Consider the following 57,671-nt stretch of genomic DNA (forward strand, 5'->3'; position numbering starts at 1 on the left):
CAACTCATTAAGAATTGGTGGGTCGTGCAGGATTCGAACCTGCGACCAATTGATTAAAAGTCAACTGCTCTACCAACTGAGCTAACGACCCACTGACGTGGTTTACTTCTTAGTACGATAACAACGAGAAAGAACTCAACTACAATTATTTACCAATTCATCAAGAATTGGTGGGTCGTGCAGGATTAGCGGCCATGCCGTGGTCTCCCTACGGTCGGCTCGAACCTTTGACGGTTCTCATCCTTCACGATTCCAGTTTTACCAACTCATTAAGAATTGGTGGGTCGTGCAGGATTCGAACCTGCGACCAATTGATTAAAAGTCAACTGCTCTACCAACTGAGCTAACGACCCACTGTAAGTGGTGGGTGATGACGGGCTCGAACCGCCGACCCCCTCCGTGTAAAGGAGATGCTCTACCAACTGAGCTAATCACCCACTGTCGTGGTTTACTACTAATTTCCTAGCTGCTTTAACATCTTGCAAGTTGTCTTGGCAACGGCGGCATATATTACTAATTTATCTCAGCAGCGCAACCTAAATTTTGGCGCAATAGGTTCAACTGCTTGTTCTTCACGCGAATGAGCCCAGAATTCGGTCAAATCGACTAACTTCTGGGCTCAGTGTTTACTTACAAACTCGCTTCGCGTTTCTTGGCCTGCTTGGCCGCATCGCTGGTCGGGTACGATTTGATCACCTGCTGGTAAACGGCTTTGGCTTTATCAGCCTGGCCTTTTTCCTGCATGATCACCCCAACTTTATACATTGCGTCCGGCGCCTTGGGTGATTTCGGGTAACTCTTGACCACCACTGCATAATAGTATGCCGCGTCTTCCTTTTTACCCTTGTTGTAGAACAACTGGCCCAGCCAATAGTTGGCGTTAGGCAGGTAAGTAGATTTCGGATACTGCTTTATGAAAGCCTGAAAAGCGGAGATCGCCTGGTCATACTGCTTTTTTTCCAGCGCCAGTGAAACAGCGGCGTTGTAGTCGCTGTTTTCATCGCCCGTACTAGCCGCAGCGGCTGTCGCACCCGCAGGAGCGCTGCCAGCGCCGTCTGAGGACGCCGCGGCGGCTGTACCGCCTGCGACCCCTGCTGCTGCACCAGCGGAATTCTGTGCGCCACCCTGGCTAAGGCTATCCATCTGTTGATAGATCTGTTTCTGGCGTTCAACCACCTGATTCAACTGATACTGACTTTCCTGGATCTGCCCACGGAGCGTATCGATATCGCGTTGGTTGTCAGAGAGTTGTTGCTGGAGTTGGTTCAAAAGCTGGCCCTGAGCATTACTGATACGCTCAAGTGATGTGACACGGTCTTCGACCGAGCCGGAGCCGACATTACTGATTGGCGCTTGGGCAGTAGCGGCCCATGGGACCGCTACGCCAACCAGTAACGCCAGACTCAACAGGTGACGTCTGAAGTTACTGTTCATGCGATTCTCTTAGTAAACCAGAACTGCACGACGGTTTTTAGCATAGGCTGCTTCGTCGTGGCCCAGTACTGCTGGTTTTTCTTTACCGTAAGAAACGATAGAGATCTGGTCAGCAGAAACGCCTTTGCCTTGCAGGTACATTTTAACTGCGTTAGCACGACGCTCACCCAGAGCGATGTTGTATTCTGGCGTGCCGCGCTCATCCGCGTGACCTTCAACAGTCACTTTGTAGGATGGGTTGTTACGCAGGAAAGCAGCATGCGCATCCAGCATCTGAGCGAATTCAGAGCTGACGTCGTATTTGTCCAGGCCGAAGTAAACAATGTTGTTACGCTGCAGTTCTTGCATCTGCAGACGTGCTTGTTCTTCAGAAGACAGGTTGCTGCTGCCATTTTCTGTACCAGTGCCAGCGCCCATACCGGATTGATCGTTATTAGCGCTTTTGTTAGAACTACAAGCTGCTACAGCCAGAACTGGCAGTGCCAGCAGAAGCCCTTTCAGCACTTTGTTCAGTTGCATTTCTTTGATCCTTTTATAGTTTTTGCCATACATATTTTAAACATGCATCACAGATACGGCGACCAGGCAGGGAATTTGACCTGTCCATCGGTTGCCGGAAGACGCGCTTTGAAGCGCCCATCAGTCGATACCAACTGCAGCACGGAGCCCATACCTTGCGTGGAGCTATAGATCACCATGGTGCCGTTTGGTGCGATACTAGGCGTTTCATCCAGGAACGTGTCCGTTAACATTTGAACGGCTCCCGATCCGAGATCTTGTTTGGCGATATGCTGAACCCCATTATTGGAGCTCACCATCACCAGGAATTTACCGTCGAAGCTGACATCAGAGTCCTGATTCTGGGCACCTTCCCAGGTCAGACGCTGTGGTGCGCCGCCGTTGGCGCCAACCTTATAAATCTGTGGGCGACCGCCCTGGTCAGAGGTATAAGCCAGAGATTGACCATCTGGGAACCAGCTCGGTTCGGTGTTGTTGCTACGGCCATCGGTGATCTGGCTGATTTGGCCAGAACCCAGGTTCATCACATACAGGTTCAGACTGCCACTTTTGGACAGCGCGAATGCCAGGCGGCTACCGTCTGGGGAGAAGGCAGGTGCACCATTGTGACGAGGGAAAGAAGCTACCTGACGGATAGCGCCATCAGACAGGTTCTGGATCACCAGCGCTGATTTACCGCTCTCAAAGGTCACGTAGGCCAGTTTGCTGCCATCCGGCGACCAGGCTGGTGACATCAGTGGCTCTGGTGAACGATGCACTGGAACCTGATTATAGCCGTCATAATCCGATACGCGCAGTTCATACGGGAATTTCCCGCCGTTGGTCTGCACCACGTAAGCGATGCGGGTACGGAATGCGCCCTTGATACCGGTCAGCTTCTCAAATACGCCATCGCTGGCGGTATGAGCCGCATAGCGCAGCCACTGTTTGGTCACTTTAAACTGGTTTTGTGCCAATACTGTACCAGGTGAACCTGAAGTATCGACCAGTTGGTAGGAAACCAGGTAGCTGCCGTCGGCACCAGGCTGAACCTGGCCAACTACTACGGCGTCGATGCCCAGCGCAGTCCAGGCCGCCGGCGTCACTTCAGACGCGGTGGTTGGCTGCTGCGGCATACGTGCCACATCAATTGGGTTGAATTTGCCACTGTTACGTAGATCTGCGCCAACGATCTGGCCAACATCCTCTGGAGGCGTACCTGGACCCGCCCATTTAAATGGCACCACGCCAATCGGGCGAGCGGAGTCGACCCCTTGGGTGATTTCAATGCGAACTTCCGCATGCAGCACGGATGCCCACAGAACTAAAAGACCTAACGCTACTCGAAATGCCTGCTTCATCTCATCTCCCTTATCCAGGCGGTATGCCTGCGATAATTTAGCAGAATTTTAACAAACCAACGCCAACAACACTACATATTCCCTGTTGGTTACCTTGGTACATCCATGCGTTTAACTCGGTTTAAGACAATCATTATTGAGGCTTAAATGTAAGAGGAGCATTCTTAAATGCCTCATACACCGCCTGGCTAGGTGGCTTTGGAATACGAGCCTGCTTAGCTGCCGCCAATGCGGCCTGACACAAGGCAGGATCCCCACCTTCAGCCTTAACATCAATCAACAAGCCATCCGGTGCCAATTTAATCCGTAAATCGCAGGTTCTTCCTTTGTAAAGATCGGCATCGTAAAACTTGCTCTGTATTGCGGCAGTAATCTGCCCCAGGTAACCATTAATCTCGGCACCGCTTGCCCCTGCCGTTTTGGCATTCCCCTGCCCTGCCGGTTTGCCGTCACCTTTAGCCTTGGCACCACCACCTTTCGGCGCGTTTTTACCATCGGCCAAGCTACCGAATAAATCATCTACATCAGCAGACTGTTTGGCGGCTTCAGCGGCCTTCTTCTTGGCATCTGCGGCTTTCTTGGCGGCGGCAGCCTTTTCGGCAGCGGCGGCTTTTTTCGCTTCCTCTGCTGCTGCTTTTTTCTCAGCGTCTGCAGCGGCCTTCTTCTCTGCGGCAGCGGCGGCCTCTTTCTTAGCCTCTTCCGCCTGCTTTTTAGCGGCGGCGGCGGCAGCTTCTTTCTTGGCTTCCGCTTCGGCTTTCTTCTGCGCGTCTGCCTGCGCCTTGGCTATTTTATCCGCCTCGGCTTTAGCTTTCGCCGCAGCGGCTTCTGCCGCTTTCTGCTGCTCAGCGGCCTGCTGTTGCTGCTCGGCAGCTTTCTTCTGCTGTTCGGCCTGTGCCTTGGCGTCCTGCGCGGCTTTTTCCTGCGCGGCCAAACGCTCTTGTTCCAGTTCTTTCAGGCGCTGCTGTTCCGCCGCCTGCTTCTGCTGCAGCTCTTCAGCCTGCTGCTCCGCCTTCTTCTGGCGCTGCTTTTCTGCTCGCTGTGCATCGCTGCTCTGTTGCTGCTGGCGATTGTACTGCTCTACCACCGCCCCTGGATCGACCATCACGGCCCCGACCACGGAACCATCACCGCCGCCGCCTGCACTACTCATTTCAGTATTTTCGTACAGCGAACCCCAAATCAACAGGGCAATCAATAGAATGTGCAGAACCACCGAAACAATCACGGAGCGGTTCAGCTTATCATTTTGCTCAGTTGCCTTTACCAAAATAGAATCCCAAAAACTGCTGCTTAAACGGGGTTCCTGCGCCACAGTGCAGGAACCGGGTTGCCACTGACCTTATGGTTAGATTGGCTGGGTCATCAACCCTACGGAAGCGACACCCGCCTGATGCAGAATATTCAATGCCTTGATAATCTCATCGTACGGTACTTCCTTGGCCCCACCGATCAAAAACACCGTCTTCGGATTAGCTGCCAGACGCGACTTGGCTTCGGCCGCCACCTGTTCAGGCGGCAACAGCTCCATACGGTTGTGATCAACCACCAGGGTGTACTGACCTACGCCGGAAACTTCCAGGATCACCGGTGGATTATCGTCGCTGGACACCGTTTTAGAATCGGTGGCATCAGGCAAATCAACTTCAACGCTTTGGGTGATGATGGGCGCGGTTGCCATAAAGATCAGCAACAGCACCAATAAGACGTCCAGCAGCGGAACAATGTTGATTTCCGACTTCAGCTCACGCTTGTTACGACCACGAACTTTCGCCATGCTACCCTCCTACTTCTTATTTGCTGTCGCTGGAGAAGGCCTGACGATGCAGAATAGCGGTGAACTCTTCCATAAAGTTGTCGTAATTCTGCTCAAGCTTGTTAACGCGCTGGTTTAGGCGGTTATAGGCCATAACGGCAGGGATCGCGGCAAACAGACCGATGGCCGTGGCGATCAAGGCTTCGGCGATACCCGGTGCAACCATCTGTAAAGTGGCTTGTTTTACCGCACCGAGGGCGATAAAGGCGTGCATAATCCCCCACACGGTACCAAACAGGCCGATATACGGGCTGATGGAACCCACGGTGCCGAGGAAAGGAATATGGTTTTCCAACGTTTCCAGCTCGCGATTCATCGAAATACGCATCGCACGCGTTGCCCCTTCGATCACCGACTCTGGCGCATGGCTGTTAGCACGATGCAAACGGGCAAACTCTTTGAAACCGGAGTGGAAAATCTGCTCTGAGCCAGTCAGGCTATCGCGACGCGCCTGACTTTCCTGATACAGACGGGAAAGCTCGATACCCGACCAGAATTTATCTTCGAAAGCTTCGGCGTCACGAGTAGCCGCATTGAGGATACGGGTACGCTGGATGATAATCGCCCAAGAAGCCACTGAAAAGCATATCAAAATCAGCATGATAAACTTGACCAGCAGGCTCGCCTTCAAGAATAGATCCAGGATGTTCATGTCAGTCACTGCTTAAACTCCGCGACAATAGACTTAGGAAGCGCTATCGATTTCATTTGCTGGGGATCAATGCATGCAATCAATACATCGGCCTGACTCAAAAGAGTACCGTCAGAATTAACAATGCGTTGAGCAAACGTAAGAGAAGCCCCGCGTATTGAGGTGATTTTGCTCTGCACTTCCAGCAGGTCGTCAAGACGAGCTGGTAACAGATAATCCACCGTCATACGCCGGACAGCGAAAGCGACATGTTCTTCACAGAGCAGCTGCTGTTGATGAATGTTATGTTGACGCAGCATCTCGGTGCGCGCTCTTTCATAAAAAGCGACATAATGGGCATGGTAGACCACACCACCGGCATCGGTATCTTCAAAGTAAACACGAACCGGCCATCGAAATAACTTATTACTCACGAGACTTCCAAACTAAGGCAATTGAACGAATGTTACTATACGCAAGACGAATCGGGTTGGGAATGGGTTACTGAATGGGAATGAAAATAATTATGGGCCTGAACGGCCCATAACACGGGGGATGAGCAATAGATTATAAAGAAACGTAAAGTAATCCTGCGGCGAGGATCACAATTGCAGGTAATGGCGCGAAAAATGCACGCCAAAACGTGCTCTGAGGCCGGAAGCCGACACCGTGAACGATGCCCGCACATACCGCCCAGATCAGCAAGATGCCCTGCCATATCTCTAACGAGCTGGTACGTGCTGCAAAACGGCTAGGATCCCAAAAGACACATCCCGCCAAAATCACCGCCAGCACCAATGAAAGGGCCCGAACAGGACCCTTGTCGGTGATAGCGTACAGCTTATCCGCCAGTGACGAACCCATCACTTACCGTCTTGCTGCGCTTTTGAATCTTCACTGTGCTCAAGCGCCAGCGCCGTGATGATACCGAAGGCACAGGCAAGAAGCGTTCCGAGGATCCAGGCAAAATACCACATGGTTTAGCTCCTTTTGCTTAGTACAGTGAATGCTTATTTTTTTCGATGAAGTTCTTATCCAGGCGACCAAACATTTTGTAGTACGCCCAAGCGGTGTACGCCAGAACGATTGGCACGAAGATAATGGCAACAACGGTCATCACCTGCAGCGTGAACAGGCTGGAAGTCGCATCCCACATAGTCAGGCTGACGTTAGGCACAGTGCTTGATGGCATAACGAATGGGAACATGGTTACCCCAGCCGTCAGGATCACACAGGCAATCGTCAGTGATGAACTCAGGAACGCCATCGCAGCTTTGTCCAAACGGGCAAACAGGATAGTGAACAGTGGCAGAACCACGCCCAACGCCGGCAGTGCCCACAGGATTGGATACTTGTTGAAGTTAATCAACCAGGCACCCGCCTGATGAGCGACTTCTTTACGCAGTGGGTTGGATTCCGCTGCCGTATCCAGTGCTGAGGTGATCACGAAACCGTCGATACCTTTCACCAGCCAGATACCCGCCAACAGGAAGCATACGCCCATCACCAGCGCAGAAATCTGCGCCGCTGCGCGTGAGCGCAGATGAATCTCGGCAGTGGTACGCATCTGCAGGTAGGTTGCCCCCTGGGTCACCAGCATGGTCAGGCTGACAATACCGGCCAGCAAACCAAACGGGTTCAACAGTTGGAAGAAGTTACCGGTATAGAACAGACGCAGATATTCGTCGATGTGGAACGGCACGCCCTGTAACAGGTTACCGAACGCCACGCCAAACACCACCGCAGGCACGAAGCTACCGATAAAGATGCCCCAGTCCCACATGTTACGCCAGTTGCTGTTTTCCAGCTTCGAGCGGTAGTCAAAACCGACCGGGCGGAAGAACAAGGAGGCCAACACCAGGATCATGGCCACATAGAAACCAGAGAACGCGGCGGCATAGACCATCGGCCAGGCGGCGAACAATGCGCCACCCGCAGTGATCAGCCACACCTGGTTACCATCCCAGTGCGGGGCAATGGCGTTGATCATGACCCGGCGCTCGGTATCGGTTTTACCGATAATGCGCATCAGAATACCGACACCCATATCGAAACCATCGGTGACGGCGAAACCGATCAGCAGAATGCCAACCAGGAGCCACCAGATAAATCGCAGTACTTCGTAATCAAACATATCTTGGACTCCTGTTTAGCGCGCTTCCTGCACGGCGGCAGTCGGTTGTTCAAAGTGGTAGCGGCCAGTTTTCAGGCTGCTTGGACCCAGACGTGCAAACTTGAACATCAGGTACATTTCAGCCACCAGGAACAGGGTGTACAAGCCGCATATCAGCCCCATCGAGAACAGAATGTCGCCTGCGGTCAGCGAAGAAGTGGCGACTGCAGTTGGCAGCACCTCACCTATCGCCCACGGCTGACGGCCATACTCCGCCACGAACCAGCCCGCTTCAACGGCAATCCAAGGTAATGGCAGGCCGAACAACGCAGCACGAAGCAGCCATTTCTTCTGACCGATACGACCACGTACCACGCTCAGGAATGACAGACCGATAATACACAGCATCAGCACACCACAGGCCACCATGATACGGAAGGCGAAGTACAGTGGAGCAACGCGCGGGATAGAATCTTTGGTTGCCTGCTGGATCTGCGCTTCCGTCGCGTCGGTGACGTTTTCGGTATAGCGTTTGAGCAGCATGCCGTAGCCCAGATCCTGTTTGGTATCGTTGAATGCCGTACGTACCGCCGGATCGGTATTACCGCCACGCAGTTCTTCCAGCAGTTGGTAAGCCTTCATACCGTTACGGATACGTACCTGGTGCTGTGCCATCAGATCGCGCAGGCCGATAACCGGAGTGTCGATGGAACGGGTAGCAATCAGGCCGAGCGCCCAAGGGATCTGAATCGCGAAGGAGTTCTCCATTTTCTCCTGGTTCGGAATACCGAACAGGGTAAATGCGGCCGGAGCCGGTTGAGTTTCCCATTCGGCTTCAATGGCAGCCAGTTTGGTTTTTTGCACGTCCCCCATTTCGTAACCGGATTCATCACCCAGCACGATAACGGAAAGGATCGCAGCCATACCAAAGCTGGCAGCAATGGCGAACGAACGCTTGGCAAAAGCGATGTCACGCCCTTTCAGCAGATAGTAAGAGCTGATACCCAGTACGAACATCGCACCGGTGGTGTAGCCCGAGGCCACGGTGTGAACAAACTTCACCTGTGCAACCGGGTTGAAGACCAGTTCGGAGAAGCTGAGCATCTCCATACGCATGGTTTCAAAGTTGAAGTCGGAGGCGATTGGGTTTTGCATCCAGCCGTTGGCGACCAGGATCCACAACGCAGACAGGTTTGAGCCGAGAGCAACAAACCAGGTGACCGTCATGTGCTGGATCTTGCTCAGACGATCCCAACCGAAGAAGAACAGACCGACCAGCGTCGATTCCAGGAAGAACGCCATCAGACCTTCGATAGCCAGCGGGGCCCCGAAGATATCACCGACGTAATGTGAGAAATACGACCAGTTGGTCCCGAACTGGAACTCCATGGTCAACCCGGTGGCCACCCCCAGAGCAAAGTTGATTGCAAATAACTTGCCCCAGAATTTGGTCATATCTTTATAAATTTGTTTGCCGGACAGCACATATACCGTTTCCATAATTGCCAGCAAAAACGCCATACCCAGCGTTAATGGGACAAATAGGAAGTGATACATCGCCGTTAAAGCAAACTGTAAGCGCGACAGTTCGACAATATCAAACATCTTGACTCCTTGCTCCTCGCAGGAAGACTCCGACTTGCGGTTATCGGTATTACTCCCGAAAGAGTAGCCGGTAACGCCCCGCAGTGAATGCCCTTAAACACAACAAAATTTGATCCAGCCTCTCCGCTTTCAACCGTACGTTCAGTGCCAGACCACGAGGGACGGGAGCAAAACGCACCAATGAAAACCGACAGCGGGTAACAAATGCAACAAGATCAACCATCCATAATTACACAATGGCATGATACTCGCCAAAGCCCACACAATAAATAGGTATTTGCGTGATGCAGGTTGGACTTTTGGCTACAGGTCAAAAATCAGCCTAAATAGATATCCAGGCCTATATTGATCTAAAACAATTTAAGCCTATCTGCCTATTATTGCTAGGCTCATTACGCATTTTGCTGTAATTTCCCAGCACCCATGTTAAGCAATGGTTTAATTGTTTTTTATTGGTATCCTTGTGTTAAATAAATGTAATTTAAAACACCCCCAATTGTATTACTTCAGCATTGCCATTCGATAGATATTAACTTTTTATTTTCAATGACGATTGCAATGAGTTAACTCACAAATCTGCTTTTTGCTAAGTAATCATAGACCATGTTGCGAGGTTGATCCCAGAACCTGCAAAAACCTAGGGGTCAGTTGGCAACTTGCGCAGCATTCTCTTGAAAAATTCGCCGATATGTCAGCTGGTTGCGTAAAAAAGGCCGCCCAAAGGGCGGCCAAACATGTCGAGATATTATTATTTGCTATAGGGTACTAACGATTCAGGATCGCCTTCACTGCGTCACCGATATCAGCCAGGCTGCGTACGGTTTTCACCCCTGCCGCTTCCAGAGCCGCGAACTTCTCATCCGCAGTCCCTTTGCCGCCGGCAATGATGGCACCAGCATGGCCCATACGTTTGCCTTTAGGCGCGGTAACACCGGCGATATACCCCACCACTGGCTTGGTGACGTGCTCTTTGATATAAGCTGCCGCTTCTTCTTCCGCGCTGCCGCCAATCTCACCGATCATCACGATGGCCTCGGTCTGCGGATCTTCCTGGAACAACTTCAGAATATCGATAAAGTTGGAACCCGGGATCGGGTCACCACCGATACCGACGCAGGTTGACTGCCCCAGACCGGCGTCAGTGGTTTGTTTTACCGCTTCATAGGTCAGAGTACCTGAACGGGAAACGATGCCCACTTTGCCTGGCAGATGGATATGGCCAGGCATGATACCGATCTTGCATTCGCCCGGGGTGATTACACCTGGGCAGTTCGGGCCGATCATGCGCACACCGGCTTCATCCAGCTTCACTTTCACGGTCAGCATATCCAGGGTTGGGATGCCTTCGGTGATGGTGATGATCAGTTTGATGCCTGCATCGATAGCTTCCAGAATGGAATCTTTGCAGAATGGCGCTGGCACGTAGATAACAGACGCGGTAGCGCCCGTTGCTTCAACGGCTTCACGCACGGTGTTGAATACTGGCAGACCCAGATGCTGAGTACCGCCCTTGCCTGGCGTCACGCCACCGACCATTTTGGTGCCGTAAGCGATAGCTTGTTCGGAGTGGAAGGTACCCTGGCTACCGGTGAAACCCTGGCAGATTACTTTGGTGTTCTTATCGATTAAAATGGACATTATTTACCCTCCACTGCCGCAACAACTTGCTGAGCCGCATCAGTCAGGCTGGTCGCAGCAATGATATTCAAACCGCTGTCCGCCAGTTTCTTGGCGCCCAGTTCGGCGTTGTTCCCTTCCAGGCGCACGACGACCGGGACGTTAACGCCCACTTCGGCTACCGCGCCAATGATACCGTCAGCGATCAGATCGCAACGCACGATGCCACCGAAGATATTCACCAGCACCGCTTTCACCTTGTCGTCAGACAGGATGATTTTGAAGGCTTCGGTCACGCGCTCTTTGGTTGCGCCACCGCCCACATCCAGGAAGTTGGCTGGTTCGCCACCGTGCAGTTTCACGATGTCCATGGTACCCATCGCCAGACCGGCACCGTTCACCATGCAGCCGATGTTACCGTCGAGGGCAACATAGTTCAGTTCCCACTGGGCAGCACGGGATTCACGCTCATCTTCCTGAGAAGGGTCACGCATTTCACGCAGTTCGGACTGGCGGAACAGAGCGTTGCCATCGGCACCCAGCTTACCATCCAGGCAGATCAGATCGCCCTGCTTGGTCACTACCAGCGGGTTGATCTCAACCATCGCCAGGTCACGCTCCAGGAACAGCGTTGCCAGACCCATAAAGATTTTGGCGAACTGGCCGACTTGCTTACCGGTCAGGCCCAGTTTGAACGCCAGCTCACGCCCCTGGTAAGGCTGTGGGCCTGCCAGTGGGTCGATGGTCATTTTGTGGATCAGTTCCGGAGTCTCCTCCGCCACTTTCTCGATTTCAACGCCGCCTTCGGTGGAAGCCATAAACACGACGCGACGGCTGGCACGGTCAACTACCGCCCCCAGATACAGCTCTTTATCGATGTCGGTGGCCGCTTCTACCAGGATCTGGTGAACCGGTTGACCCAACGCATCGGTCTGGTAGGTCACCAGGCGTTTACCCAGCCAGGCTTCGGCAAAAGCACGGATATCTTCTTTACTGTTAACGACTTTAACGCCACCAGCTTTACCACGGCCGCCAGCATGAACCTGACATTTTACCACCCACGGGCCGGAGCCGATTTTAGATGCGGCTTCTTCTGCTTCACGCGGAGTGGTACAGGCGTAACCGGTTGGTGCTGGCATGCCATACCGAGCAAACAGCTGTTTTGCCTGATATTCGTGTAAATTCATGATGTTCTATCCATTCAGGTCTGAGAGTTTCAGCCGGGTCACTTTCGCGGTATCCCGCCATGACTTGTCGGCCACATAGCACAGGGTGTGGGCGCGGCAAAAACCGCGCCCTTGCAGGGATTAAACGTCCAGCAGCAGACGAGCCGGATCTTCCAGCATGTCTTTCACCGTCACCAGATAACTCACCGACTCTTTGCCATCGATCAGACGATGATCGTAAGACAGAGCCAGATACATCATCGGCTGGATCACGACCTGACCATTGACCGCCATTGGGCGATCCTTGATGGCGTGCATACCCAGGATGGCGCTCTGCGGTGGGTTGATGATCGGGGTAGACATCAATGAACCGAAGACGCCGCCGTTGGTAATGGTGAAGTTACCGCCGGTCAGCTCTTCCACGGTCAATTTGCCGTCACGGCCTTTGATCGCCAGCTCTTTGATTTTCTTCTCGATGTCCGCCATGCTCATGGAGTCTACGTCACGCAGTACTGGCGTTACCAGGCCGCGTGGAGTCGATACCGCGATGCTGATATCGAAGTAGTTGTGGTAAACCACGTCGCTACCGTCGATAGAGGCGTTCACTTCCGGGAAGCGTTTCAGCGCTTCGACTACCGCTTTGATGTAGAAGGACATAAAGCCCAGACGTACACCGTGGCGTTTTTCGAAGGCTTCGCCGTATTGCTTGCGCAGATCCATGATCGGCTGCATGTTGATTTCGTTGAAGGTGGTCAGCATCGCGGTGCTGTTCTTTGCTTCCAACAGGCGCTCGGCCACGCGTTTACGCAGGCGGGTCATAGGAACACGTTTTTCGCTACGGCCACCCAAGGCTGGCTGAGGTGCCGCCGCTGGGGCAGCAGCAGCCGGTGCCGCTTTCTTGCTGGCAGCCAGGTGCGCTTCTACGTCTTCACGCGTGATACGGCCACCTACGCCGCTGCCTTTGATGGCGGCAGCATCGAGATCGTGTTCGGCAATCAGGCGGCGGATCGCCGGGCTGAGTGCGTCGTTGTTCTCTTCTTCCAGGCTGGCGGTTGCACGCTGTGCCGGGGTGGACTCAACGCTCTGAACTTTCGCTTCGGTCGGCTTGCCAGAGCTATCACCCTGACGAATACGCCCGAGAAGCTGACGTGAAGTCACAGTTGCGCCTTCATCTTCCAGGATCGCTTCCAGTACACCGGCTTCACTGGCTGGCACTTCCAATACTACTTTGTCGGTTTCAATTTCAACCAGCACTTCGTCACGCTGAACGGTGTCACCCGGTTTTTTATGCCAGGTGGCGACGGTCGCATCGGCAACGGATTCAGGGAGGTCAGGAACCAGAATATCTACGCTACTCATTTGCTTTCCTTTAAATTTTTTCTTCAATATTCAGCGCATCATTCACCAGAGCCTGCTGCTGCTTCTGGTGTACGGACATATAACCCACCGCCGGAGAGGCAGAGGCTGGACGTCCTGCGTAACGTAAAGAGGCCCCAAACGGGATCACTTCACGGAAATTGTGTTGGCTGCAATACCAGGCGCCCTGGTTCAGCGGCTCTTCCTGACACCAGACGAAATCATGCACGTGGGCATACTGTTCCAATACCGCCTGAACGGCCTGATGCGGGAACGGATACAACTGCTCGATACGTACGATGGCCACGTCTTTCTGGTCGTTCTTGCGGCGTTGTTCCAGCAGATCGTAATAAACCTTACCAGAACACAGCACCACGCGTTTTACCGCTTTGGCATCCAGCTCGTCAATTTCGCCGATGGCTGGTTGGAAGGTGCCGTTTGCCAGTTCTTCCAGTGAAGAGACTGCCAGCGGATGACGCAGCAAGGACTTCGGTGACATCACCACCAACGGACGGCGCATACCACGCAACGCCTGACGGCGCAGCATATGATAGACCTGTGCCGGAGTGGACGGGATGCACACCTGCATGTTCTGTTCTGCACACAGCTGCAGGTAACGTTCCAGACGCGCAGAGGAGTGCTCTGGGCCCTGGCCTTCGTAACCGTGCGGCAGCAGCATCACCAGGCCACACATACGGCCCCATTTCTGCTCACCGGAACTGATGAACTGGTCGATCACTACCTGAGCACCGTTGGCAAAGTCACCAAACTGCGCTTCCCAGATAGTCAAGGTGCGCGGCTCTGCGGTGGCATAGCCATATTCGAATGCCAGAACGGCTTCTTCAGACAGCACCGAGTCCCAGACTTTGAATTCGCCCTGGCCGCTGTGGATGTTGGCCAGCGGGACATAGACAGAACCATTTTTCTGGTTGTGCACCACCGCATGACGGTGGAAGAAGGTGCCACGGCCAGCATCTTCACCGGAAATACGGATCGGGATGCCTTCATCCGCCATGGTGGCGTAAGCCAGCGTTTCCGCCGCGCCCCAGTCGAACGGTTTGTTGCCTGCGGCCATCTCGGCACGATCGCCGTAGATTTTCGCCACGCGCGACTGCATTTCGATCGCTTCCGGTACGCTGCTGATGCGGCGAGCCAGTTCCTGCAGGCGCTTCATCTCAACCTTGCTTGGGTACTCTTCGTCCCATTCATGGTTCAGATATGGCGACCAGGTAAAGGAGTGCAGGTTCATCGGACGCCACTCTTCAACCACACAGTCACCGCGGTCGAGAGCATCGCGATACAGGTTGACCATTTCCGTGGCATCTTCCAGGCTGGCAACCTTCTGTTCGGTCAGCACGTCAGCGTAGAGTTTGCGTGGCGTTGGGTGTTTCTTGATCTTCTGGTACATCACCGGCTGGGTAGCACTTGGCTCATCGGCCTCGTTATGCCCATGGCGACGGTAGCAGACCAGATCGATCATCACGTCACGTTTAAAGGTGTTACGGAAATCCAACGCCAGGCGGGTGACAAAGGCCACCGCTTCCGGATCATCGGCATTCACGTGGAAGATCGGTGCCTGCACCATCTTGGCGATATCGGTACAGTATTGGGTGGAACGCGCATCCAACGGGTTGGAGGTAGTAAAACCAACCTGGTTGTTGATGACGATACGCACCGTGCCGCCCACTTCATAACCGCGAGCCTGCGACATGTTCAGGGTTTCCTGAACCACGCCCTGCCCGGTGATTGCCGCGTCACCGTGAATGGTGATTGGCAGCACCATGTTGCTGCGCGCTTCGTCCAGACGGTCGCGGCGGGCACGTACAGAACCCATGACAACCGGGCTGACGATTTCCAGGTGCGACGGGTTAAACGCCAGCGCCAGGTGAACCATGCCGCCTTCGGTTTCCACGTCGGAAGAGAAGCCCTGGTGATACTTCACGTCACCGGTGCCCAGGTGTTCTTTATGCTTGCCGGCAAACTCGTCGAACAGGTCGGCCGGTTTTTTACCCAGCACGTTGATCAACACGTTCAGACGGCCACGGTGGGCCATACCCAGCACCACTTCACGCGTGCCGTTTTTGCCCGCGTGACGCACCATTTCTTTCAGCATCGGCACCAACGCGTCGCCACCTTCCAGCGAGAAGCGTTTGGCCCCAGGGAATTTGGCACCCAGGTAACGCTCCAGCCCTTCGGCCGCCGTCAGTTCGCTCAGGAAACGGCGTTTCTCATCGGTGGTGAAGCTGGCACGCCCCGCTACCGATTCAATGCGCTGCTGGATCCAGCGTTTCTCTTCGGTGTTGGTGATGTGCATATACTCGGCACCGATCGAACCGCAGTAGGTCTGCTTCAGCGCCGCATACAGATCGCTCAGCTTCATGGTTTCTTTGCCGATGGCAAAAGAACCCACGTTGAAGGTTTCCTGGAAATCGGCTTCGGTCAGGTTGTGATACGCCGGATCGAGATCGGGCACGCGCTCCTGTTTCCACAGATCCAACGGGTCGAGGTTGGCGTGCTGGTGCCCACGGAAGCGGAAGGCGTTGATCAGCTGCAATACCTTGACCTGCTTGGCATCGGTTTCAGGGTCGTTGATGGTGGTGTTATAACGAGCGGAATCTTTCGCCAGGCGGCGGAAGTAATCTCGCGTTTGGGAGTGGAGCTGATCGGGTTTGACACCCGCAGTTGGTAGTTGCTGGAAAATGGAACGCCAACTATCTTCAACGGAGCTCGGATCGGTTAAAAAGTCTTCATAGAGCTGCTCTATGTAGGACTGGTTCGCGCCCGCCAGATAGGAGGAATCCAGCCAGGCCTTCATTGCGCCGTTCTGCATTTTGATCCCTTAAGCTTTAAAGCTTCAGTTTTCGCCGTGGTTAACATAATTACCGTAATGGTACGCTTAACGGTTCACTAGACGTGCTTATACCTAAGTGCACGTTCTGTTTTGGACCTTGCGGCCCCTTACAAGGAACCTCTAAAAACCGGCGGGACAAACCTGATTGCCTGTAACCACAATCACGGGTCAGTTTTTAGAGATCCCCTCTTGATGAGGTGCGCCGGTAAAGGCACCGGCGCAACATCTCGTTCTGTTTATGCGCCGCGTTGCAGCAGCATAGACTTGATATGACCAATTGCACGGGTCGGATTCAAGCCCTTAGGACATACACTGACACAATTCATAATGCTATGGCAGCGGAAAACACTGAAAGCGTCGTTCAGATCATCCAATCGTGCTTCAGTTTCCGTATCACGGCTGTCGATCAGGAAGCGGTACGCCGCCAACAGACCGGCCGGGCCAACAAACTTGTCAGGATTCCACCAGAACGATGGGCAAGAGGTGGAGCAACAGGCACAGAGAATACATTCGTACAATCCATCCAGTTTTTCCCGCTGATCCGGCGTTTGCAGGTGCTCACGCGCCGGAGGATTCTTGCCATCATTAATCAGGAACGGCTTGATTTTTTCATACTGGGTATAGAACTGCCCCATATCCACCACCAGATCGCGCACCACCGGTAATCCCGGCAGTGGGCGGATCACAATCTTGTTGTTGCCTTTACGCAACGACGAGACCGGGGTGATACAGGCCAGACCGTTTTTACCGTTCATGTTGATGCCGTCTGAACCGCACACGCCTTCACGGCAAGAACGGCGGAACGACAAGGTCGGGTCCTTTTCTTTCAGCTGGATCAACGCATCCAGCAGCATCATGTCACGGCCTTCTTCCGCTTCCAGGCTGTAGTCCTGCATATGCGGGGCGCTATCGACATCCGGATTGTAGCGATAGATAGAGAATTCAAGTTTCATCAATCGAGCTCCGCAATTAGTAGGAACGCACTTTCGGCGGGAATGCCGCGCGCAGCTTCGGTTGCATGTTCACTTCACGACGCGTCATGCTTTCCGATTGCGGCAGATACAGCGAATGGCACAGCCAGTTGGCATCGTCACGCTCCGGGAAGTCGAAGCGGCTATGCGCGCCACGGCTCTCTGTACGGAAGTTGGCCGACACGGCGGTGGAATACGCGGTCTCCATCAGGTTATCCAACTCCAGGCATTCGATGCGCTGGGTGTTGAATTCGCTGGAGGTATCATCCAGGCGTGCGTTCTTCAGACGTTCACGGATCACTTTCAACTCTTCCAACCCTTTCGCCATCGCATCACCTTCGCGGAACACCGAGAAGTTATGCTGCATACAGGATTGCAGTGCCTTACGGATCTCCACCGGATCTTCTCCAGAACGGGTGTTGTTCCAACGGTTCAGACGATCCAGCGAAGCTTCGACGTCCGATTCGCTGGCGTCGCGGCTATCGCCCTGCTCTGCCAGTGACTCTTGCAGGTGCATACCGGCAGAACGACCAAACACCACCAGATCCAGCAGCGAGTTGCCGCCCAGACGGTTGGCGCCGTGTACCGATACGCAGGCAATTTCGCCTACCGCGAACAGGCCCGGGATCACCACGTCTTCGCCTTTCTCGTTCACGGTCAGCGCCTGGCCGGTCACTTTGGTCGGAATACCGCCCATCATATAGTGGCAGGTAGGAATGACCGGGATCGGCTCTTTCACCGGATCGACGTGAGCGAAAGTACGGGACAGTTCCAGAATACCCGGCAGACGCGACTCCAGCACTTCTTTGCCCAGGTGATCCAGTTTCAGCTTGGCATGTGGACCCCAAGGACCGTCACAGCCGCGACCTTCACGGATCTCAATCATGATCGAACGCGCCACTACGTCACGGCCCGCCAGATCTTTGGCATTTGGCGCATAACGTTCCATGAAACGTTCGCCATGTTTGTTCAGCAGGTAACCACCTTCACCGCGACAACCTTCGGTGACCAACACGCCAGCCCCGGCAATACCGGTTGGGTGGAACTGCCACATTTCCATGTCCTGCACCGGTACACCGGCACGCAGCGCCATACCGACACCATCACCGGTATTGATGTGGGCGTTGGTGGTGGATTGGTAAATACGGCCAGCCCCACCGGTAGCCAGAATGGTTGCCTTGGCCTTGAAGTACACCACTTCACCGGTTTCGATACAGATAGCGGTGGTGCCGACTACCGCACCATCCTGGTTTTTCACCAGATCCAGCGCATACCACTCGGAGAAGATGGTGGTGTGGTTTTTCAGGTTCTGCTGATAAAGGGTGTGCAACAACGCGTGGCCGGTACGGTCTGCCGCCGCTGCGGTACGGGCCGCCTGCTCGCCACCGAAGTTCAGTGACTGGCCGCCAAACGGGCGTTGATAAATGCGGCCATCATCCAGACGGGAGAACGGCAGGCCCATGTGCTCCAGCTCCAGAATCGCTTCCGGGCCGGTTTTACACATATATTCAATGGCGTCCTGGTCACCGATATAGTCGGAACCCTTCACCGTATCGTACATATGCCATTCCCAGTTATCTTCGTGGTTATTGCCCAGAGCTACGGTAATGCCGCCCTGTGCAGACACGGTATGGGAACGGGTTGGGAATACTTTGGAAAGCAGGGCACAGGTTGAGCCCGCCTGGGAAATCTGCAGCGCCGCGCGCATACCTGCGCCACCAGCACCGATAACAACTGCATCAAACTCTCTGACCGGCAGTTTCATTTAAGCACCCCACACTACGATTGTTCCGTACAGTAAATAGACCAGCAACGTGACGACAATCGCCAGTTGCAGCACCAGGCGTAACGCCAGTGGCTTGATATAGTCCGTCAGCACCTGCCACATTCCAACCCAGGCGTGAACCAGGATCGACAGCAATGTCAGCAAGGTGAATACCTTCGTAATGGAGGTGGCGAAGAAGCCGCGCCAGATTTCATAGGTAATGTCCGGAGCCGTAACCACGAAGCCCAGGATATAGAGAACATACAGGGTGATGACGATAGCGGAAGCACGCAGTAACAACCAGTCGTGTACGCCGTTACGTCCTAATGCAGAAACGTTGCTTACCATACGAGGACTCCAGCCAGAATTGACAGCACGACGGTCAAACCGAACGCCACCTGGGCAGAACGGGTACCTGCGGCTAAACTCTCTTCGATATAGCCAAAATCCATTAACAAGTGACGAATGCCACCGCAAATGTGATAGGCCAACGCGGTGAGGATCCCCCAGAAAATGAATTTCACGAAGAAGCTATTCATGATGGCGGCAGCGTGCAGGAAGCCCTCTTGAGAAGAGAGAGAGATACCCAGCAGCCAGAGGAGAATGCCCACGGCAACGAAAGTAATTACGCCAGAGACTCGGTGTAAGATGGACGCTATCGCAGTTACAGGAAACCGGATCGTTTGCAGATCCAGGTTGACAGGTCTTTGTTTTTTCACGGTTTTGCCCACACAGCTCTTATTATTTTCCTTCCTCCGGGCCTGGGTGGGGATCAGACAGCGTCAAGAGTTTTCACTCTTACACCTCACGCGCTCAAACATTGACATCCTAGTGCTTAAACGGCGCGTAGCAATAACGCTGGGTGCTCCTACTTCAGGGTAATCCGGAGACCTGGCGGCAGTATAGGAGGTTCACATTCTTATTACAATTCCCATACAATCCCTTTGGTCACATTTCCCCAAAACAGTGATTTAGATCACGATTATTACATTTAGCGCTAAATTAATTATCTGATTTGACAAGAGATCAACATTTCCATTACAAATAGGGTAGCAATCAACCCTATGATGCACTAGCGGTCACCGGATACACTTCCCCCTACGCGCAAGTTATGCAACAGTGTATGTGGTTAAAATTCCAAACTATCGTAGGTTAATGATTAAAAGAAAATAACGAATCCCGATGAATCGTTAACGGCTGCTAATCCGTCTTGTTCGCCTGGTTCGCCCTCTGTCCCCTACCGGCGCAAATGCGCTGTCGCTCACAGAGTTAGCGTTTACTCGACTTTAATACGGGTAACCTGCGGAGATTTAAGGTATTTCAGTTGTTAGAGGTTTTTAAAATAAGGCGTTAAGGAGACTGTAAATGACTGATAAGAAAGCGACGCTAAGCATCAACAACGGCGAAGCTCCGATCGAACTGGGCGTACTCACCCCTTCACTGGGCCCTGATGTTATTGACGTACGCGCCCTGGGCTCCAAAGGTTATTTCACATTTGATCCCGGCTTTACCTCTACCGCTTCCTGTGAATCGAAAATCACGTTTATCGACGGCGACAAAGGTATCCTGCTGCACCGCGGCTTCCCGATTGAGCAGTTGGCAAAAAACTCCTCCTACCTGGAAGTGTGCTACATCCTGCTGTACGGCGAAACCCCGAACGCTGAAGAGTTCGAAACCTTCAAAACCACGGTAACCCGTCACACCATGATCCACGACCAGATCACCCATCTGTTCCGTGGTTTCCGCCGTGACTCACACCCAATGGCGGTGCTGTGCGGCGTGACCGGTGCCCTGGCAGCGTTCTATCACGATGCGCTGGACGTCAACAACGAACGTCACCGTGAGATCACCGCGTTCCGCCTGCTGTCCAAAATGCCTACCGTGGCAGCGATGTGTTACAAGTACTCCCTCGGCCAGCCGTTTGTTTACCCACGTAACGACCTGTCCTACGCCGGCAACTTCCTGCGTATGATGTTTGCTACACCTTGCGAAGAGTACGTGGTGAACCCGGTGCTGGAACGCGCCATGGATCGTATTCTGATCCTGCATGCCGACCATGAGCAGAACGCGTCCACCTCCACCGTGCGTACCGCCGGTTCATCCGGTGCCAACCCGTTTGCCTGTATCGCGGCCGGTATCGCTTCCCTGTGGGGGCCAGCGCACGGCGGTGCCAACGAAGCAGCACTGAAGATGCTCGAAGAGATCAAAACCGTTGAGCACATCCCTGAGTTCATCAAGCGCGCCAAAGACAAGAATGACTCGTTCCGTCTGATGGGCTTTGGCCACCGCGTGTACAAAAACTACGATCCACGCGCCACCGTGATGCGTGAAACCTGTCACGAAGTGCTGAAAGAACTGAACAAGAAAGACGACAACCTGCTGCAGGTCGCGATGGAGCTGGAACACATCGCGTTGAACGACCCGTACTTCATCGAGAAGAAACTGTACCCGAACGTCGATTTCTATTCAGGTATCATCCTGAAAGCGATGGGTATTCCTTCTTCCATGTTTACGGTGATCTTCGCGATTGCCCGTACCATTGGCTGGATTGCCCACTGGAACGAAATGCACGACGAAGGCATCAAGATCGCTCGCCCACGTCAGCTGTATACCGGCTATGCCGAGCGTGAGTTCAAGTCTCAGGTTAAGAAGTAAGCTTTAGCAGGGGCGTCATATTCGCCCCAACTCGGCTAATGACCCTATCGACTTAACGCTGCCCCACTGGCAGCGTTTTTTTATGGGTTACTTCTGGCAAACCGGGCACCAATAGAACGGTCGCGAAGATAGCGCCGTTTTCTCGATCATTGCCCCACAGCGTGGGCAAGGCTCACCACTGCGATGAAACACCTTGAAGCTGAACAGCGTGCCATGATGGCGATTTTCATCTACCTGACCACGGGTCTGGTATGAAATGCGTGGAATATCCAACAGCGCCTGCGCCAACTGATGCAGCGCATCAGGGGTGAGATCCTGCGGTTTATGCTTGGGTGCCAGTTCTGCCTGCCACAAAATCTCGGCTCGCAGGTAATTGCCCAGACCTGCCAGAAAAGACTGATCCAGCAGCATCCCGCCTAACTGGCGCTTACAAAACGCCGGCGATAACAGCCGCTGTTCCACCTGCTGCACGGTCAAAGCCATATCCAGCACGTCAGGGCCAATACGCTTTAAGAACGGGTGTTGCTCGATCTCACCGCGCGGCGCAATGGTGATATCCGAAGCGCTGTACAACAAGATTGCCCACTCGGCAGTCTCCAGTCGTACGCGCAGATCGCGCTTGGTTTCTGGCGTTTCGCCCGCTCGCACCACCTTCCACACGCCGTAAAGCTGGTTGTGGCTGTACATGGTCAAACCGTTGGAAAAATCGGTTAACAAGGCTTTACCACGCGGTTCAATGGCAGTGATACGTTCACCGACCAGCTCGCCCTGATAGTGTTTCAGTTGCGGGAAAGCAAACCAGACTTCGGTCAGTGGTTGCTCGATCATCACCGCCGCCAGCTTATCTGCCGCCCGGCGGATCTCCGGCCCTTCCGGCATAGACAACTCCTTGATTAAAAAGGGTCCGGCAAGCCGAACCCTAGGGTTAACATGGAGGTAGCATAAATGACCTCAGTGTGTGGCGCCACCCACCATTTTCAAGTCATGCTCCACCTGCAAGGCGATCGAAATCGCCATTTCCAAAGCAAACAGCACCGTCTGTGCTGCCATACTCGGCGCACCAGGATGCTGTGCCGCCTGCTCAGGCAGGTAAGGGATATGGATAAAGCCGCCCTTCACCGTCTGCTGCCCGCTTAAGCGGTGCAACAGACCGTACATCACATGGTTACAGACATAGGTCCCGGCGGTTTGTGACACCGAGGCCGGAATACCGGCCTCACGCATCGCATTAACCACCGCCTTGATCGGCAAGGTGCTGAAATAGGCCGCCGGGCCATCTGCCACAATGGCCTGGTCGATCGGCTGCTGTCCCTGATTATCGGGAATGCGCGCATCATCGACGTTAATAGCGACTCGCTCCAGCGTGATGTCGGTGCGCCCACCCGCCTGGCCAATCGCCAGCACCATCACCGGTTGGACTTCGTCAATGGCCGCGTTCAACACCGTCAACGCTTCACCGAAGACGCAAGGTAGCTGGCGCGCAATAATGTGCGCCCCACCAAGCTCCAGATCGTTAAGCTGCTTCACCACCTCCCAGGAAGGGTTGACACGCTCGCCGCCAAACGGCTCAAAACCGGTAATCAATACTTTCTGCATGCGTTCTCCTAGAGGAACATCAGGAAATAAAGCAGGAATACGTTAACCAGCAGCAACGTGACCCCGGTCGGTATCTGCGCCTTGATGACCGCATTCTTGTCCGGCAGATCCAGTAACGCCGCCGGTACAATATTAAAGTTAGCAGCCATTGGCGTCATCAGCGTGCCGCAATAGCCGGAGAACATGCCGATAGCCGCCATCACCGCCGGGTTACCGCCGTGTTGCAGTACCAGGATCGGAATACCGATGCCCGCAGTGACGATCGGAAAAGCCGCAAACGCGTTGCCCATAATCATGGTCAACACCGCCATGCCGATGGCATACACCGCTACGGCGATAAAGCGGTTATCTACCGCCAGATATTCCTGTGTCAGATGGGAGATCGCAGTCCCGACGCCCGCAACGGTGAACAGCAGGCCAAGGGTAGCCAGGATCTGTGGCAGGATAAAGGCCCAACCAATGGAGTCCAGCAGGCGGCGAGCTTCCTGCACCGGCTGCAACGCTTTCTCATGGGTCATCTTCACCGCAATAACCAACCCGAGCAAACAGCCGACGGTCATGGAGAACAGCGTAATCAAGGTGGCGTGGTTACCGCTGCCAAACACCGCCTGTTGCAAGGCCGGGATGTTATTGAACAGCAGCACGCCGATCACCGTGACGACCGGGATCGCCAGCGCCGGGATAAACAGCCGGTTACCCAGGCGTTTGGCGCTGGTTTCACGTTCTTGCTGGCTACGCTGATGATAGCTGCCAAGACGCACACCGCCGAAACCGGCGATCAGGGCCATTACCACTACCAACACGCCCACCACGATATGTAATTGACGCCTGGCTTCCGCCCCGCTGCCAAATAGCCCGTAAGTCCAGTCGCCTACCAGGAAGATCAACCCGTACAATGCCCAGAACAGGCCGGTAGTGACGCGGCGTGGGTTGGCCTTATCGCGGAACGACATCACGGCGACGATCAGTAATACTGCACCCGCCAGCCAGTAGAGATATTGTTGTTGGAAATTCATTGGCCTGCTCCTTTCGCCTGCATCGCCGCCTGGTTAAGTTTGCTTAGTTCGGCAGTGAGTTGTTTGTCCATGCGGTACAAACGGAAAGAGTGGATCAGGAAGGCAAAGATCGCCGTTGGGATCCCCCACAGCGCGATATGCAACGGTTCGGTCTGGATGCCGCCGGATTCCAGCATAAAGTTATGCATGAAAATGATCGCACCGAAGGCGACGAAAATATCTTCACCAAAGAACAGGCCGACGTTGTCGGTTGCCGCGGACATTGCCCGCAGACGATGACGCACGCGTTCCGGCAGTTCACCATAACGGCTTTCTGTGGCCCCTTCCGCCATCGGTGCCAACAACGGACGCACCATCTGCGGGTGTCCCCCCAGGCTGGTCAAGCCCATGGCGGCGGTCACTTCACGCACAAACAGATAGACGATCAGCAAGCGCCCGGCGGTGGCGCTTTTGATTTTGGCAATCCACGCCTGCGCACGCTCTTTCAAGCCGTGGCGCTCTAACAGGCCGATAACCGCCAGCGGTAATAGCAGGATCAGCGGCAGGTTACGGGTATTGAGAAAGCCCTCGCCGAGCTTTTCCAAAATGACATCCAGCGGCATCAGCGCCGCCAGCCCGGTAATAATACCGGCAGCGATCACCACCAGCACCGGGTTAAAACGTAGTACAAATCCAACCACGATGGCAGCGATGCCGATCAGTGGCCAGAGGTTTACTGCTTGTTCCATATCAACTTCCCTCTTGTCACCCTCAGTCTTGCGGGCAATGTTGTGTTTGCTGTAATAATTATTTTTTTATGCGGCACTGACACCAATCTGCTGCTGAGCAAAGCTCTCTCTCAGCTTCCTGGCATAGGCCAGCGCATGTTCGCCGTCGCCATGCAGGCAAACGGTTTCAGCCTTGACGGAGGCCCAGCCCCCCTCAAGGGTACGTACACGCTGGTGGCGAACCATTTCCAGCGTCTGTTGCAATGCCAGTTCATCACTGGCGATCAGTGCCCCTGGTTGCCCACGCGGCACCAATGTTCCATCAGCCTGATAGCCGCGATCGGCAAACACTTCCTGCCGTGTCGCCAACCCCAGTTTTTCACCTGCACGGATCAGTTCACTGCCAGCCAAGCCCACCAGACGCAACGAAGGGTCTACCGCCAACACCGCGCGGGCAATGGCTTCGGCCAGTTCAGGCTCCACCGCCGCCTGGTTGTAGAGCATGCCGTGCGGTTTCACATGGACCATCACGCCGCCTTCAGCACGGGTAATGGCGGCCAGCGCACCCAGCTGATACAGCATTTGGGCATATACCGTCTCTACCGGTAACTGCATCCGGGTGCGGCCGAAGTTTTCCCGATCCGGGAAACTGGGATGAGCACCAATCGCCACACCATATTGCAACGCCCAGCGCACCGATTGACGCATGGTCTGGGCATCCCCAGCATGGAAGCCGCAGGCTATGTTGGCCGAGCTGACCAACTGCAACAGCGCTTCGTCATTCGCACAGCCTTCACCGAGATCGGCATTCAAATCGACGATCATTTAACCCCCCAGGCAATCTGTTGAATAAAGTGATCCTGCTCAGCCTTGGCGCGCTGTGCCTCTGCCAAGGTGCAAGGGATAAAGTGCAACGCCTCCCCCAGACGGATCTGCGCCAGGTGGAAGAGATCGGCCTCGATCACGCAGGCAATCCTCGGGTATCCCCCGGTCGTCTGAGCATCGGCCATCAAGACGATCGGCTGACCGTTATGTGGGACTTGGATGACACCCGGTATCAGGCCATGGGAGGGCATTTCCCGTTCGGTGGTGCGCGTCAGGACACTACCGCTATGCAGGCGATACCCCATGCGGTTACTCTGCGGGCTGAGCTGCCAGGCGGTACGCCAGAAGTCGTCCCGGGCCTGTTGGCTGAACTCGTCATATTCCGGCCCGGTCAACACCCTGATCCGGTTGCTGAACAGCGGCTGTTTCACGCCGATGACCGTGGTCGGCAACGCCTGCGGCTTACCCGCTGGCAGCAGGTCGCCTTCTTTCAACTGCCTGCCTTCCAAACCACCGAAGCCCGCTTTCAGATCGGTACTGCGTGAACCCAGCATTTCCGGCACATTGATGCCACCAGACACCGCCAGATAACTGCGCATCCCGCGTTTAGGCATCTTCAGCGTCAGTTGCTGACCTTTTTTTACCGGATAGCGCCAGCCCGTCCACAAAGACTTGCCGTCCAACTGAGCATCGCAGCCCGCACCAGTCAGCGCAATCCAGCCATTATGGGTAAATTCGGCACTGAATTGCCCCAGCGTGATCTCCAACCCGGCCGCTTCCGGCTCGTTGCCCACCAGCAGGTTGGCTATTTTCAGCGCGGGGGTATCCAGAGCACCGCCCTGGCTGATGCCCAAACGCCGGAAACCGTTACGCCCCAGGTCCTGGACGGTGGTGTAAATACCGGCTCGCAAGATCTTCAGCATACGCCCCCCTTTTGTGGCACAAAGCGCACGTTATCGCCCGGGCGCAGCAGCGTCGGCGGCATTTCATTAGGATTAAACAGTGCCAACGGCGTGCGGCCAATCAGTTGCCAACCGCCCGGCGTGACCAGCGGATAGATCCCCGTCTGGCCGCCACCGATCCCCACTGAACCCGCAGCAACAGACAGGCGCGGTTCCGCACGGCGCGGAGTAGCAAGACGCTCAGGCATCCCCCCCAGATAGGTAAAACCGGGTTGGAAGCCCAGGAAATAAACCACATATGCGGTCGACGAATGGCATTCCACCACCTGTTGCGGCGTCATGCCGGTATGGCGCGCCACCTCATCCAGGTCTGGGCCATATTCACCCCCATAGATCACCGGGATATCGACATCACGGGACTCTGGCACCAGACTTTCGTTGCCTTCCCATCCTTGACGCAGCAGTTCCAGCATCGCCTCGGCATCGGCCTGCGGCGTATACAGCAACAGCGTCAGGTTATTCATTCCCGGCACCACTTCCCGCACGTCAGTGTGGTGATTTAACTTTTCTGCCAATGCCCAGATGCGCTGCTGACTTTGCAGCGTCACCGGGGGTGCCAATTCAAGCACTACAGCGCGTTCCCCTAGCAGGTAATATTGTGCTCGTTGCACCCCTATCTCCTTATACTCGTCGTGTTTCAAGCCGCAGCATGACTGACCGCTCACGAACGAATGAGCGGGTCACCGGGTAGCAACTTGAAGTTCACAGGGTATTTTATTATTTGTAAAACGTATCAGTTATGCGGGACGCAGCGTCGGCTGTCAAGAGAACAACCTTCGGGAAAATAAGGGATTAGCTGCGCTAAAGGGTTCGTTTTACCGAACCCATAGGCAAATCAGGCTGGATTGGGGATATCGATAAAGGTGACATCAAAACCGTGATGTTGCGCTAACCACTCGCCCAACGCCTTGATCCCACCGCGTTCCGTCGCGTGATGACCGGCGGCAAAAAAGTGCACCCCCATCTCCCGCGCCGTATGAATGGTTTGCTCAGAAACTTCGCCGCTGATAAACGCATCAACGCCAAATCGCGCCGCGCTGTCGATAAACCCCTGGCCGCCACCGGTACACCAGGCCACCCGACGGATTGACTGCGGAGCATTATCGCCACAGTGCAACACCGCTCGGCCAAAACGACTTTCGATACGCTGTTGCAGTTCAGCCGCGCCGAGCGGTTGCTCAAATTCTCCGTGCGGCACTAAAGGCTCGATCTCGCCGATCACGCGGATACCCAATGCCTGCGCCAGTTGCGCGTTATTACCCAGTTGCGGGTGTGCATCCAGCGGCAAGTGATAGCCATACAGGTTGATATCGTTGCTCAGCAGGGTTTTCAGCCGGTTACGCTTCATGCCACGCACCGCGGGTGCTTCGTTTTTCCAGAAGTAACCATGATGCACCACTATGGCATCCGCCTGATGTTCCACCGCCGCATCCAACAATGCCTGGCAGGCCGTCACTCCCGTCACGATGCGCTTCACATGCTCCCGCCCTTCCACCTGTAGGCCATTTGGCGCATAGTCCTGAAAGGCCGCACAGTTGAGTTCGCTGTTGATCAGATGTTCCAGATCGAGGTTACGCATAATCATCTCACTCTTATTCAAAATTGTTGCCGATCGCCCTGTTCCATCAGGATAAATTTCACCCCCAGATCGTTACCCCGATCCAGCTGTTGCTTGATGGTAGCACGCACATCCTCCCCCTGTTTCAGGCTGGGCTTAATGTGGCTGATGATCACCGGCAGATCTTTTAACGATCCCTCTCCGCCGCTGTACTGCTGGAGGTTTTTCAGCTCCTTCAATAGCCAGGCCGGGGTCAGATGACCATACAGATGCTTGTCATCCACCTCGTTCGGGTAAGAGGTTTCGATAATCATGCCCTTCAGCTTCTTCTGCTCAATCAGCGGCCCCAGCGCCTGCCAGGCGCTATCCAGATTGCGTGACTGCTCCAGCGCGTCCGGCCCGGTATCGCCAAAATAGGCAAATGATCCTTCGCGGTCGGCCACCAGTAACATCGAGGAGTGATAGCGATCGTGGCTAAGTGGGTACATCACCCCACTCAAACCGGTCAGGCCCAGGGTAACACGCTGCAACGGGCGTACCGTTTGCAAACGGTAAGTGCCCAGCCGCGAGCCATTACCGGCATCGGTAAAGTTGGGCCAGGCTTTCCAGTTAAAATAATGATTGCGCAGCGTCAACACGGTATCGGCCTGCGCATAAATGGTTTTCTTGCTGTCTTCCGGTGAACCCAGGATCAGCCCAGCAACGTGATCCAGATGGCCGTGGCTAATGAAGTAACCGCCAATCAGCTGACGGAAAATATAGCCCTGAGGGGTGTAGGGAGCGGCCAGCTCGGGCGTGACCTGTGGAAAACTGCCTTTTTCCAGCCCTTTGGCAATCCCCGGCAGCAGCGTCCCGGCATCCAGTGCCAGGTACTGCGTCTGGCTATCACTGCGGATCAGATAAGAAGTCAGATTACCGTCGCTGACGCCACCGTCGACGCCCAGCGCCACTACGTCAAAACCGGCCACGGCCAATGCGGAATAGCCGCCCAGGCACAGGGCCAGTAGTTTCTTCATCATCAGGAAGCTCCTTGCTGTTACTTTAAAGTCCCCCTCGCTTGGCCGCTTCAAAAGCCGCCAACGTCTCCAGCCGAGCCTGCTGGTGTTGGACTATCGGCGGCGGATAGTTCAGAACCTGCTGCTGCTTTTCCGCCCAGCGATGGGGTTGATGGAGCTCATTGTCCGGTACACCCGCCAGTTCAGGCAACCATTTACGGATAAAAGTGCCTTTTGGATCAAAACGTTCGCCCTGAGTGGTCGGGTTAAAGATGCGGAAATAGGGTGCGGCATCGGTGCCGGTAGAGGCGGCCCACTGCCAGCCACCGTTGTTGGCAGCCAGATCGCCATCCAGCAATTGGGACATGAAATAGTGTTCACCGGCACGCCAGTCGATCAGCAGATCCTTGACCAGGAAGCTGGCGGCGATCATCCGCAGGCGATTATGCATCCAGCCGGTTTGATTGAGCTGACGCATGGCAGCATCGACAATCGGGTAACCGGTATTGCCCTGTTGCCAAGCCAGTAAAGCCGCGTCGTTGCGTTGCCAGCATACCTTATCCGTCCAGGCGATAAAGGGACGGTGCTTGCATAACGCAGGATACGCCACCATCAGGTGACGATAAAATTCACGCCAGATCAGCTCATTAAGCCAACAGAAAGCGCCACTTTGCGGATTTTCCAACACATCGGGGCACTCCACACGCAGACGGTTGACGCACTGGCGGGGAGAGATCGCGCCGATAGCCAGATAGGGTGACAGATTGCTGGTGCCGGCAATGGCGGGCAAATCGCGCTGTGTAGCATAATCCTGCACCTGCTCGCGGCAGAAAGCACGCAGCCTGTGCAATGCAGCCTCTTCGCCTGAGGGATAGCCCTCTCCCACCGCTACCAAAGGATAATCGAATGCCGCCGCTGCGGTAAAAGCAACGGCTTCTCCACGCGAGCGTGGGGCTGGCAGAGAGTTCACATCGGACTCGGCCAACCGCTGGAGAAAGGCTTTGCGAAAGGGCGTATACACCTTGTACATCTCGCCGTTGCCGGTTTGCACGCTGCCGGGGGGCAACAGCAGGCTATCATCAAAGCTGTGACACCTCACCTGCCCAGCCAACGCCTTCTCAAGACGGGCGTCACGTTGACGCTCATTGATTTCATACTGGCGGTTGTAAAACAGGGCCGAGACCTGCTGGCGCTGGCAGAACTCCACCAGCCAGTTAACCGAACCGGCAAAATCGTCGCCCTGATGGCAAATAAGTTCAATGCCCCGAGCCGCCAGCGCCGCTTGTACCTGTAGCAGATTAGCGTGAATAAACGCCGCCTGGCGTGGTGCCATATTGTGCTGCCGCCATTGCGCGGGTGTAGCGATAAATACCGCCATCACCTTGGCTTGCGGATCGCTACAGGCGGCGGAGAGGGCTTTATTGTCCGTAATGCGCAGATCGTTACGCAACCAGACCAGATGCGTGGTCATAACACTCCTTGCGGGTTAATGGCCGTAGCGCAGGCGCAGCGCCTCCGGGTATGGCTCAAAATAGCGCTGTTGTGCCAGATAGCTATCAGGATATTCGGCCATGTAATGTTTTAACAGCGTAATGGGTGCCAGCAGCGGTTGCATCCCCTGGCGATAGTGGTCGATCAACCGGGCCAGTTCCTGGCGCTGAGTGCTACTGAGCTGGCGGCGGAAGTAACCCTGTACATGCATCAAGACGTTGGTGTGATTGCGGCGGGTCGCCTTGTGTTGCAACAGCCTCATCAGGCGCTGGCGATATTCCACCGCAAAGGCATCAAGCGATTCCCAGCGTTCGATATCTGCGACGAAACGACCCAGTTCCCGGTACTCCGGCTGCGAATGCGCCAACAGCGAAAGTTTATAACGGCTGTGAAAAGCGATCAGCCCGCCACGAGTTAACCCCTGGTGCCACAGCATATTCAGCTCATAAAGGGCGAACACCCGTTCGACAAAGTTTTCTCGCAGCACGGGATCGGTCAGGCGGCCATCTTCTTCAATCGGCAACCACGGCATTTGCTGGAGCAGCTCGGCGGTAAACAACCCGACGCCACTTTTATGCGCCCCCTGGCCGTTTTCATCCCAGAGCTTGACCCGCTCCATACCGCAAGTAGGCGATTTTGCGCAGACTATGTAGCCGCATAAATGTTGCAACTGGTTAACCCGCAGCTCGGAGAACTGTTGCATCCGTTCGGTGAGATCTACATTGGGGTCATTGCTGCGGAGCAGCCGCGTCTGCTGTTGACTTTTAACCAAACGCAGCGCAGGCCGTGGCGTTGGCAAGCCAATCGCCATCTCGGGACAAATCGGCTCAAACTCGACATAGGGCGCCAATTGTTCCACGGCAAATTCATAGCGTTTATGGCCACCATCGAAACGCACCGCGCTGCCCAACAGGCAGGCGCTGATCCCGACAGGGATCTTGTCACTCATATCTTGTCTCACACTAGTTGGATGATGTTAAAAGTGTAGAGTAACTGGTGCGTTACTGCGGCTTATAACGCAAAAACCCCCGCCATAGGGGCGAGGGTTCGTCGTATTGCGACAAGCCTGGATCAGTAAAAATCGCAGGATGCCGTTTCTGCCTGTTGCAGCCAGACCGGTTTATTGCTGGTTTTTGACCACACGCGGTGTAAATAGCTGTAAAAACGTGCGCGATCGGCACGGAACAACATTACCGGCAAGGCAAGAATACCAACCAGAATCACTGCGCTACGGCGCAGGAGGACCCGATGCAACGGATAGGCTTGGTAGTTAGACATACGAACCTCCTTAAAAACATCCGCGCCAGGTTGTCAGGACCCGACGCAGTGCGAAACGATAAATGATGGCCAATTGGAAACTGAGCAAAATATTACCGCATATGTTGTAATTTTACAACTCATCCGACCACTAAAATGGACAAAAATAACTCAGAAAGGCCAGCATAACGTAATTTTGTTACAGATAGGTTAATAATCAACTTAACATTGGTTACGTCATGGCTATTGCCAGCGTTAAGCGAGGAAATACGTGCATCGCCTCTCACTCTAACCCCCAGGAGCGAAGGTTCGACACACCTGACAGCGGCTCAGGACTCGCTCCCTCTCCCCATAGCTGTATTCATTAGCTCCCTGGGCGATACATCGGGAGAGAGCTGGGGTGAGGGACAACTGATAGCCTTAACTGACAAGCCTTACGTTTTCTGTCTATATTTCAGTCATTTTTATACTTTTTTTACACTCGGCCCCGCTATTTTTTCATCTTCTTTCTACTGCCCTCCCTACACTCAGGCTATCAAAAACAACACCTCTGGAGGTGTCCCGTGAGTTTCAGCGTTATTGGTGGTGCGCTGTTGGTCCTGCTGCTGTTGGGCTATCTGGTTTATGCCCTGTTTAATGCGGAGGACTTCTGATGGCAGCTTCAGCCTTCTTGTTGATCGCCAGCTTTATGCTGGTGCTTCTGGTGCTGGCTCGTCCCCTGGGCAGCTTTATAGCTCGCCTGATCGAGGGAGAGCCGCTACCGGTGCTGCGCCATGTGGAAGCAGCCGTCTGGCGTTGCTGCGGTAATGACACCGCCGAGATGAACTGGTGGCAGTATGCGCTGGCGATCCTGTGGTTCAATATCCTTGGTATCGTGCTGCTGTTTGCACTGCTGATGGCACAGGGTTCTTTGCCGCTCAACCCGCAGGGGTTCGCCGGCTTATCCTGGGATCTGGCGTTCAATACCGCCGTCAGCTTCGTCACCAATACCAACTGGCAGGCCTACAGCGGGGAAAATACCCTCAGCTATCTCAGCCAGATGGCCGGGTTGACGGTACAGAACTTCCTGTCTGCCGCTACCGGTATCGCCGTTGCCTTTGCCCTGATCCGGGCCTTTGCACGCCGTTCCAGCACCACCATCGGTAACGCCTGGATCGATATCCTGCGCATTACCCTGTATGTGCTGTTGCCGCTGTCACTGCTGATCGCGCTGTTCTTCGTCAGCCAGGGGACATTACAGAACTTCCTTCCTTACCTGCATCTGAACACCCTGGAAGGGGCACAGCAGACCTTGCCGATGGGGCCGGTGGCCTCACAGGAAGCGATCAAGTTGCTCGGTACCAACGGCGGGGGCTTCTTCGGAGCCAACTCGGCACATCCGTTTGAAAACCCGACCGTGTTGACCAACTTTGTGCAGATGCTGGCGATCTTTCTGATCCCTTGCGCCCTGTGCTTCTCCTTTGGTCAGGTGGCCGGTGAAAACCGTCAGGGCCACGCGCTGATCTGGGCCATGGCACTGATTTTTATCGTTGCGGTGATCGTGGTAATGAATGCCGAATTGGCTGGTAACCCGCATCTGAGCGCGCTGGGCAGTAGCAGCAACCTCAATATGGAAGGTAAAGAGTCTCGCTTTGGCATTCTTGCCAGCAGCATGTTCTCGGTGGTGACCACTGCGGCCTCCTGCGGTGCCGTCAACGCTATGCATGACTCCTTTACCGCGCTGGGTGGCATGGTGCCAATGTGGCTGATGCAGATTGGTGAAGTGGTATTCGGCGGCGTCGGTTCCGGCCTGTACGGCATGCTGCTGTTCGTGCTGCTGACGGTGTTTATCGCCGGGCTGATGATTGGCCGCACGCCGGAATATCTCGGCAAGAAGATCGATGTCTATGACATGAAGATGACCGCGCTGGCGATCCTGGTGACACCGACCCTGGTTCTGCTGGGCACCGCATTGGCGATTGCTACCGATGCCGGCCGTGCTGGCATCCTCAACCCAGGGGCGCATGGCTTCAGTGAAGTGCTGTACGCCGTCTCTTCGGCAGCCAACAACAACGGTAGCGCCTTTGCCGGCCTGAGTGTCAACACGCCGTTCTACAACCTGCTGCTGGCCTTTGCGATGTTTGTTGGCCGCTTCGGGGTGATCCTGCCGGTGCTGGCCATTGCAGGTTCACTGTGTGTCAAACAACGCCAACCGGCGGGCAACGGCACGTTGCCTACCTACGGACCACTGTTTATCGGTCTGCTGGTCGGCACCATCCTGCTGGTGGGTGCCCTGACCTTCGTTCCAGCACTGGCGCTAGGCCCGGTAGCCGAACACTTACAACTGTGGTTGGCAAACTAAGTCATAACAGAGAGAAGAAAACGATGACTCGCAAACAACGTGCCCTGTTTGAACCGGCACTGGTGCGTACCGCGCTGATCGATGCGCTGAAAAAACTGGACCCGCGTGCCCAGTGGCGTAATCCGGTGATGTTCGTGGTGTACCTCGGCAGTATCCTGACCTCGATCATCTGGCTGGCGATCCTGTCAGGTAACGCCGATGGCAGCGCAGCCTTTACTGGCAGCATCTCGCTGTGGTTATGGTTTACCGTGCTGTTCGCCAACCTGGCCGAAGCCTTGGCAGAAGGACGCAGCAAGGCTCAGGCGGAAAGCCTCAAGGGCACCAAGAAAACCAGTTGGGCGAAGAAACTCGCCACGCCGAAACACGATGGGACCACCGAGAAAGTGTCGGCCGAGAGCCTGCGCAAAGGGGATATCGTGCTGGTGGAAGCCGGTGACACCATCCCTTGTGATGGCGAAGTGCTGGAAGGCGGCGCCTCGGTCGATGAAAGCGCCATCACCGGTGAATCAGCGCCGGTGATCCGTGAATCCGGCGGTGACTTCTCCTCCGTGACCGGCGGGACGCGTATTCTGTCCGACTGGCTGGTGGTGCAATGCAGCGTCAACCCGGGGGAGACCTTCCTCGACCGCATGATCGCCATGGTGGAAGGTGCCAAACGCCGTAAAACCCCGAACGAAGTGGCACTGACCATTTTGCTGGTGGCGTTGACGATCGTGTTCGTGCTGGCGACCGCCACCCTGTTCCCTTACTCGCAATACAGCGTGGAAGCAGCAGGCAGCGGCAGCATCGTTTCGATCACCGTGTTGGTGGCCTTGCTGGTCTGCCTGATCCCGACCACCATCGGCGGGCTGCTGTCCGCTATCGGCGTCGCCGGGATGAGCCGTATGCTGGGTGCCAACGTGATCGCCACCAGCGGGCGCGCCGTTGAGGCCGCCGGTGACGTTGACGTATTGCTGTTGGACAAGACCGGCACCATCACCCTCGGTAACCGTCAGGCGTCCGAATTCCTGCCGGCACCAGGGGTCAAAGAGCAAGAGCTGGCCGATGCCGCCCAACTCTCTTCGCTAGCCGATGAAACGCCGGAAGGCCGCAGTATCGTGGTGCTGGCCAAGCAGCGCTTCAATCTGCGCGAACGCGATTTGCAGGCGTTAAACGCCACCTTCGTCCCTTTCTCTGCGCAAACCCGCATGAGCGGCGTCAACGTGCAGGACCGGATGATCCGTAAAGGAGCCGTGGACGCCATCCGCCGCCATGTGGAATCCAACAACGGCCACTTCCCACGTGCGGTGGACGATCTGGTGGAAAGCGTTGCCCGTACTGGCGGTACGCCATTGGTGGTAGCCGAAGGGCCACGCGTATTGGGTGTAGTGGCGCTGAAAGACATCGTCAAAGGCGGAATTAAAGAACGCTTTGCCGAACTGCGCAAGATGGGTATCAAGACGGTGATGATCACCGGGGATAACCGCCTGACCGCCGCCGCCATCGCAGCCGAAGCCGGTGTGGACGACTTCCTGTCGGAAGCCACGCCAGAGGCCAAACTGGCGCTGATCCGTCAGTATCAGGCGGAAGGACGCCTGGTTGCGATGACCGGCGACGGCACCAACGACGCTCCTGCACTGGCGCAGGCCGACGTGGCAGTTGCCATGAACTCGGGGACGCAGGCGGCCAAGGAAGCGGGCAACATGGTCGATCTGGACTCCAACCCGACCAAGCTGATCGAGGTGGTCCATATCGGCAAGCAGATGCTGATGACGCGCGGGTCCCTGACCACCTTCAGTATCGCCAACGATGTGGCGAAGTACTTTGCCATTATTCCGGCGGCCTTCGCGGCAACCTATCCGCAGTTGAATGCGCTGAACGTGATGCAGCTGCACTCCCCCGCCTCGGCGATTATGTCGGCGGTGATCTTCAACGCTCTGGTGATCGTATTCCTGATCCCACTGGCGTTGAAAGGGGTGAGCTACAAGGCAATGAGCGCCGCCGCACTGCTGCGTCGTAACCTGTGGCTGTATGGTGTGGGTGGCCTGCTGGTACCGTTCGTGGGTATCAAGCTGATCGACCTGCTGTTAACCGCGCTGAATATGGCCGGCTAAGATAACGAGGAATTTATGATGTCTTATTTCCGTCCTTCTCTGGTTATGCTGATCCTGCTGACGGCGATCACCGGTATCGCCTACCCATTACTCACCACTGGGCTGTCACAGTTGCTGTTCAGCGGGGCAGCCAACGGTTCGTTGATCTATCAAGGGGATAAAGCGGTCGGCTCGGCGTTGATTGGCCAGAATTTCACCCAACCGGGTTATTTCTGGGGCCGCCCTTCTGCCACCAGCGATTCGGCTTATAATGCGCTGGCATCCGGCGGCAGTAATCTGGCGGCCACCAATCCGGCGCTGGATAAAGCGATCGGTGAGCGGGCAACGCAGCTGCGCCAGGCTAACCCGGCCATGAGCGGCCCGATCCCGGTCGACCTGCTGACCGCTTCCGGCAGTGGCTTGGATCCGCAGATTTCACTGGCCGCCGCCAAGTACCAGTTAGCGCGTGTCGCCAACGCTCGTCAGTTGCCGCAAGAGCAGATTGCCAAACTGATTGATGAAAACACCGACCGCGCCACGCCCAATTTTATGGGGGGATCGGTGGTCAACGTGCTGAAGTTGAATATGGCGCTGGATGCGTTGAAATAATGCTGACTAACCGTGTTTAATAACGCGGCACCAAAAGCTTGAGACAGGTGGGAGTTATGCAGGTTAGCCGACCGTTGAGCGCATGAATGCGCGATTCGAGCCCCCAGGGACGGGTTCACGGCGTGTCGGTGATCTGTATGACTCCCATCTGTAACATTATTAGGCGCAGCAATTTAGTTAATAAGGACAAGGAACTCTGATGGTGGATGACGAACTGCAACGCCCCGATCCTGACAGCCTGCTGGCGCTCGCCAATGAAAAGCCTCGCGGCAAGCTGAAGGTCTTCTTCGGCGCCTGTGCCGGGGTAGGTAAAACCTATGCCATGTTGCAGGAAGCTCAGCGGCAGCGTGCGCTGGGGTTAGACGTGCTGATCGGTGTGGTGGAAACCCATGGCCGCCAGGAAACGGCGGCGTTGCTGCAAGGGCTGTCGATCCTGCCACAAAAACGTATCCATCATCGCGGCCGGCTGGTGCAGGAGTTCGACCTTGATGCCGCTTTGGCACGCCATCCGGCCCTGATCCTGATGGATGAGCTGGCGCACAGTAACGCCCAGGGCTCACGCCATCCCAAACGCTGGCAGGATGTGGAAGAACTGCTGGATGCCGGTATCGACGTGTTGACCACGGTTAACGTCCAGCATCTGGAAAGCCTGAACGATGTCGTCGGTGGCATCACCGGAGTACGGGTCAGGGAAACCGTGCCCGACCACGTGTTTGACGAAGCGACCGAAGTGGTGTTGGTGGACCTGCCCCCAGACGATCTGCGCCAGCGGCTCAACGAAGGCAAGGTCTATATCCCCGGCCAGGCCGAACGCGCCATCGAGCATTTTTTCCGTAAAGGTAACCTGATCGCCCTGCGCGAACTGGCACTGCGCCGCACCGCCGACCGTGTCGACGATCAAATGCGGGCCTTTCGCGATAATCAGGGGCGTGAAAAGGTTTGGCATACCCGTGACAGCATCCTGCTGTGCGTCGGCCATAACAGCGGTAGCGAAAAGCTGGTGCGCATCGCAGCAAGGCTGGCGGCACGCCTCGGTTGCCACTGGCATGCCGTGTATGTCGAAACCCCCAAACTGCACCGCCTGCCGGAGAACCAACGGCGAGCCATCCTGCGGGCGTTGCGGCTGGCACAAGAATTAGGGGCTGAAACCGCCACCCTTTCCGATCCTTCAGAAGAACGCGCGGTACTGCGCTATGCCCGGGAGCATAACCTGGGCAAAATCATTATCGGCCGCCGTGGCGAACAGCGCTGGAAGCTACGCGGCAGCTTTGCCGATCGCCTTGGTCAGCTTGGGCCGGATCTCGACCTGGTGATTGTAGCGCTGGAAAACGATACGCCGCTGCCGCAAGCCAAAGAACATGATAACCGCGCCTTTAGCGAAAAATGGCGTTTCCAGCTGCGGGGCTGTGCCGTTGCCGTCGTTTTATGCGCCATCATTACGCTGCTGTCGCAATGGCTGCTGCCGGGCATTGATTCGGCCAACCTGGTGATGGTTTACCTGCTGGGCGTGGCACTTGTCGCCCTGTTCTTTGGCCGCTGGCCTTCGGTACTGGCCGCAGTGATCAACGTCGCCAGCTTCGATCTGTTCTTCGTGCAGCCCGAATGGTCGTTCGCCGTCAGCGATATGCAATACCTGCTGACCTTTGCCGTGATGCTGATCGTCGGTATCACCATTGGTAATCTGACCGCCGGGGTGCGTTATCAGGCCCGGGTGGCACGCTATCGCGAACAACGGGCGCGCCATTTGTATGAGATGTCCCGTGGGCTCAGCCAGGCGTTGAGCAGAGAAGATATTGCCAAAACCAGCCGTCATTTTATCTCCAGCAGCTTCCAGGCCAAAACCGTGCTGTTGCTGCCGCAGGAGGATGGCTCCCTGCAACAGATGGTGGGGGAAGAAGGTGGCTTGCTGTCGGTGGATGAAGCCATCGCCCGCTGGAGCTATGGCAAAGGCTTACCCGCCGGAGCCGGTACCGACACCCTGCCCGGCGTGCCGTACCAACTGCTGCCGCTCAGCACCTCCAAACAGACCTTTGGCCTGCTGGCGATTGAACCGAACAACCTGCGTCAGTTGATGGTGCCGGAACAACAGCGGCTGTTACAGACCTTTGCAGTGCTGATCGCCAGCGCGCTGGAGCGCCTGCATCTGGCCCGCAGCGCCGAAGAGGCCAAGCTGGATGCCGAACGCGAACAGCTACGTAACTCGCTGCTGGCCGCCCTCTCTCACGATCTGCGAACTCCGCTTACCGTGCTGTTTGGTCAGGCGGAGATCCTGACGCTGGATCTGGCCACCGAAGGCTCCAGCCACGCCCCACAGGCCAGCCAAATCCGTCAGCAGGTGCTCAGTACCACCCGTTTGGTGAACAATCTGCTGGATATGGCGCGCATTCAATCCGGTGGCTTTAACCTGCGCAAAGAGTGGCAATCGTTGGAAGAGATCGTCGGTGCCTCGCTGCATATGTTGGAACCGCTGCTGGTATTGCACGAGATCAAGGTGGAGTTGCCGCCAGAGATGGTGCTGATCAACTGTGACGGCAGCCTGTTAGAGCGGGTGTTCACCAACCTGGTGGAAAATGCCAATAAATATGCCGGTGCCGATGCTATCATCGGGATCCGCGCCCACACACTAAAGGACTGGCTGGAGGTCGAGGTGTGGGATAATGGCCCTGGCATCCCGCTGGAGCAGACGCAGCTGATTTTTGACAAGTTCTCCCGTGGCAATAAAGAGTCGGCGATCCCCGGCGTTGGCTTGGGGTTAGCGATTTGTCGTGCCATTATTGAAGTACACGGCGGCCGCATCTGGGCGGAGAACCGCGCCGAAGGCGGAGCCAGTTTCCACTTTATGCTGCCGTTGGAGAAGCCACCCGAACTGGATGGAGCAGATTTTGACTTGTAACCAAAGGCTAGAGATCACGTGACCACCGCCCCCACCAACATTCTGATTGTGGAAGACGAGAAAGAGATCCGTCGCTTCGTGCGCACCGCGCTGGAGAGCGAAGGGTTACGGGTGTTTGAAAGTGAAACCTTGCAGCGTGGGCTGATAGAGGCCGGCACGCGCAAGCCGGATCTGATCATTCTCGATTTAGGATTGCCCGATGGCGACGGGCTGGACTACATTCGCGATCTGCGTCAATGGAGCTCCGTGCCGGTCATCGTCCTTTCCGCACGCCATGCCGAAGAGGACAAGATTGCCGCGCTGGATGCGGGTGCCGATGACTATCTCAGCAAACCGTTTGGCATTGGTGAACTGCTGGCTCGGGTGCGGGTTGCGCTGCGCCGCCACGCCAATAGCCAGCAGGAAAGCCCGTTGATCAGTTTTTCCGATATCACCGTCGATCTGATTAACCGCAGCGTATTGCGTAACGGTGAAGATCTGCATCTGACGCCCATCGAGTTCCGTTTACTGTCTGAGTTGCTGGCCAACTCCGGTAAGGTGATCACCCAGCGGCAGCTACTCAGCCACGTCTGGGGCCCCAATTACGTCGAGCACAGCCACTACCTGCGCATCTATATGGGCCATCTGCGACAAAAACTGGAAACCGATCCGGCGCGGCCCAGGCATCTGCTCACTGAGACCGGCGTCGGCTATCGGTTTATGCCTTAATCTTACGACGATGTTGGCCCTTTCTTCAGTCCGATCATAAATGCTTTAAACGAGTCACGCAGTGGCTCAAACAGCGGATGCTTACGGTTTTCTATCATCACTTCTGAGAACAGCTTGAGCCCGATGGCAAAGGCCGCGCTGTTCTGTTCGCCAAAGTTCAGATCCTCACGCCCTTGAATGCGCTCAACAATGGCCAGAATATCGTCGTGATTTTCTACCTCAAACACCAACTCCGGCTTGTCGACGGGGTCGCCTTTACGGTCTGTCAGGGCTGCTACGGTAATGCGGAAACGGTGACCTGGCATCAGTTATCCTCCTGTGGTTGTTTTGGCTGTCTCATTTCGGCTTCGATGGCTTCCACTGCGGTCAGCAGTGCCTGATTGATACGCCCGACCTGCTCCTGAGTCAAATCCGCACGCATCATGTTGCCGCGCAACAGATAGCGCAGGCGATGCATAACTTCGGAGATCCCTTCGGCCAGATTCCCCTCATGACGATGGTCGCGCCCTGCGCCAGCCAGGCGGGCAAAAATCACTTCGATAGCCGCCTGATGCTTTTGCAGCTCCTGCTTGCCGAGTTCGGTAATCTGATAGCTCTTACGGCCATTGCCTGCCACTGCCGGTTCAAGGAAGTCTTGCTCTTCCAACAGCGTGAGGGTTGGGTAAATCACGCCTGGGCTTGGCACATACAGACCGGAAGAAGCCTCTTCAATCGCCTTGATCAGCTCGTAGCCGTGGCTAGGTTTACGCTCTACCAGCGCCAGCAGCACCAAACGCAGATCGCCATGCTCAAACAGGCGATGGCGCCCACGCCCGCCCCGGCCATGCTCTTCTCCACCGCGACCGTGGTCTCCGCGGCCAGCAAAATGATGACGGCCACTACGGCGCTGGTGGCAATGCCCCTCCTCCCGCTGTTCGTGATGACCGTGCGAATGATGACGTGCAAATCGATTAAACATCATGGTGGTTACCTCTTGATTGATGATATGAGCATCGACGCATTTAGATATATCTAAACACTGTCGATGGCTCTAATCTAGATCGATATATCTAAATGCGCAAGAGGTAACCCTAATTTAGATATATCGGAATTTTATTTGCGTTGCAGGTAGGATTGCGGCCTCCTTCCACATCTTTACGAAGGAGTTAATGGCTAATCTCCTTCCTAGAGAGTTCTTGTGTGCGTACCGAAACAGCCTGCACGCGATGATCTCGTGCCAACAGGCTGTATATCGTTGGCAAAACAAACAGTGTGAACAAAGTACCCACGAGCATCCCAGTGACCACCACAATGCCTATAGCAAAGCGGCTGGCAGCACCCGCACCATTGGCGAACAGGAGTGGAACCAAGCCAGCCACCATTGCGGCCGTGGTCATGAGCACCGGGCGCATGCGCACGACAGCGGCCTTGTAGATCGCATCAATTGGGCCGACGCCCTCCGCTTTCTGGATATCGTTGGCGAAGGACACCATCAGAATGCCATGCTTGGAAATCAAGCCGATCAACGTCACCAGCCCGATCTGCGTGTAGATATTCAAGGTTTCATAGCCGAGCCATAATGGGATCAGCGCCCCGCAAATCGCCAGTGGTACCGTCACCAGAATGACCAATGGATCACGCAAGCTTTCATATTGAGCCGCCAGTACCAAGAAGATCACAATCAGGGCAAAGGCAAATGAAATGGTGAGCTGGTTGCCCTCCGCCACGAACTGGCGACTGTCGGACAACCAGTCGATCTTGGCACCGGGTGGCAATGGTTGGCGCTTGAGGTAGTCCACAGCCTGCCCCATCGTCACGCCAGGCATCAGCACTGCAGACACTGTAATCGCGTTCATCTGGTTGAACTGTGGCAACCGGTTAGCCTCGGGATACATCTGCACGTCTGCGATGGTCGCCAACTGCACGAGTTTGCCAGACTGAGTACGCACATAGTAGCCACCGAGGTTGTCAGGCGAGATGCGCTGGGATTGTGGCACTTGAGCGATAACATCGTAGGAGCGGTCATGCCAGTTGAACCGGTTGATATAGTTCTCGCCGACCAGGATCGCCAACGTATCGGCCACAGCGCTCATCGTAACGCCCATTTCCCCCGCCTTGGACGCGTTGATTGTCATGCGTGCCTGTGGGCTGTCGAAAGCCACGTCACTGTCCACGAACGCGAACAACCTACTGCCCCAGGCCGCACTCTTGATGCCCTCTACCGCCTGGTATAGGCTAAGGAAATCATCGGGCGAACGCACAACCATCTGCACCGGCAACCCGCCACTTCCCGCCGGCAGCGGAGCCCCCTGAAATGCAGCCACATTGACGCCAGTGATCCCCATACCTCTGACATTGAGGGTAGCTTCCACCTCGGCGGCTGTTTGCTGGCGCTTTGTCCAGGGCTTGACCAGTACGCCACCGAATCCATTGTTCTGGCCATCTGTGCCGTTGGTGAACCAACTCGCCTCGTAGTCCGGCAATTCACGGAACATTTTCTCAACATCATGCGAGTATCGCTCGGTGTAGCCGACGTTGGCATACTGTGGAGCCTTAGTCTGTACGAAGACGTATCCTTTATCCTCTGGAGGGGCCAATTCACGTTGCACCCCTAAGAACAACACTATGATGCCAGCCATAACCACAATGCAGACTGTCAACACTGCCGAACGGGCATGCAGCGTGTGACCGAGCAACTTGCGGTAGACATTAGCCAGCGATGCCATTACGTGCTCGATACGTTGGGCTAGACGACCTTCTGCCATCTTGCTACTAAGAAGATAACTACTCATCATCGGCGATAGCACCAGCGCGATAATTCCAGAGACAATGACAGCGCTGGCGAGCGTGAAGGCAAACTCCTTGAACAGCGCCCCCGTCAGTCCTCTCATGAAGCCAATGGGGGCGTACACGGCGGCCAGAGTAATGGTCATGCCGATCACTGGCCAGACGATCTCACGTGCGCCCACCAATGCGGCACGCGGCGGTGACAGCCCTCTCTCAATGTGACGATGGATGTTCTCCACCACCACGATGGCATCGTCCACTACCAGCCCGATAGCCAGCACCATTGCCAACAATGTCAACAGGTTGAGCGAGAAACCGAAAGCCAGCATCAATGCGGCTGTACCTATCAAAGATAACGGGATGGTGATGATGGGTATGATGACAGCCCGCATCGAACCGAGGAACAGGAAAATAACGATCACGACGATAACCACAGCTTCAAGCAACGTACGGATGACTTCATCGATAGAAGCATTAACAAAGCTTGCCGTGTCAAACTGACTGAACAGCTTCAGGCCCGGCGGCGCAGAGCGCTGCAAGTCAGGCAGCAACGCGTTAACACCAGCAACAATCTCCAGCGGATTGCCATCGGGTGTTGGCTCGATAGCCAGTGATACCCCCTGGGTACCGCTGCTGAAGAAGGTGCTGTCGTAATTCTGCCCCCCCAACTCGACCATCGCCACATCCGAAAGGCGCACGACGCTGTTGTCCGAGCGTTTAATGACCATGTCGCGGAAGTCCTGGATGCTATGTAGATCTGTAGCGGCAGTAATGGGGATCTGTGTGTCGGCTCCCATCAGCTTACCGGGGGCCGCCTGTACGTTGTTGGCGCGCAATGCATTGGCTAAATCTTCTGCAGTCAGACCATGCGCGGTGAGTTTAACTGGATTAACCCACAGGCGCATTGCCAGTGTCTGACCGCCGCGAATTTGAGTGGTGGCCACACCCGGCACCGAGGTGACCAAGGGCTGCGCCACACGGCTGATGAAGTCAGAGATCTCAGGGATAGAATGCTTGTCACTCATAAACACCAAATATTGCACGTCCGAGGCACCATCGGTGATCTTGTTGATTATTGGGTCGGAGGCTCTTTGTGGTAACCGGTACTTCACCTGCTGTACTTTGGCGAGTATTTCTGTCATGGCTCTGTCAGCGTCAGCATTGAGCACCAGCTTGGCCTTGATCTGGCTACTACCCTGCGTAGAGGTGGAGGTTAGATACTCAATACCATTGGCAGTGGAGATAGCCTGCGCTATCGGTGTGGTCACAAAGCCCTGCATTACGTTCTGCGTGGCACCAGGGAAACTGGTTTCCACTATGATGGTCGCGCTTTCCATTTTGGGGTACTCACGCATCGGCAACGCGGACAGCGCTACGATGCCGGCCAGTAGGATTAGCGTACTCAACGCAACCGACAAGATGGGACGGCGGATGAATATGTCCGTGAACTGCATGTTTACTCCTTGCCAGTGGTTGTGGTGGGTTTCTGCACGACACGCACATCGGTACCCGGCTGGATGCGCAACTGGCCTTCCGTGACGATCACGTCACCAGCTTTCAGCCCCTGTGTGACAATAACCTGGTCACCGATGCGCCGACCCGTCTTGATAGGTACAAAAACTGCCTTGCCGGACTTCGAGGCCGCTTTACCTTGCACCACTATCGCTACATCCCCGAACGAAGACGTGATAATGGCCGAGGTCGGCACCAACAAGACATCAGGTTCGTCGGGTAGGGACACGGCGACAGTGACGTACATGCCAGGTCGTAGCTTGTGCCGAGTATTTGCCAATTCTGCCTGAACGGTTGCATTACGAGTCTCATGGCCTACTTGGGGGTCGATGGCAGAGATCTTCGCTTGTAGGTGTTTGACTTCAGATATGTCACCATGCACCTCGACATGCTGGCCGACCCTAATACGGGACAACTCTTGCTGAGGCACATCAAAGTTCACGTAAAGTGAATCCAGATCGGTGAGGGTAACGGCGCTATCGCCAGCATTCAGATATTGACCTAAGTTCACTTGCCGCAGCCCGAGCTCTCCGGCGAATGGGGAGAGTATGCTCTTTTGCCGGATGCGGGCTTCGAGTTGTGCTATAAGTGCCTGCGCCTGATCACGCTCGGAGCGCCTCTGCTGGAACATTTCCTTGGCTAAGGCCCCGGTTGCGGCAAGTTTTGCCGCCCGATCGAACTGTTGTTCAGCAAAGGCTGCGCTGGCCCTGGCAGCTGCGAGATCGGCACGTTCAACTGCATCGTCAAGTTTTACCAGCAGCGTATCTGCGTTTACGCGCTGCCCTGGTTCGAACGCAATTACAGAGATACGCCCGGCGACCTCACTAGACAAGGTCACCTCTCGTACGGCTCGCAGATTGCCTATGGCCTGCAGTTGCACTGGTGCTGGCTGTACCTTCAACTCCGTGACCACAACATCCACGGGGCCGGACGGGGTGTAACTGGAGCCATTGCTGCGACTGGCACGCCAAAGCCACAATAAGGAGATAATAACCACTAGTGCGACGATGGAAATCATGATCGCTCGCCAGGGCTTCTCTGTCTGAATAGGGTTTTGGAGTGCTACGCGCAAAGGTTCATTCATGGTGTTAACTCCAGAATTCAAGTGGGTGGCGCTATTCGCCTGGATACTCACTATATCCAACCATTAATCTGTAATAGATTAATGGTCTGTTTTTTTATACGGTAAAAGCGCATCCCGCAAAGAGGACAACGTCCAGAAATTGTCGTTGGTCATTTGAATATTTGATTCCATTAGCATTCCTAGAGAACATATTATTCTAACCAATTGCATTTGGTTATTAATGCCCATTTTTCCATAAATGATATTGCGTTGACTTTTTACAGTATTGATCGAAACACCATTCTTAATAGCGATATGACCAAGCTTCTCACCATTTCCCAAATGGGTTGCGACACTTGCCTCACGAGAGGTCAAATCGAAAAGTGCACATAATAGAGATTCACTTCGAATATCTCTAAATGGATCGCGTACAATTAACACTGCTCCGTTATCATGCAACACATTGACATTACCAGCAACAATACGAGCCACGTAAAATCGCTCTTGCTCTCGTTGTATTTTCATTAACTCTGTTTTTGGGTAGGGTGCAGAAAAAACATCCGCCAAGAATTTTTTTAACTGAACATCACTGTAGCTATCATGTATTTTTAAATTATTATTATGCAGTGACATTCCATCCCCCCTATTTAAGATTCTATATCCCTCAGCGTTAGCCTGAATGAGTCGGCGAGACTTTGATAAATAAAATATTGCAGTTGCCGAATTATCGAATGTATTCAATGACCCAAAGTCAGTTGGAACCTGGTCACATAATAAAAAATGTTCTTGAAGCGCCATCCGAAGAAGTGGGGATAACAGTGAGATAGAATGAGTGTCGGCTTTTTTAAACTCTCCGCGATTAGGATCGCTTCGTAACACCAGGACCCCCCTATCACCTTGTTGAGAATAAAAGTTGACTAGCAAGGCATCTTTATATCCAAATGACAGAAAAGAAGATTTATGTATTTTACCCCAACGAGGATATTGACAGCATAAATCTGCCATAGTAAACCCTTGGTCCAATGCATATTTAGTGGCTCTATCTAATATAGGGTCGATATTGTATCGCTTATTAGTATAATAATCTGAAAAATTTTTATCGACACCAGTATGATAAGTAAAATCCATCGATTTTAATGAGTTATTTATAGTCAGCGTGAGAGAACTGGATGAAACGCCGAACAAGGAGTTAATGTTATCCAGTACCCCTTGAACAGAGCATTTCGTATCTATACCACTATAGAGTGGCCGTAAAGCCGAGAAAAAAACATCACACCCTTCCATATCAGATACCTATTTTAGCTAGTGATCCTTTGGTTCTTTGCAAAACATTAGAGTTCGACAAGCATATCCCCTCATGCTAACGCTTAATCAATATATTTAATTTCCCTCTGCGTCCGGAAAAGTCATTTATTATTACTAGCATCAGTAAAACCATGCTGGCGTGCGCTGAACGCAGCAAAAAATGTAACGACTAATAGGCCAATAACAAAGTATGGGAGTGATAATACCCCCAGTTTATCAAGCAGCACTCCACCGAGCAGTCCACCACCGCCAATCGCGATATTCCAGATTGTTACCATCATTGATTGAGCAACGTCGATAGCATCACCTGCAGTTTTAGCCAGTGCAGCCTGTAGAAGCGTGGGTGATCCCCCAAAAGCAAAACCCCATGCAGCTATACATACATAAACAGACCAATGCTGCCCGGCAAAATTCAGGGCGAGAATCGATGCTGTAAACAGTATGATGCTTGCTATCATTGACTTTCTAGGCCAGCGATCAACTGTAGCCCCAGCGCCCCAGACTCCCGCCAATGCTGCCAAGCCGAAAACCAAGAGAACGAGGTCAATGCTACCAAGCCCTACACGGGTGAAAAATGATGCCACATAAGTGAAAAGTGTATTGTGTGCCAGTATAAATGTGAGGGTTACAAACAATACAGCAGATACGCCATTCATTTTAGCGACATGGAAAAGAGAAAGGCGTACCCGGTTTTTTTGACCCGGAAAATCAGGCACCGATACAATAACCCAAACAAACAGAATCGCCGTAAGTAAACTCATAATCATAAAATCTGAGCGCCAACCGATTAGCCCGGCAAGATATGAACCAGCAGGGATCCCAATAGTCAGGGCTAACGGTGTACCTAGCATCGCGATTGCAATCGCACGACCAGCGAGATGTGGGGGCGACATACGAATGGCAAAGCCTGCAACCAGAGACCATACTAATCCAGCGAAGACCCCACCAAAGAAGCGTGCTATTAGCGTCAGAAGGTAATTGTGAGAAAGTGCGGTGATGGTATTAACTATCGCAAATCCAACGATGGCTATTAATAATAAAGGCTTACGCCGCATTCCCTGGGTTAAAGCGATCAACGGAATTGCACTTACCAACGATCCTGCTGCATAGACTGTCACTAATTGCCCTGCATAACTATCAGATACCCCAAGATCTTGACTAATCCAGAGCAATAAGCCAGCTGGCATGGCCTCAGTTAGCATTGTAATGAAGCATGCCATAGACAAAGCTAATAAACCAAGCAACGGTAACTGATTCTTTGAAGAAACCTCGGCCCCTTCAAGGGACTTTGGTTTATGAGATGACGATGAGAAATTATCCATTGCAGAACACTCCCTAATTCATATTGCTTTCAGTAAAGTAAAGGAAAATCTGATAACTCGCAATCCTTTCACTCTGGTTAATGCGGTCTAAACATAAAATCAGTGAAATCTGACATACTCAATTTTTTGCTTTTGACGAATGATACCTAAAGTGTCGTTTAAATATAATCAATATTGATCATTTCTTTTTCACCAACATCACCCCATGGGGTGATGTTGGTGAATAGATATTTATATTAGCGTAACACTTCGCACTTACTACTAAAAGAACAACTCTGGCTACTTGATAGCACTAGGCTTCCTTGCCATAACTAGGTCGCCAGGATGATATTGATATAAGGAGGTTTCTTTGAATCTGAAATTCATTGAATTTATGCGTACGAAAGGTGATGAAAAATGCATTGTCCTGGATGGGCAACACTTCTCTTACCAGGATGTCGTTGCTGGTATGCAACAATGGACATCCATATTTTCCAGCAATGGCATCATGCCTGGATCGGTCGTAGCTATAGAGGGAGCCTACTCCCTAGATATGGTAACGGCGATGCTTTCATTATTCTCGTGTGGGGCGATTGTCGTTCCAATCGCCCCAACTTCCCGAGGAAAAAGATCGGACTATTATTATATTGCACAGGTTGAGTGGACAGTATTTATTGACGCAACGATACATCCAGCAACATGCCGTTTAGAACGTCGTAGAATGGATCAGACCGAGTTTGTCGCATCACATCCCCTCTACAAGAAAATTATAGAGAGCGAACATGCGGGGTTGGTTCTTTTTAGCTCGGGAACAACAGGCAGTCCCAAAGCATCTTTACTTGACGTGCACAAGATGATCACTCGCTATTCCAACAGCAAGAAGGCGCAAGTCATTCTTGCCTTCCTGAGTCTGGATCACATTGGCGGCATCAATACTCTATTGCATACTCTGTCGAGTGGGGGCGTCCTTGTTACAGTCTCGGAGCGAAATGCGCGAACGGTTTTCGAAGCGATACAAAACCATCGGGTACAAGTACTTCCTACAACTCCAACCTTCCTGAATATGATCTTGCTTTCCGATGTTTGTGAAAAATTTGATACCAGCTCCCTGGAGCTTATCACATACGGTACAGAACCAATGCCACAGCAGACGCTAGACAGCATAAAAATAGCGTTGCCTCATGTGCGCTTAAAACAGACATATGGCCTGACTGAATTAGGTATAGTCCCAACCAAGTCAAGGGAGAACGGATCGTTATGGATGAAACTTGGCGGAAGTGGTTTCGATTATAAGATCATAGACAATATTCTATGGATAAAATCAAACATGGCGATGCTAGGATACCTCAATGCTGACTCACCTATCGATTCAGATGGCTATTTCAATACACAAGACGTGGTTCACGTCGATGGGGACTATGTGCAGATACTGGGTCGTGATTCAGAGATTATCAATGTTGGAGGTGAAAAGGTTTATCCAAATGAAGTTGAGAATATTCTTCTGACGATGCCAAATGTCGCGGCTGTTCGTGTTAGTGGATATCCAAGCCATATCACTGGAAATGTCATACGTGCCACTTTTAAACTGGTAGCAGATGAAGATATTGAGTCACTTAAAGATCGCGTAAGAAGATATTGCCGAACACGACTGGATCCTTTTAAAATTCCAATTGTTATTGAAATTACACAATCAACCCTTCATTCGGATCGCTTCAAGATGATCCGTTCAGGAGAGATTTTATGAGCAAGGTTGTTACGGCACAAGTTGCGATTGTGAGCGGTGGCAGTCGCGGGCTTGGAAGAGCCATCGTAGAAAATTTGATTTCGGAAGGATGGAAAGTAGCGACATTCAGTCGACACCAGAACGAGTTCATTGAACAATACCAAAAAACATATCCTGAACAATTCTATTGGCATGAACTTGATATAACTGCCTCTGGGCAATTATCCCCATTTGTCGAATCCGTGGTCCTTCATTTTGGTGGGATACATCTTCTTATCAACAATGGGGCAATCCTCCACCAGGGCCTTTTTTTAAGTATCCCCATTGAAATAATTGATAAAATAGTTGGCGTCAATTTGCTAGGCCCAATTAAACTCACTAGGGCTTGTGTTCGTATAATGGCCCAGCAGAAGGCAAACGGTAATATTATCAATATATCATCCGTTGGAGCGATACGGGGTTATCGAGGAACCGCTGTTTATTCTGCTACCAAGGCGGGTCTTGATGGGTTCATGCGGAGTTTGGCACGTGAGGTAGGCCCTCTAAATATCCGTGTTAACTCTATTGTCCCCGGTCTGTTCGATTCTGATCTTTCCGCTAATGTCTCAGATATTAATCGCAATAAGATTACTACGCGTACACCTCTAGGGAGATATGCAGATCTTGCCGACATACTAGGCGCAGTGTCCTTTCTCATTTCACCTCTTGGCAAATTTATTACTGGTCAATCAATCATCGTAGATGGAGGCCTCACATGTTAACGCAAAATGAAATAAGTGAAACAATTCTCAAAAAAATCTCACGTTTAATTTCAGTCGATGTGGACGATATAGATATTTTTTCCACATTTGATCAGGTTGGGCTTGATTCATTAAGCCTGGCAATGCTTTTAATAGAGCTAGAAAAAATTTTAAAACACGACCCCTTCGGTGAAGGTAAAGCCTTATTGTCTGACATGAAAAGTATAAACGATATCATTAACATTTATGTAAAAAATCAAACATTGCTATCGAGGTAGGTTATGTCATCAATTCAAACGTTCTCGTCTATCGACGAAATTCTTGGCCCTTCGGAGAATAGATTCTTTTCCTCTGGATATAGAAGTTCCGAACATCATATTTCCAATCTGGTTTTACGTGCAACAACAGAAGAAAAACAGCACTGTCTAGAAGCGGTTGTTTCACTTTCCTACCCTCGCGATTGGTCAGTAAAAAAAATTGCTGTGGATGTGACACCACATCTAAGCACTATAGATATGCTCGTTCTCGCAATACAGATGATTGAGACTCACCTAACATGCTGTTTCGACCACAGTCAGACTGAACTACAAAAAATGCATATTGGCGAGATTGCTATCCATGCAGGGACGAAGCCACAGGAGAATTTGAACGATATACCTATTACTGCCATGCTGCGGCGCAGCGAACCAAAGCATGATGATCCTTATCGACTCATATCGACCTATGAATGTCGAGTTGGACTAATGCGAGCAGTATGTCAGGTTGAGCATCCATCATCCGGGAGTAAAAAATCCAAAGAGCTGAGATATCGCAGTATTGATGATGCTGTTAAAAACATGCAGAACCGCTATTACTACGCAGGGTATAAAAGGCAGAAGCATATCCTTTCAAACATTAGTTTAGACCTTACTAATTTAACTGCATATGCCGATGTGGAACTTCTAGCGAATGGTGACGATGCTTATGTCACATTACCTCAGACGGCTAGTTACATTGATGTATTTGTAACCTGTGCACAATTAGCTCAGACGCTTTTGTATTCCCTCGATGGGCTTACACGCAATGAAACTTCGACACTTTGGATGATCAGGTCGCACTTTTCCGAAGGATCCGAAAGTGTTAATCCTGAAATGAAAGCGAAAGCGTTTATTTCAGGAAGTAAAATAATAGAGCTACATGGAATAAAATGGCGTAACGCAGACATTGTAGGAACGCTTGGTAATAAGGAAGTTAGGATAACATTCGCGCATGCTTTACCTTCAGCACTTTGCTGAGAGCAAATTAAAATGGATGGAACTATGAAAATTGGAATATCAGGAACTTACTCATCTGGAAAAACTTTCACGGCGATGGTTCTGGCCTATTATACAGGTATACCTCGTCTTCTTTCAAAAGCAATCAGGGAAATCATGCCAGGGTTGATGCCTGGAAAACGCCTTGCAGATGTATCGCCTGAAGAGTTTCTGCATTTAATGATTGCACGTCACATTGGTCGAGTGGAGTATGAACTTAGGCAAGGCTCCAGCTACATTTCCGATGGGTCTTCACTACAGGAATTGCTGTATGGTGAAGCTCGACTAGTATATGGAATTAATCCGTCGACTGGCGCTGAAGATAATAACCAATACGCTGCCGACATTCCATTTTTTGCGCGAGTACTGACGGAAGTTGGTCGTTCTCTAAAGTCTCATGTTGCCAAGACATATGACATATTTTTTCATCTCAAACATGAACTACCTCTTACTAATGATGGTCATCGCCCAATGAATACCGACTTCCGAGATTTAGTTGATAGACGTTTGTTAGAAATATTGAAAGAAATTAAGATCCCATATTTAGTAGTCAGTGGCAGTGTCGAACAAAGGGTTAAACAGATCTGCGAGCATATGAATCTGATACCTGTAATGTCTATAACCGAAGCGATTGAACGCGCCACACTAGACTACACAGTACAGGACCTCCGTCTCGAGGAGGAGCGCACCAAGACACGGGCATGATAGATTATCGCCCATGTTATTTTGCTTATAGAAATTTGATAGTAGATAAATATTACATTATAAAAGGACTCAGGAATGACAAATCCCAAAATAGCTAGAAGTGCTATAGATTCAGTGGGCCAATTTTCATCCATTGATGTGACCCGTGATCCGCAATGGTTTATCGAATTTATGGATAACGCTAATTGCCTCCCTGAGCACGAGTTAATAAATCGGCGGCTTGCTGAAGTGATGGAACCTTTGGACTGTAAGCGTATCCTTGAATTAGGATGTGGTACTGGTAATGATGTTCGCCGCTTAGTGACGCTTTATCCAGAAATAACCGAGGTTGTGGGTGTCGATTTAAGCGAAGCGATGATTGCAGAGGCGAATAATAGAATAGGAGGTGACTCTCGCATTCGCTATGAGCAAGGAGATGGAAAACGGCTCGCATTTGACGATAACACCTTCGACGGTGCTCGAGCCAAGTTAGTGTTAATGCACTGCGAAAACATTGATGCGACGTTAACGGAGCTTATTCGTGTTATAAAACCAAATGGAAAAGTTGCGGTTTTCGATCACGACTTCGATGGACTTTTGATCGACCATTATAATCAGCCACTTACTCGACATATAGTGGAGAGATTTTCAAATAAAGCCAAGAACAATTGGAGTGGCCGCCAGTTGTTCCGCAGATTCTTGCAACATGGGCTTGTTAATGTGGCGGTTGAAGCCATCAGTGTCAATCTCACGTTCGAGTTACTTCGATCCATGGTTTTGGGGCAGGATGATATAAGTGAACTTGCTAGTGAGGAACAAGTATGGTGGGAAGAGCTGGCGTGCAGCCAAGAAAGAGGCCACTTTTTCGCATCATTTACTGGTTTTCTAACCGTTGGAACAAAGTGAAGTTCTGTCGTTTTAACTGCCTGGCCCAGCCACTTACTTATGTAAATGACTGGGCTGGCTGGAAAGACGACAGGTAGATATTATTTTGCTGAAGCCAACACTTCGCTGACGATCTCGACCGCTTCATGTTCGATCTTCTCGCGGTGCTCAGCACCCAGGAAGCTTTCACAGTAGATTTTGTAAGCCTCTTCCGTGCCCGAAGGGCGAGCAGCAAACCAGCCGTTGTCAGTCATCACTTTCAGGCCGCCGATGGAAGCGCCGTTACCTGGAGCTGCCGTCAGACGCGCGGTGATTGGATCCCCCGCTAGGGTGCTGGCCTTCACCATTTCCGGAGACAGCTTGGACAACGCCGCTTTCTGTGCGGAGGTTGCCGGAGCCTGGATACGGTTGTAGCTTGGCGCACCGAAGCGTTTGGCCAGATCGTTATAATGATGCTGCGGGTTTTCACCGGTGACCGCAGTGATCTCTGCCGCCAGCAGACACATGATGATGCCGTCTTTATCGGTAGACCAAGGCGTGCCGTCGAAGCGCAGGAACGAAGCCCCAGCGCTCTCTTCGCCGCCGAAGCCGAAGCTACCGTCGAACAGCCCCTCAACAAACCATTTGAAACCGACCGGTACTTCCACCAGCTTGCGGCCCAGATCGGCCACTACGCGGTCAATCATCGCGCTGGAAACCAGCGTTTTACCTACGGCAACGTTGGTGCCCCATTGCGGGCGATGCTGGAACAGGTAATTGATGGCAACGGCCAGGTAGTGGTTCGGGTTCATCAGGCCCGAAGGCGTGACTATACCGTGGCGGTCATAGTCCGGATCGTTGGCAAACGCCAGATCGAACTTGTCGCGCAGGGCCAGCAGGCCAGCCATTGCCGATTCGGACGAACAGTCCATACGGATGATGCCGTCATGGTCCAGGTGCATAAAGCGGAAGGTCTGATCGATGGAATCATTCACCAACGTCAGATCCAGCTTATAGTGCTCGGCAATGCGCTGCCAGTAGGCAATGCCGGAACCGCCAAGCGGGTCGACGCCCAGCTTCAGGCCCGCACGCTGAATGGCTGGCATATCGACAATGTCCACCAGCCCTTCCACGTAAGGCTGCACCAGATCCTGAGCATGCAGATGGCCGCCGTTCCAGGCTTTATCCAGCGATTGACGCTGCACGCCCTGCAGCTTGAGGCTCAGCAGTTCGTTGGCACGCTTTTCAATCACGGATGTCAGATTGGTATCGGCTGGGCCACCGTTTGGCGGGTTATATTTGATACCGCCGTCTTCAGGTGGGTTATGCGAAGGCGTAATCACGATGCCGTCTGCCTGTGCGCCCCCTTTGCGATTGAAGCACAAGATTGCGTGTGACACGGCAGGGGTTGGTGTAAAGCCGTTGTTTTGCTGCACCACCACGTCAACGCCGTTGGCGGTCAGCACTTCCAGCACGGAAATAAAGGCGGGTTCGGACAGCGCATGGGTGTCTTTACCCACGTAGCAAGGGCCAGTGGTGCCCTGTTGACGACGCACTTCGGCAATGGCCTGAGCGATCGCCAGGATATGTGCTTCGTTAAAGCTCTGACGAAGCGCGCTGCCACGATGCCCTGAGGTACCGAATTTCACCGCGTGTGCAGCATTACCGGCCTCTGGTTGCAGTACATAGTACTGCGACGTCAGCTGGGCTACGTTGATCAAATCACTTTGCTGAGCGGGTTGCCCGGCACGTGGGTCATTCGCCATCGACTACTCCCTAAAATGCCAGTACTGTGGCCGGGCAATGAGTCGCTTACGGCCACCGTGACGGGCTCTGTTCGCTAAATTAGACGGTACCGCAAACTTTCTCGATCAGCTCCGCCGGGAACTGCATGGCCTGCATGATGTGTTCGATCATGCTGCGTTTGCGGCCGGTGTTGGTATTGGTGATCACCCAGTAAGGCGTACCTGGCACGTGCTTGGGCTTGGTATGCGTCCCGTTGGCCAACAGCGTTTGCTGATCGCCAGCAAAATAGGTACGGGTACGACCATGCAACAAATCCGTTGCCGCGGCAAACCCCGCCGCATCAAGGGTGTACAAGGTGGAAAGTACCAGCATAAAACGATTTACAGCTTTGCTCTGCTCGGCATATTCGTCCGACAGCAGCAGTTCGCGCACGGCACGTACGCGATCGCGCGGCCGCTGTGCAGCAATGGCAACCGCTGACGGCTCGGCCTGCCCACCGGCAACCACAGGGGCCGTGCGCACAGGTTGGCCTGCGGTAAACTTCAACATACGCCGTAAAATATCAGACGCACTTTCACCAATATGTTGCGTGTGGCTGGCAATATAGCGGTAAAGTTCTTCGTCGACTTCAATAGTTTTCATCTTTATCCAGTACGTTTTTTCTACTTATGAACCTGAAGCCAGCTCGTGCATTCAAGCCATGGGATTATAAGGTTAAAAGCGCGGGAGCGAACACCACAATGTTGCCCCAAACGGCAAAAGCAGACAATTGCCTACCGTCTTGGCCGCCAGCTATTCACCATACCATGAAATAACAGCAAAATTGCGCGAGCAAACCAATATCTCTGCAATCATGATAACCTAACTAAATGTTATCAAGTCATGAACTTTGCCATGAAATTACATTATCAATTACTGGCCTCAGAGGCCGCCACACCCGCGACCTTGCCAATCGTCCTGATCCACGGTCTGTTCGGTAATCTGGATAACCTGGGCGTGCTGGCCCGCGATCTGAACCAACAGCATACGGTGATCAAGGTCGATCTGCGCAATCACGGGCTGTCACCGCGCGCAGCGGAGATGACCTACCCGGCGATGGCACAGGATCTGTTAACGCTGTTAGACGACTTGCAAATCGAGCGAGCCATCGTGATCGGTCACTCGATGGGCGGCAAAGCGGCGATGGCGTTGACCGCACTAGCCCCAGAGCGGATTGAACGGCTGGTGGCGATCGATATCGCCCCGGTGGATTACGACACTCGCCGCCATGACCAGATCTTTACCGCACTGCAAGCCGTCACCGATGCGGGTATCACCCAGCGTCAGCAGGCTGCGCAGCTCATGCGGGCCACGCTGGATGAGGAAGGTGTGATCCAGTTTCTGTTGAAATCTTTCCATGCCGGCAGTTGGCGGTTCAACCTGCCGGTGTTGATCGAGCAATATGAGAATATTATCGGCTGGAAAGAGGTTCCCCCCTGGCCACACCCGACGCTGTTTATCCGTGGTGGTCTCTCGCCTTACGTACAGGATAGCTACCGCGATGACATCGCCCGTCAGTTCCCGCAGGCTCGCGCCTATGTGGTTGCAGGCTCCGGCCACTGGGTCCATGCAGAGAAACCGGACGCCGTATTACGGGCAATCCACCGTTTTATTGACCAACCGTGAGCTTAAATGGCGAAAAAACGCGCTAGACAGAATAGCTTAGCGCGTTTGTGGCTAAGTTAGGCATTGTCGTTGCTCCATCTGCTGGGGTAATATGGCGCGCTATAATTTTGCCACCCTGTCCAGGTGTGAAGCTGCGCTTGGCTG

53 protein-coding genes and 3 tRNA genes are annotated in these 57,671 nt (G+C 53.5%); 14 read left to right on the forward strand and 42 right to left on the reverse strand.

Features of this window, described 5'->3' with window-relative positions; all coding sequences use genetic code 11:
* Window positions 1-15: 15 nt before the first annotated feature.
* From ABIE29_RS04875 to sdhC, 22 genes are all read right to left on the reverse strand, one after another.
* Window positions 16-91: transfer RNA gene (locus ABIE29_RS04875), tRNA-Lys, on the reverse strand.
* A 186-nt stretch (window positions 92-277) separates the two neighbouring features.
* Window positions 278-353: transfer RNA gene (locus ABIE29_RS04880), tRNA-Lys, on the reverse strand.
* Window positions 354-361: 8 nt separating this feature from the next.
* Window positions 362-437: transfer RNA gene (locus ABIE29_RS04885), tRNA-Val, on the reverse strand.
* Between the two features lie 193 nt (window positions 438-630).
* Window positions 631-1,434, reverse strand: a complete 804-nt coding sequence (cpoB, locus tag ABIE29_RS04890; protein WP_429617088.1) for a cell division protein CpoB — start codon at window positions 1,432-1,434, stop codon at window positions 631-633.
* Between the two features lie 9 nt (window positions 1,435-1,443).
* The gene (gene pal / locus ABIE29_RS04895) at window positions 1,444-1,953 is read right to left on the reverse strand and encodes a peptidoglycan-associated lipoprotein Pal (protein WP_021805257.1); all 510 of its coding nucleotides are present in this window, start codon (window positions 1,951-1,953) and stop codon (window positions 1,444-1,446) included.
* Window positions 1,954-2,000: 47 nt separating this feature from the next.
* Window positions 2,001-3,293 (reverse strand): Tol-Pal system beta propeller repeat protein TolB, encoded by a 1,293-nt coding sequence (gene tolB, locus ABIE29_RS04900; protein WP_429617089.1) that lies wholly within the window; start codon window positions 3,291-3,293, stop codon window positions 2,001-2,003.
* A 133-nt stretch (window positions 3,294-3,426) separates the two neighbouring features.
* Entirely contained in the window at window positions 3,427-4,560 is a 1,134-nt protein-coding gene (gene tolA / locus ABIE29_RS04905; RefSeq protein WP_429617090.1) for a cell envelope integrity protein TolA, read from the reverse strand.
* Window positions 4,561-4,638: 78 nt separating this feature from the next.
* Window positions 4,639-5,067, reverse strand: a complete 429-nt coding sequence (gene tolR / locus ABIE29_RS04910) for a colicin uptake protein TolR (protein ID WP_024529347.1) — start codon at window positions 5,065-5,067, stop codon at window positions 4,639-4,641.
* Between the two features lie 16 nt (window positions 5,068-5,083).
* Window positions 5,084-5,767: a Tol-Pal system protein TolQ gene (gene tolQ, locus ABIE29_RS04915; RefSeq protein ID WP_024483139.1), complete on the reverse strand. Its 684-nt coding sequence runs from the start codon at window positions 5,765-5,767 to the stop codon at window positions 5,084-5,086.
* Complete coding sequence (gene ybgC, locus ABIE29_RS04920) at window positions 5,764-6,171, reverse strand: tol-pal system-associated acyl-CoA thioesterase (RefSeq protein ID WP_429617091.1); 408 nt, start codon at window positions 6,169-6,171, stop codon at window positions 5,764-5,766. Before ybgC ends, tolQ begins: the two co-directional genes overlap by 4 nt.
* Before the next feature lie 133 nt (window positions 6,172-6,304).
* Window positions 6,305-6,601 (reverse strand): cyd operon protein YbgE, encoded by a 297-nt coding sequence (ybgE, locus tag ABIE29_RS04925; protein WP_429617092.1) that lies wholly within the window; start codon window positions 6,599-6,601, stop codon window positions 6,305-6,307.
* Window positions 6,601-6,714 (reverse strand): cytochrome bd-I oxidase subunit CydX, encoded by a 114-nt coding sequence (gene cydX, locus ABIE29_RS04930; protein ID WP_021805265.1) that lies wholly within the window; start codon window positions 6,712-6,714, stop codon window positions 6,601-6,603. Before cydX ends, ybgE begins: the two co-directional genes overlap by 1 nt.
* A gap of 17 nt (window positions 6,715-6,731) precedes the next feature.
* Window positions 6,732-7,871, reverse strand: a complete 1,140-nt coding sequence (gene cydB / locus ABIE29_RS04935; RefSeq protein ID WP_429617093.1) for a cytochrome d ubiquinol oxidase subunit II — start codon at window positions 7,869-7,871, stop codon at window positions 6,732-6,734.
* A 15-nt stretch (window positions 7,872-7,886) separates the two neighbouring features.
* Entirely contained in the window at window positions 7,887-9,455 is a 1,569-nt protein-coding gene (gene cydA, locus ABIE29_RS04940) for a cytochrome ubiquinol oxidase subunit I (protein ID WP_429617094.1), read from the reverse strand.
* Window positions 9,456-10,220: 765 nt separating this feature from the next.
* Window positions 10,221-11,093: a succinate--CoA ligase subunit alpha gene (sucD, locus tag ABIE29_RS04945; RefSeq protein WP_024483143.1), complete on the reverse strand. Its 873-nt coding sequence runs from the start codon at window positions 11,091-11,093 to the stop codon at window positions 10,221-10,223.
* The gene (gene sucC, locus ABIE29_RS04950; RefSeq protein ID WP_004949756.1) at window positions 11,093-12,259 is read right to left on the reverse strand and encodes an ADP-forming succinate--CoA ligase subunit beta; all 1,167 of its coding nucleotides are present in this window, start codon (window positions 12,257-12,259) and stop codon (window positions 11,093-11,095) included. The genes sucD and sucC overlap by 1 nt, the downstream gene beginning before the upstream one ends.
* A gap of 120 nt (window positions 12,260-12,379) precedes the next feature.
* Window positions 12,380-13,597: a 2-oxoglutarate dehydrogenase complex dihydrolipoyllysine-residue succinyltransferase gene (gene odhB, locus ABIE29_RS04955; protein ID WP_429617095.1), complete on the reverse strand. Its 1,218-nt coding sequence runs from the start codon at window positions 13,595-13,597 to the stop codon at window positions 12,380-12,382.
* Window positions 13,598-13,607: 10 nt separating this feature from the next.
* The gene (gene sucA, locus ABIE29_RS04960) at window positions 13,608-16,424 is read right to left on the reverse strand and encodes a 2-oxoglutarate dehydrogenase E1 component (protein WP_024483146.1); all 2,817 of its coding nucleotides are present in this window, start codon (window positions 16,422-16,424) and stop codon (window positions 13,608-13,610) included.
* A 257-nt stretch (window positions 16,425-16,681) separates the two neighbouring features.
* On the reverse strand, window positions 16,682-17,398 hold the full coding sequence (locus ABIE29_RS04965) for a succinate dehydrogenase iron-sulfur subunit (RefSeq protein WP_021805271.1): 717 nt from the start codon (window positions 17,396-17,398) through the stop codon (window positions 16,682-16,684).
* 16 nt (window positions 17,399-17,414) lie between these two features.
* Complete coding sequence (gene sdhA / locus ABIE29_RS04970; protein ID WP_429617096.1) at window positions 17,415-19,181, reverse strand: succinate dehydrogenase flavoprotein subunit; 1,767 nt, start codon at window positions 19,179-19,181, stop codon at window positions 17,415-17,417.
* The gene (gene sdhD, locus ABIE29_RS04975; RefSeq protein ID WP_021805273.1) at window positions 19,182-19,529 is read right to left on the reverse strand and encodes a succinate dehydrogenase membrane anchor subunit; all 348 of its coding nucleotides are present in this window, start codon (window positions 19,527-19,529) and stop codon (window positions 19,182-19,184) included.
* A complete protein-coding gene (gene sdhC, locus ABIE29_RS04980) occupies window positions 19,523-19,912 on the reverse strand; it encodes a succinate dehydrogenase cytochrome b556 subunit (RefSeq protein ID WP_024483149.1) in 390 nt (129 codons plus the stop codon). Before sdhC ends, sdhD begins: the two co-directional genes overlap by 7 nt.
* A 634-nt stretch (window positions 19,913-20,546) precedes the next feature.
* On the opposite strand from sdhC, the gene ABIE29_RS04985 reads away from it, so the two are divergent.
* Window positions 20,547-21,836 (forward strand): citrate synthase, encoded by a 1,290-nt coding sequence (locus tag ABIE29_RS04985; RefSeq protein WP_429617097.1) that lies wholly within the window; start codon window positions 20,547-20,549, stop codon window positions 21,834-21,836.
* 87 nt (window positions 21,837-21,923) lie between these two features.
* Here ABIE29_RS04985 and nei read toward each other — a convergent pair whose 3' ends face one another.
* The 12 genes from nei to ABIE29_RS05045 all read right to left on the reverse strand — a co-directional run bounded on the left by nei (window position 21,924) and on the right by ABIE29_RS05045 (window position 32,264).
* On the reverse strand, window positions 21,924-22,715 hold the full coding sequence (gene nei, locus ABIE29_RS04990; protein ID WP_429617098.1) for an endonuclease VIII: 792 nt from the start codon (window positions 22,713-22,715) through the stop codon (window positions 21,924-21,926).
* 72 nt (window positions 22,716-22,787) lie between these two features.
* Complete coding sequence (gene pcp / locus ABIE29_RS04995; RefSeq protein ID WP_429617099.1) at window positions 22,788-23,432, reverse strand: pyroglutamyl-peptidase I; 645 nt, start codon at window positions 23,430-23,432, stop codon at window positions 22,788-22,790.
* Window positions 23,433-23,440: 8 nt separating this feature from the next.
* Window positions 23,441-24,448 carry a DUF979 domain-containing protein gene (locus tag ABIE29_RS05000; protein ID WP_429617100.1) on the reverse strand — a complete coding sequence of 336 codons (1,008 nt, stop codon included), beginning with the start codon at window positions 24,446-24,448 and terminating at the stop codon, window positions 23,441-23,443.
* Window positions 24,445-25,176: a DUF969 domain-containing protein gene (locus ABIE29_RS05005; RefSeq protein WP_429617101.1), complete on the reverse strand. Its 732-nt coding sequence runs from the start codon at window positions 25,174-25,176 to the stop codon at window positions 24,445-24,447. The genes ABIE29_RS05000 and ABIE29_RS05005 overlap by 4 nt, the downstream gene beginning before the upstream one ends.
* A gap of 66 nt (window positions 25,177-25,242) precedes the next feature.
* Window positions 25,243-25,980 carry a 5-oxoprolinase subunit PxpA gene (gene pxpA / locus ABIE29_RS05010; RefSeq protein ID WP_429617102.1) on the reverse strand — a complete coding sequence of 246 codons (738 nt, stop codon included), beginning with the start codon at window positions 25,978-25,980 and terminating at the stop codon, window positions 25,243-25,245.
* Window positions 25,977-26,903: a 5-oxoprolinase subunit PxpC gene (gene pxpC, locus ABIE29_RS05015; RefSeq protein ID WP_429617103.1), complete on the reverse strand. Its 927-nt coding sequence runs from the start codon at window positions 26,901-26,903 to the stop codon at window positions 25,977-25,979. Before pxpC ends, pxpA begins: the two co-directional genes overlap by 4 nt.
* Window positions 26,897-27,553 (reverse strand): 5-oxoprolinase subunit PxpB, encoded by a 657-nt coding sequence (gene pxpB, locus ABIE29_RS05020; protein ID WP_024483155.1) that lies wholly within the window; start codon window positions 27,551-27,553, stop codon window positions 26,897-26,899. Before pxpB ends, pxpC begins: the two co-directional genes overlap by 7 nt.
* A gap of 224 nt (window positions 27,554-27,777) precedes the next feature.
* The gene (locus ABIE29_RS05025; protein ID WP_429617538.1) at window positions 27,778-28,521 is read right to left on the reverse strand and encodes a type 2 GTP cyclohydrolase I; all 744 of its coding nucleotides are present in this window, start codon (window positions 28,519-28,521) and stop codon (window positions 27,778-27,780) included.
* A gap of 17 nt (window positions 28,522-28,538) precedes the next feature.
* The gene (locus ABIE29_RS05030; RefSeq protein WP_429617104.1) at window positions 28,539-29,519 is read right to left on the reverse strand and encodes an MBL fold metallo-hydrolase; all 981 of its coding nucleotides are present in this window, start codon (window positions 29,517-29,519) and stop codon (window positions 28,539-28,541) included.
* Between the two features lie 22 nt (window positions 29,520-29,541).
* Complete coding sequence (gene phrB, locus ABIE29_RS05035) at window positions 29,542-30,966, reverse strand: deoxyribodipyrimidine photo-lyase (protein ID WP_429617105.1); 1,425 nt, start codon at window positions 30,964-30,966, stop codon at window positions 29,542-29,544.
* A 15-nt stretch (window positions 30,967-30,981) separates the two neighbouring features.
* The gene (locus ABIE29_RS05040; RefSeq protein WP_429617106.1) at window positions 30,982-31,935 is read right to left on the reverse strand and encodes a YbgA family protein; all 954 of its coding nucleotides are present in this window, start codon (window positions 31,933-31,935) and stop codon (window positions 30,982-30,984) included.
* Window positions 31,936-32,057: 122 nt separating this feature from the next.
* Entirely contained in the window at window positions 32,058-32,264 is a 207-nt protein-coding gene (locus ABIE29_RS05045) for a YbfA family protein (protein WP_429617107.1), read from the reverse strand.
* Between the two features lie 542 nt (window positions 32,265-32,806).
* Here ABIE29_RS05045 and ABIE29_RS05050 point away from each other — a divergent pair.
* From ABIE29_RS05050 to kdpE, 6 genes are all read left to right on the forward strand, one after another.
* Window positions 32,807-32,896, forward strand: a complete 90-nt coding sequence (locus ABIE29_RS05050; RefSeq protein WP_037375124.1) for a K(+)-transporting ATPase subunit F — start codon at window positions 32,807-32,809, stop codon at window positions 32,894-32,896.
* Window positions 32,896-34,584, forward strand: coding sequence for a potassium-transporting ATPase subunit KdpA (kdpA, locus tag ABIE29_RS05055; RefSeq protein WP_429617108.1), 1,689 nt, complete (start codon window positions 32,896-32,898; stop codon window positions 34,582-34,584). Before ABIE29_RS05050 ends, kdpA begins: the two co-directional genes overlap by 1 nt.
* A gap of 23 nt (window positions 34,585-34,607) precedes the next feature.
* A complete protein-coding gene (gene kdpB / locus ABIE29_RS05060) occupies window positions 34,608-36,677 on the forward strand; it encodes a potassium-transporting ATPase subunit KdpB (protein ID WP_429617109.1) in 2,070 nt (689 codons plus the stop codon).
* Window positions 36,678-36,695: 18 nt separating this feature from the next.
* Window positions 36,696-37,265, forward strand: a complete 570-nt coding sequence (kdpC, locus tag ABIE29_RS05065; RefSeq protein WP_429617540.1) for a potassium-transporting ATPase subunit KdpC — start codon at window positions 36,696-36,698, stop codon at window positions 37,263-37,265.
* A 199-nt stretch (window positions 37,266-37,464) separates the two neighbouring features.
* The gene (gene kdpD / locus ABIE29_RS05070; RefSeq protein ID WP_429617110.1) at window positions 37,465-40,158 is read left to right on the forward strand and encodes a two-component system sensor histidine kinase KdpD; all 2,694 of its coding nucleotides are present in this window, start codon (window positions 37,465-37,467) and stop codon (window positions 40,156-40,158) included.
* An 18-nt stretch (window positions 40,159-40,176) separates the two neighbouring features.
* Complete coding sequence (gene kdpE, locus ABIE29_RS05075) at window positions 40,177-40,866, forward strand: two-component system response regulator KdpE (protein ID WP_429617111.1); 690 nt, start codon at window positions 40,177-40,179, stop codon at window positions 40,864-40,866.
* A gap of 2 nt (window positions 40,867-40,868) precedes the next feature.
* Here kdpE and ABIE29_RS05080 read toward each other — a convergent pair whose 3' ends face one another.
* The 6 genes from ABIE29_RS05080 to ABIE29_RS05105 form a co-directional block, all read right to left on the reverse strand.
* A complete protein-coding gene (locus ABIE29_RS05080) occupies window positions 40,869-41,171 on the reverse strand; it encodes a DUF3861 domain-containing protein (protein WP_429617112.1) in 303 nt (100 codons plus the stop codon).
* The gene (locus ABIE29_RS05085; RefSeq protein ID WP_429617542.1) at window positions 41,171-41,824 is read right to left on the reverse strand and encodes a PadR family transcriptional regulator; all 654 of its coding nucleotides are present in this window, start codon (window positions 41,822-41,824) and stop codon (window positions 41,171-41,173) included. Before ABIE29_RS05085 ends, ABIE29_RS05080 begins: the two co-directional genes overlap by 1 nt.
* Before the next feature lie 187 nt (window positions 41,825-42,011).
* Window positions 42,012-45,086: an efflux RND transporter permease subunit gene (locus tag ABIE29_RS05090; RefSeq protein WP_429617113.1), complete on the reverse strand. Its 3,075-nt coding sequence runs from the start codon at window positions 45,084-45,086 to the stop codon at window positions 42,012-42,014.
* A 2-nt stretch (window positions 45,087-45,088) separates the two neighbouring features.
* Window positions 45,089-46,228: an efflux RND transporter periplasmic adaptor subunit gene (locus ABIE29_RS05095; protein WP_429617114.1), complete on the reverse strand. Its 1,140-nt coding sequence runs from the start codon at window positions 46,226-46,228 to the stop codon at window positions 45,089-45,091.
* A gap of 78 nt (window positions 46,229-46,306) precedes the next feature.
* Entirely contained in the window at window positions 46,307-47,491 is a 1,185-nt protein-coding gene (locus ABIE29_RS05100; protein ID WP_429617115.1) for a helix-turn-helix transcriptional regulator, read from the reverse strand.
* A gap of 122 nt (window positions 47,492-47,613) precedes the next feature.
* Entirely contained in the window at window positions 47,614-48,834 is a 1,221-nt protein-coding gene (locus tag ABIE29_RS05105) for an MFS transporter (RefSeq protein ID WP_429617116.1), read from the reverse strand.
* 349 nt (window positions 48,835-49,183) lie between these two features.
* Between ABIE29_RS05105 and ABIE29_RS05110 the strand changes: the two genes are divergently transcribed.
* From ABIE29_RS05110 to ABIE29_RS05135, 6 genes are all read left to right on the forward strand, one after another.
* Window positions 49,184-50,557, forward strand: a complete 1,374-nt coding sequence (locus ABIE29_RS05110) for a class I adenylate-forming enzyme family protein (RefSeq protein WP_429617117.1) — start codon at window positions 49,184-49,186, stop codon at window positions 50,555-50,557.
* A complete protein-coding gene (locus tag ABIE29_RS05115) occupies window positions 50,554-51,297 on the forward strand; it encodes an SDR family NAD(P)-dependent oxidoreductase (RefSeq protein ID WP_429617118.1) in 744 nt (247 codons plus the stop codon). Before ABIE29_RS05110 ends, ABIE29_RS05115 begins: the two co-directional genes overlap by 4 nt.
* On the forward strand, window positions 51,291-51,554 hold the full coding sequence (locus ABIE29_RS05120; protein ID WP_429617119.1) for an acyl carrier protein: 264 nt from the start codon (window positions 51,291-51,293) through the stop codon (window positions 51,552-51,554). The genes ABIE29_RS05115 and ABIE29_RS05120 overlap by 7 nt, the downstream gene beginning before the upstream one ends.
* A 3-nt stretch (window positions 51,555-51,557) precedes the next feature.
* Window positions 51,558-52,550 (forward strand): AvrD family protein, encoded by a 993-nt coding sequence (locus tag ABIE29_RS05125; RefSeq protein WP_429617120.1) that lies wholly within the window; start codon window positions 51,558-51,560, stop codon window positions 52,548-52,550.
* A gap of 24 nt (window positions 52,551-52,574) precedes the next feature.
* Entirely contained in the window at window positions 52,575-53,273 is a 699-nt protein-coding gene (locus tag ABIE29_RS05130; RefSeq protein ID WP_429617121.1) for an AAA family ATPase, read from the forward strand.
* 75 nt (window positions 53,274-53,348) lie between these two features.
* The gene (locus tag ABIE29_RS05135; RefSeq protein WP_429617122.1) at window positions 53,349-54,158 is read left to right on the forward strand and encodes a methyltransferase domain-containing protein; all 810 of its coding nucleotides are present in this window, start codon (window positions 53,349-53,351) and stop codon (window positions 54,156-54,158) included.
* 80 nt (window positions 54,159-54,238) lie between these two features.
* Here the strand turns inward: ABIE29_RS05135 and pgm are convergent, their stop codons facing one another.
* Both pgm and seqA read right to left on the reverse strand, forming a co-directional pair.
* The gene (pgm, locus tag ABIE29_RS05140; protein WP_429617123.1) at window positions 54,239-55,882 is read right to left on the reverse strand and encodes a phosphoglucomutase (alpha-D-glucose-1,6-bisphosphate-dependent); all 1,644 of its coding nucleotides are present in this window, start codon (window positions 55,880-55,882) and stop codon (window positions 54,239-54,241) included.
* A 79-nt stretch (window positions 55,883-55,961) separates the two neighbouring features.
* Window positions 55,962-56,504, reverse strand: coding sequence for a replication initiation negative regulator SeqA (gene seqA / locus ABIE29_RS05145; protein WP_429617124.1), 543 nt, complete (start codon window positions 56,502-56,504; stop codon window positions 55,962-55,964).
* Between the two features lie 240 nt (window positions 56,505-56,744).
* Between seqA and ybfF the strand changes: the two genes are divergently transcribed.
* Window positions 56,745-57,527 carry an esterase gene (gene ybfF, locus ABIE29_RS05150; RefSeq protein WP_429617125.1) on the forward strand — a complete coding sequence of 261 codons (783 nt, stop codon included), beginning with the start codon at window positions 56,745-56,747 and terminating at the stop codon, window positions 57,525-57,527.
* Window positions 57,528-57,671 lie beyond the last annotated feature (144 nt).

Source organism: Serratia sp. 2723, assembly GCF_050434425.1.
Taxonomy (GTDB): domain Bacteria; phylum Pseudomonadota; class Gammaproteobacteria; order Enterobacterales; family Enterobacteriaceae; genus Chania.

What these genes read in the sequence shown, in the direction of transcription:
- cpoB (WP_429617088.1), bottom strand. Translation starts at nt 1,434, where the DNA reads ATGAACAGTAACTTCAGACGTCACCTGTTGAGTCTGGCGTTACTGGTT.
- pal (WP_021805257.1), bottom strand. Translation starts at nt 1,953, where the DNA reads ATGCAACTGAACAAAGTGCTGAAAGGGCTTCTGCTGGCACTGCCAGTT.
- tolB (WP_429617089.1), bottom strand. Translation starts at nt 3,293, where the DNA reads ATGAAGCAGGCATTTCGAGTAGCGTTAGGTCTTTTAGTTCTGTGGGCA.
- tolR (WP_024529347.1), bottom strand. Translation starts at nt 5,067, where the DNA reads ATGGCGAAAGTTCGTGGTCGTAACAAGCGTGAGCTGAAGTCGGAAATC.
- ybgE (WP_429617092.1), bottom strand. Translation starts at nt 6,601, where the DNA reads ATGGGTTCGTCACTGGCGGATAAGCTGTACGCTATCACCGACAAGGGT.
- cydX (WP_021805265.1), bottom strand. Translation starts at nt 6,714, where the DNA reads ATGTGGTATTTTGCCTGGATCCTCGGAACGCTTCTTGCCTGTGCCTTC.
- cydB (WP_429617093.1), bottom strand. Translation starts at nt 7,871, where the DNA reads ATGTTTGATTACGAAGTACTGCGATTTATCTGGTGGCTCCTGGTTGGC.
- cydA (WP_429617094.1), bottom strand. Translation starts at nt 9,455, where the DNA reads ATGTTTGATATTGTCGAACTGTCGCGCTTACAGTTTGCTTTAACGGCG.
- sucD (WP_024483143.1), bottom strand. Translation starts at nt 11,093, where the DNA reads ATGTCCATTTTAATCGATAAGAACACCAAAGTAATCTGCCAGGGTTTC.
- sucC (WP_004949756.1), bottom strand. Translation starts at nt 12,259, where the DNA reads ATGAATTTACACGAATATCAGGCAAAACAGCTGTTTGCTCGGTATGGC.
- odhB (WP_429617095.1), bottom strand. Translation starts at nt 13,597, where the DNA reads ATGAGTAGCGTAGATATTCTGGTTCCTGACCTCCCTGAATCCGTTGCC.
- sucA (WP_024483146.1), bottom strand. Translation starts at nt 16,424, where the DNA reads ATGCAGAACGGCGCAATGAAGGCCTGGCTGGATTCCTCCTATCTGGCG.
- ABIE29_RS04965 (WP_021805271.1), bottom strand. Translation starts at nt 17,398, where the DNA reads ATGAAACTTGAATTCTCTATCTATCGCTACAATCCGGATGTCGATAGC.
- sdhA (WP_429617096.1), bottom strand. Translation starts at nt 19,181, where the DNA reads ATGAAACTGCCGGTCAGAGAGTTTGATGCAGTTGTTATCGGTGCTGGT.
- sdhD (WP_021805273.1), bottom strand. Translation starts at nt 19,529, where the DNA reads ATGGTAAGCAACGTTTCTGCATTAGGACGTAACGGCGTACACGACTGG.
- ABIE29_RS04985 (WP_429617097.1), top strand. Translation starts at nt 20,547, where the DNA reads ATGACTGATAAGAAAGCGACGCTAAGCATCAACAACGGCGAAGCTCCG.
- nei (WP_429617098.1), bottom strand. Translation starts at nt 22,715, where the DNA reads ATGCCGGAAGGGCCGGAGATCCGCCGGGCGGCAGATAAGCTGGCGGCG.
- pcp (WP_429617099.1), bottom strand. Translation starts at nt 23,432, where the DNA reads ATGCAGAAAGTATTGATTACCGGTTTTGAGCCGTTTGGCGGCGAGCGT.
- ABIE29_RS05000 (WP_429617100.1), bottom strand. Translation starts at nt 24,448, where the DNA reads ATGAATTTCCAACAACAATATCTCTACTGGCTGGCGGGTGCAGTATTA.
- ABIE29_RS05005 (WP_429617101.1), bottom strand. Translation starts at nt 25,176, where the DNA reads ATGGAACAAGCAGTAAACCTCTGGCCACTGATCGGCATCGCTGCCATC.
- pxpA (WP_429617102.1), bottom strand. Translation starts at nt 25,980, where the DNA reads ATGATCGTCGATTTGAATGCCGATCTCGGTGAAGGCTGTGCGAATGAC.
- pxpC (WP_429617103.1), bottom strand. Translation starts at nt 26,903, where the DNA reads ATGCTGAAGATCTTGCGAGCCGGTATTTACACCACCGTCCAGGACCTG.
- ABIE29_RS05025 (WP_429617538.1), bottom strand. Translation starts at nt 28,521, where the DNA reads ATGCGTAACCTCGATCTGGAACATCTGATCAACAGCGAACTCAACTGT.
- ABIE29_RS05030 (WP_429617104.1), bottom strand. Translation starts at nt 29,519, where the DNA reads ATGATGAAGAAACTACTGGCCCTGTGCCTGGGCGGCTATTCCGCATTG.
- phrB (WP_429617105.1), bottom strand. Translation starts at nt 30,966, where the DNA reads ATGACCACGCATCTGGTCTGGTTGCGTAACGATCTGCGCATTACGGAC.
- ABIE29_RS05040 (WP_429617106.1), bottom strand. Translation starts at nt 31,935, where the DNA reads ATGAGTGACAAGATCCCTGTCGGGATCAGCGCCTGCCTGTTGGGCAGC.
- ABIE29_RS05045 (WP_429617107.1), bottom strand. Translation starts at nt 32,264, where the DNA reads ATGTCTAACTACCAAGCCTATCCGTTGCATCGGGTCCTCCTGCGCCGT.
- kdpA (WP_429617108.1), top strand. Translation starts at nt 32,896, where the DNA reads ATGGCAGCTTCAGCCTTCTTGTTGATCGCCAGCTTTATGCTGGTGCTT.
- kdpB (WP_429617109.1), top strand. Translation starts at nt 34,608, where the DNA reads ATGACTCGCAAACAACGTGCCCTGTTTGAACCGGCACTGGTGCGTACC.
- kdpC (WP_429617540.1), top strand. Translation starts at nt 36,696, where the DNA reads ATGTCTTATTTCCGTCCTTCTCTGGTTATGCTGATCCTGCTGACGGCG.
- kdpD (WP_429617110.1), top strand. Translation starts at nt 37,465, where the DNA reads ATGGTGGATGACGAACTGCAACGCCCCGATCCTGACAGCCTGCTGGCG.
- ABIE29_RS05080 (WP_429617112.1), bottom strand. Translation starts at nt 41,171, where the DNA reads ATGCCAGGTCACCGTTTCCGCATTACCGTAGCAGCCCTGACAGACCGT.
- ABIE29_RS05085 (WP_429617542.1), bottom strand. Translation starts at nt 41,824, where the DNA reads ATGTTTAATCGATTTGCACGTCATCATTCGCACGGTCATCACGAACAG.
- ABIE29_RS05090 (WP_429617113.1), bottom strand. Translation starts at nt 45,086, where the DNA reads ATGCAGTTCACGGACATATTCATCCGCCGTCCCATCTTGTCGGTTGCG.
- ABIE29_RS05095 (WP_429617114.1), bottom strand. Translation starts at nt 46,228, where the DNA reads ATGAATGAACCTTTGCGCGTAGCACTCCAAAACCCTATTCAGACAGAG.
- ABIE29_RS05100 (WP_429617115.1), bottom strand. Translation starts at nt 47,491, where the DNA reads ATGGAAGGGTGTGATGTTTTTTTCTCGGCTTTACGGCCACTCTATAGT.
- ABIE29_RS05105 (WP_429617116.1), bottom strand. Translation starts at nt 48,834, where the DNA reads ATGGATAATTTCTCATCGTCATCTCATAAACCAAAGTCCCTTGAAGGG.
- ABIE29_RS05115 (WP_429617118.1), top strand. Translation starts at nt 50,554, where the DNA reads ATGAGCAAGGTTGTTACGGCACAAGTTGCGATTGTGAGCGGTGGCAGT.
- ABIE29_RS05120 (WP_429617119.1), top strand. Translation starts at nt 51,291, where the DNA reads ATGTTAACGCAAAATGAAATAAGTGAAACAATTCTCAAAAAAATCTCA.
- ABIE29_RS05125 (WP_429617120.1), top strand. Translation starts at nt 51,558, where the DNA reads ATGTCATCAATTCAAACGTTCTCGTCTATCGACGAAATTCTTGGCCCT.
- ABIE29_RS05130 (WP_429617121.1), top strand. Translation starts at nt 52,575, where the DNA reads ATGAAAATTGGAATATCAGGAACTTACTCATCTGGAAAAACTTTCACG.
- ABIE29_RS05135 (WP_429617122.1), top strand. Translation starts at nt 53,349, where the DNA reads ATGACAAATCCCAAAATAGCTAGAAGTGCTATAGATTCAGTGGGCCAA.
- pgm (WP_429617123.1), bottom strand. Translation starts at nt 55,882, where the DNA reads ATGGCGAATGACCCACGTGCCGGGCAACCCGCTCAGCAAAGTGATTTG.
- seqA (WP_429617124.1), bottom strand. Translation starts at nt 56,504, where the DNA reads ATGAAAACTATTGAAGTCGACGAAGAACTTTACCGCTATATTGCCAGC.
- ybfF (WP_429617125.1), top strand. Translation starts at nt 56,745, where the DNA reads ATGAACTTTGCCATGAAATTACATTATCAATTACTGGCCTCAGAGGCC.